The organism is Pseudomonas sp. SWRI81 (genome assembly GCF_014268545.1).
Classification (GTDB): domain Bacteria; phylum Pseudomonadota; class Gammaproteobacteria; order Pseudomonadales; family Pseudomonadaceae; genus Aquipseudomonas; species Aquipseudomonas hamedanensis.
The window spans coordinates 57,672-114,100 of record NZ_JABWQS010000014.1 but is presented as its reverse complement, the minus strand read 5'-3'; the positions used below and the strand labels follow the sequence as shown (position 1 = coordinate 114,100).

Here is a 56,429-nt window from a genome sequence, read left to right as displayed (position 1 = left end):
TCCTCGACGAACCGACTTCGGTGCTGACGCCGCAAGAGGCCGACGACTTGTTCATCACCCTGCGCCGCCTCGCCGCTGAGGGTTGCAGCATTCTGTTTATCAGCCACAAGCTCGGTGAGGTGCGTGCCTTGTGCCACAGCGCCACGGTGCTGCGTGGCGGTCGGGTTGCCGGGCATTGCGTACCTGCCGAGTGTTCGGATCAGCAACTGGCGCAACTGATGGTCGGCGCAGCGGCGACGTTGATTGGCGAGTATCCGAAGGTCAGCGGTGGCGCGGCTTTTTTGCAGGTGCAGGGTTTGAGCTGGCACAACCCGGATCCGTTCGGCTGTTCGCTGTCAGGCGTCGACCTGCAAGTGTGCAGCGGCGAAATCGTCGGCATCGCCGGGGTCGCCGGCAATGGCCAGGATGAGCTGCTCGCCCTGCTCAGCGGCGAACAGACATTACCTCGGGCAGAAGCCGCGACCATTCGCTTCGCTGAGCGCAACGTCGCGGATTTGCGTGCGGATGCGCGGCGTGGACTGGGCCTGGCGTTCGTGCCTGCTGAACGCCTCGGCCACGGCGCAGTGCCGGATTTGAGTCTGGCCGATAACGCCCTGCTCAGTGCTTTCCAGCAAGGGCTGGTCAGCAACGGCTTGATCCAACGCGGCAAAGTCGAAGCCCTTGCCCAACAGATCATCCAGCGTTTCGGCGTGAAAACTCCTGACACGCAAACCGCCGCGCGCAGCCTGTCCGGCGGCAATCTGCAGAAATTCATTCTGGGCCGGGAAATCCTGCAACAACCGAAACTGCTGGTCGCCGCGCACCCGACCTGGGGCGTCGACGTCGGTGCCGCGGCGACCATCCACCGCGCATTGATCGCCCTGCGCGATGCCGGCGCGGCGATTCTGGTGATTTCCGAAGACCTCGACGAGCTGTTCCAGATCAGCGACCGCCTCGGCGCCCTGTGTGGCGGACGACTGTCGGCGCTACGCGACACCCGCGATACGCAACTGAGCGACGTCGGCGCGTGGATGGCCGGCCAGTTCGATCACTCACCTTGCGCCGCCCTGGTTTAACGGAGTTTCAACCATGCTGCTTTCTCTCGAACCCCGTGGTCAGCAATCGCGCCTGATGCTGTGGTGCTCGCCGTTATTGGCGGCGGTGCTGACCCTCGGCTGTGGCTCGCTGCTGTTCATCGCACTCGGCCACGATCCGCTGCAAACCTTGCACACGCTGCTAATTGCGCCGGTCAGCGATCTGTACGGTGTCGGCGAACTGCTGGTCAAAGCGCTGCCGATTGTGCTTTGTGCACTTGGGCTGGCCGTGGCTTATCAGGCGCGAGTATGGAACATCGGCGCCGAAGGTCAGTTGCTGCTCGGTGCACTGGCCGGCAGTGCTCTGGCGGTGAACATTATCGAGATGCACAGCCGCTGGGCGCTGGTGCTGATTCTGCTGACCGGCACGCTGGCGGGCGCTGCATGGGCCGGCCTGACGGCATGGCTGCGTACACGCTTCAACGCCAACGAAATCCTCACCAGCATCATGCTCAATTACATCGCCCTGAACCTGCTGCTGTTTTGCGTACATGGTCCGCTGAAAGACCCTGCCGGATTCAATTTCCCCGAATCGGCGATGTTCGGCGACGCCAGTCGCTTACCGTTGCTGCTGGAGGATGGCCGCGCGCACGCCGGGGCGTATTTCGCCCTGCTCGCTCTGGTCGCGGTGTGGGTGTTGTTGCAAAAAAGCTTTGTCGGATTCCAGATCAAGGTACTCGGCCTGGACAAGCGCGCAGCAGGCTTTGTCGGCTTTCGCGAAAAGCGTCTGGTCTGGCTGGTGCTGTTGATCAGTGGTGGCTTGGCCGGGCTGGCCGGCGTTTGCGAAGTGACCGGGCCGATTGGCCAACTGGTGCCGCAGGTCTCACCGGGTTATGGCTACGCGGCGATCACCGTGGCGTTTCTCGGTCGGCTCAATCCGATCGGCATTCTGTTTGCCAGCCTGTTGATGGCACTGCTCTACATCGGCGGCGAGAGCGCGCAGATGGCGCTCAATCTGCCGCAGGCGATCACCCAGTTGTTTCAGGGAATGATGCTGTTTTTCCTGCTTGCCTGTGACGTGCTGATTCTCTATCGGCCACGCCTGAAACTGCGCTGGACCCGGCGCGCCTCGACCCCTGCCGTAACCGCCGGAGCGCTGTGATGGATATCGATCTGTTGAGTAATATTTTCTATGCCATGGTCCGCTGCGGCACGCCGCTGCTCCTGGTGGCGCTGGGTGAACTGATCTGCGAGAAGAGCGGCGTACTCAACCTCGGCCAGGAAGGCATGATGCTGTTCGGCGCCGTGATCGGGTTTATCGTCGCCCTCAACAGCGGCAACCTGTGGCTGGGTGTTCTGCTGGCGATGCTCGCCGGGATGCTGCTGTCGTCGCTGTTTGCCTTGGTCGCGCTGGTATTCAATGCCAATCAGGTGGCGACCGGGCTGGCCCTGACGATTTTCGGTGTCGGGCTTTCGACGTTTGTCGGCGCGGCCTGGGTCGGTAAACCGCTGGCTGGATTCGAGCCGCTGGCCATTCCGTTGTTGAGTGAAATTCCGCTGATCGGAAGAATGCTGTTTGCCCAGGATCTGCTGGTGTACCTGTCGTTCGCGCTGTTTGCGCTGGTGGCGTGGGTGATCATGAAAAGTCGCGTGGGCCTGATCATTCAGGCGGTCGGCGAAAATCCGGATGCAGCCAGCGCCATGGGCTTGCCGGTGCTGACCGTGCGCACGTTGGCGGTCTTGTTCGGCGGTGCGATGGCCGGGTTGGCCGGGGCCTATCTGTCGCTGGCCTATACGCCTATGTGGGCCGAAAACATGACTGCCGGGCGTGGCTGGATCGCCTTGGCGCTGGTGGTATTTGCCAGTTGGCGCGTGTGGCGGTTGTTGCTGGGGGCGTATCTGTTCGGCCTCGCCAGCATCCTGCACCTGGTGGCGCAGGGGTTGGGGCTGGCGATTCCTTCGAGTCTGCTGGCGATGTTGCCGTATGTCGCGACGATTGTGGTGTTGGTGTTGTTGTCCCGCGATGCCGTGCGCACACGGCTGTATGCGCCGGTTTCGTTGGGGCAACCTTGGCAGTCAGGACATTAGGCAGATACAAACCTGTGGCGAGGGAGCTTGCTCCCGCTGGGGCGCGAAGCGGCCCTCGATATTGATCCTGGAAGACCTTTTACGACTGCTGCGCAGCCGAGCGGGAGCAAGCTCCCTCGCCACAAATGGGCAGTGCCTGAACCACGCCCCACGCCAGTTCGAAGATAAGAAAGACCACAAGGATCGAACTGGCGCCGTGCAGCAAGGCATACCCTTGCCACGCCGCAAACAGAAACCGCCCCACCGCGTCATAGCGTCCATAAAGCGCCTGCGGATCACGAATCCGCAGCACCGCCCAGACACAGACCACTGAGCCCAACAAGTTCGCCATCAGCATGTGCATGGATTGGAACGGCGGCAGTTCGCCAGGGAAATCCAGCGAGCTCAGCAGCCCATGCACAAGCGCGAAGCTCCACGGCGTGACAAACGCTGCCGTGACGATCAGGTCATACCAGGCGCTGCCGCGCACCACGTTGCGATACTGCGTTGCGGTCCACATCATCCTTGCTCCAGAAATTCAGGGAGCAGGCACGTTAAAGCCTGGGGTATGCTCCAGGGTCAATACCCCATTCGAGAAAACAGCATGCGCATCGGTGAATTAGCCCGGGCCAGCGCGGTCAGCCGTGACACCTTGCGCTTTTATGAGCAGCGCGGGCTGATCGCGGCGCAACGCAGCGCTAACGGCTACCGTGACTATCCGCCGGAAATGGTGCAACTGGTGCTCTACATCAAAACCGCGCAGCGGCTGGGCTTTACTCTGGGCGAGATCGGCAACAGCGTCGCCGCCCTGTGGCACGCCCGCGACCCGGAAAACGCCGTGGCGCAATTGCTGCGTGACAAACTGCAATTGGTTGAAACCCGCATGAGCGAACTCGACACGCTGCGCCAGGAGCTGCAACTGCGGCTCGGTCAGGCGTGTCCATTGAACCCTGAACGCTGACTTTCAAGGAAACCCATCATGTCTCAGGCAAAAACCGCATTGATCATCGGCGCCTCCCGGGGCTTGGGCCTCGGTCTGGTGAAAACCTTGCTCGCCGACGGCTGGCAAGTGACCGCAACGGTGCGCAATCCGCAAAAGGCCGAGGCGCTGCAAGCGCTGGGTGACGTGCGCATCGAAAAGCTCGACATGGACGATCAGCAAGCGGTGATCGCCCTGAATCAGAAACTCAAAGGCGAAACCTTCGACCTGCTGTTCGTCAACGCCGGAGTCAAGGGCCCCGACGTGCAGACCCCGGGCGGCGCGACACTGGCCGAGGTCGGCCAATTGTTTTTCACCAACGCCGTGGCGCCGATCAATCTGGCCCAGCGTTTTGTCGGGCAGATCCGCGACGGCAGCGGTGTGCTGGCGTTCATGAGTTCGGTGCTCGGCAGCGTAACCATGCCGGACGCGCCAGAACTGGCGCTGTACAAGGCGAGCAAGGCGGCCCTCAATTCGATGACCAACAGCTTTGTCACGCAACTGGGCGAGCAGAAACTGACCGTGCTGTCGCTGCATCCGGGCTGGGTGAAGACGGACATGGGCGGCGATGGCGCCGATATCGATGTCGAGACCAGTACGCGCGGGCTGATCGATCAGGTGAATGCGTTCAGCGGCAAGGGCGGGCATCACTTCGTCAATTACAAGGGTGAAACGATTCCCTGGTAAGCATGCAAATCCCTGTGTAGGAGTGAGCCTGCTCGCGATAGCGGTGTGTCAGGTTAGACATATTTATCTGACACACCGCTATCGTCGGAACGCCGCCCGGAGCAGGCTCACTCCTACAGGGGGATCTTGGTGAATGGTCGGGTGGGGCTTGCCCGCCTTGGCGATTTGTCTGACACTGCGCGCCTCGTCCTTTGCGGCGACCCTGGATCAGCAGACAGGGCAACACTGAGCTGGCAACCCTGAACCCAACTTTCAGAGGAGCCGGCCACAATGCCTGCGACCCGTACCTGGTTAAAAAATCCCCTCGCCATTTTCACGGCCAACGCGCTCGATGCCCGTGGCGGTCTGGTGCTGCAAGACGGTGTGATCGTCGAAGTGCTCGCGGCGGGTCAGCAGCCGTCGGCGCCGTGCCATGAAGTGTTCGATGCCCGCGAGCATGTAATCCTGCCGGGCCTGATCAACACCCACCATCATTTCTATCAGACCCTGACCCGCGCCTGGGCGCCGGTGGTCAATCAGCCGCTGTTTCCGTGGCTGAAAACCCTCTACCCGGTATGGGCCCGGCTGACCCCGGAAAAACTCGCGCTCGCGACCAAAGTGGCGTTGGCCGAGCTGCTGCTCTCGGGCTGCACCACCGCCGCAGATCATCACTACTTGTTCCCGGACGGTCTGGAGAACGCCATCGACGTGCAAGTCGAAACGGTGCGCGAACTGGGCATGCGCGCCATGCTCACCCGCGGTTCGATGAGCCTCGGCGAGAAGGACGGCGGCCTGCCTCCACAGCAGACCGTGCAGGAAGGTCAGGTGATTCTCGACGACAGCCAGCGCCTGATTCACGAATACCACGAGCGTGGCGACGGCGCGCAGGTTCAGATCGCCCTGGCGCCCTGCTCGCCGTTTTCGGTCACGCCCGAAATCATGTCGGCCAGCGCCGAACTGGCGAACAAACTTGATGTGCGCCTGCACACCCACCTCGCTGAAACCCTCGATGAAGAAGAATTCTGCCTGCAACGCTTCGGCCTGCGCACCGTCGATTATCTAGACAGTGTCGGCTGGCTCGGCCCGCGCACCTGGCTGGCCCACGGCATCCATTTCAACCCCGATGAAATCGCCCGCCTCGGCCAGGCCGGCACCGGTATCTGCCACTGCCCGAGTTCGAACATGCGCCTGGCTTCCGGGATCTGCCCGAGCATCGAGCTGACCGACGCCGGCGCGCTGTTCGGTCTCGGTGTTGACGGTTCGGCGTCCAACGATGCCTCGAACATGATCCTTGAAGCGCGTCAGGCGCTGTACATCCAGCGCCTGCGCTACGGCGCCGAAAAGATCACCCCGGAACGCGTGCTGGGTTGGGCGACCCAAGGTTCGGCGAGCCTGCTGGGCCGTACCGACATCGGCGAAATCGCTGTGGGCAAACAGGCGGATCTGGCCTTGTTCAAGCTCGATGAACTGCGTTTCTCCGGCAGCCATGACCCGATCTCGGCACTGCTGCTGTGTGGGGCTGACCGCGCGGACCGGGTGATGATTGGTGGCAAGTGGCGCGTGGTCGATGGGCAGGTTGAGGGGCTGGATCTCAAAGGCCTGATCGCCGATCACAGCCAGGCGGCGCGGCAACTGATCGCCGGCACCTGAGTGAACACAGATTAAAACTGTGGGAGCGGGCTTGCTCGCGAAGGCGTCGTATCAGTCACTATTGAGCCGCCTGAAACACCGCATTCGCGAGCAAGCCCGCTCCCACAGGTTTTTTAGTTTCCCTAAAGACCCAGCAGGGACAGCATGATGAACGTCGCAAACAGCACAAAGTGCGTCATGCCCTCAATGGCATTGGTTTCGCCGTCATTCAGGTTGATCGCACTGACAATCAGGGTGATGAAGATCATCACTGTCTGCACCGGCGTCATCGCCATCTGAAACGGCTGGCCGGTGTACAACGCCATCGCTTCCATCACCGGCACGGTAAGGATCACCGTCGACAGTGACGCGCCCATTGCGATGTTCACCACCGATTGCATGCGGTTCGCCAGCGCCGCGCGCAACGCGGTCAGAATTTCCGGCGCCGCCGAAATCGCCGCCACCAGAATCGCCGTGATTACCGGCGGTGCGCCCGTGCCTTCCAGGCCCAAATCGAGGGTTTTGGACATGACCTCGGCGAGTGCGCCGATCACCACCACGCCGAACACCAGAATGCCGATCGACAGCGCCAGACTGACCGGTTTCGGTTCTTGCTCGATCGGCTCTTTCTTGCGCCGTTTGTCCGGATAGCTATAGCTGAAAAAATAACTGTGCGGGCCGACCTGCATGCGCAGAAACAGCGCATACAACACCACCATCGCGCCGATGGTGAACGCCGAATACAACTTCCAGTTGGCCTCGGGAATAAACTCCGGGACCACCATCGACACGCCCATGGCCGTGAGGATCATCACGCTGTAGCTGCGCGCCGAATCGTCGTTGTAGGACTGCTCGCCGTGCTTGATGCCGCCCATCAGCGCGGCGAGGCCGAGGATGCCGTTGATATCGAGCATGACCGCCGAATAAATCGTGTCGCGCACCAGGGTGGCCGAGGCCTCGTTGCTCATCATGATCGCCAGAATCACGACTTCCACCAACACCGCCGCAAGGGTGAGGATCATTGTGCCGTAGGGATCGCCGACCTTTTCCGCGAGCAATTCGGCGTGATGGGCGACGCGCATCGAGGCGGCGACGATGAAGGCGATCAGTATCAGGCCGCCGAGCAGCGCGACGATCTGGCCGCTGTGCAACAGCCAGTGTTCCAGTGGATAAGCGATGCACGCGGCAATGACTGCCAGCAGCAGAAAGCTTTCTTGCTTGAGGATTGAGAGCATGGCGGGCCTTTTGCCGAAAAGAGCTGATGAAGCTACTGACTGTCGGGCGGCGCTAAATGTTTCGTTACACCTTAGCGCACCAAGCGATGGCGGTGCTTGAGCAGGTGCACCTTTATTGGCCTTGATGGCCCTATCGCGAGCAGGCTCACTCCTACAAGGGAACGCATTTCAAATGTAGGAGTGAGCCTGCTCGCGATAGCCATCACACGGTTCCGGAAAGTTTGTTGTCCTGTTGGTCAGCAATTTGCATTGACCCTCAGCACACACAACAAAATGGAGCTGCCATTCATGCAAACACGTCCGCTGCACAAACTGCTGTGCGCCGCCATCGGTCTGGGGATCAGCCTGAGCGCCAGCGCTGCCGATCCGCTGAAGGTCGGTTTCGTTTACATCGGTCCGATCGGCGACCACGGCTGGACGTATCAGCATGAACAGGGGCGCAAGGCGCTGGCGGATAAGTTCGGCGCGCAGATCACCACCAATTACGTGGAAAACGTCGCCGAAGGCGCCGACGCCGAGCGGGTCATTCGCAACATGGCCAAGGACAAGTACGACCTGATCTTCACCACCTCTTTCGGTTATATGAACCCGACGCTGAAAGTCGCCAAGCAGTTTCCCAAGGTGACGTTCGAACACGCCACTGGCTACAAGCAGGACAAGAACCTCGGCACCTACCTGGCGCGTACTTACGAGGGGCGCTACGTCGGCGGTTTCCTCGCGGCCAAGATGACCAAAACCAAGAAGATCGGCTATGTCGCCTCGTTCCCGATTCCCGAGGTGATTCGCGACATCAACGCCATTCAACTGGCCTTGAACAAGTACAACCCCGGCACCGAAATCAAAGTGGTGTGGGTCAACTCCTGGTTCGATCCGGGCAAGGAAGCCGATGCCGCCAACGCCCTGATCGATCAGGGCGTCGACGTGGTGTTCCAGCACACCGACAGCCCGGCGCCGATCCAGGCCGCTGAACGACGTGGCGTATACGCGGTGGGTTACGCCTCGGACATGGCGCATTTCGGGCCGAAAGCGGTGCTGACTTCCATCGTCAACGACTGGGCGCCGCACTACATTCAGGCGACGCAAAGCGTCATCGATCACACGTGGAAACCCCAGGATTACTGGGGCGGCCTGAAGGAAGGCACGGTGCAACTGCCGATCAGCGACCTGGTCCCGGCACCGGTGAAAGCCGAGGCCGAGCAGATCATCGCTGACATCAAGAGCGGTGCATTGCAGCCGTTCACCGGGCCGATCAAGGATCAGAGCGGTGCGGAAAAAATCCCGGCGGGGGTGAGCGCGACGAATGCAGAACTGGCGTCGATGAATTACTACGTCGAGGGTATGAAGGCAGAGATGCCGAAGTAATCCCCAAATCAGACATCGTCCCTGTGGGAGCGGGCTTGCTCGCGAATGCGGTGTGTCAGGCAATACATTTAGCGACTGACACGACGCCTTCGCGAGCAAGCCCGCTCCCACATTTGAGACTTCACAGTATCCAAGGATTGTGCATGAACAGTCTTCCCATCATCGACATCAGCCCGCTCTACACCACTGACGAAAGCGCCTGGCCCGCCGTGGCCGAGCAGATCGACCAAGCCTGTCGCGAGTGGGGCTTTTTCTATATCAAGGGCCATCCGATTTCTGCGCAGCGCATCGATGCCCTGCTCGATCACGCCCAGCGCTTTTTCGCCCGGCCCGCGGCAGAAAAACTCAAGATCGACATCACCCAGACCCGTCACCATCGCGGCTATGGCGCGATTGCCACCGAGCAACTGGACCCGGACAAACCCAGCGACCTGAAAGAAACCTTCGACATGGGCCTGCACCTGCCGGCCGATCATCCCGAAGTGCTGGCGCAAAAGCCGTTGCGCGGGCCAAACCGCCATCCGGCGCAACCCGGCTGGGAAGCCCTGATGGAGGCGCATTACTGCGACATGCAGGCGCTCGCGCAAACCCTGCTGCGGGCGATGACGATTGCGCTGGGGATCGAGCGCGACTTCTTCGACACGCGCTTCGTCGAGCCGGTCAGTGTGCTGCGCATGATCCATTACCCGCCGCGTCATACCGCCAGCTCCACCGAGCAGCAAGGCGCCGGCGCGCACACTGATTACGGTTGCATTACCCTGCTCTACCAGGACAGTGCGGGCGGTCTGCAAGTTAAGAACGTTCAGGATGAATGGATCGACGCGCCGCCGATTGACGGCACTTTCGTGGTCAATCTCGGTGACATGATGGCGCGCTGGAGCAATGACCGTTATCGCTCGACACCGCACCGGGTGATCAGCCCGCTCGGGGTTGATCGTTATTCAATGCCGTTCTTCGCCGAGCCGCACCCGGACACGCGCATCGAGTGCCTGCCCGGGTGCCAGGACGCCGCGCATCCGGCGAAATATCCGACCACCACGTGCGCAGAGTTCCTGCTGTCGCGCTTCGCCGATACCTACGCCTATCGCCGCGAGCAGGAAGCCGTGTGATGGATCGCCTGGTCAGGTTTTGCCGATTATTTCGCCGCGCCTCTGTAGAATGCCGGCATTGCACCTGATGAGAAAAGACTATGTACGACTGGCTCAACGCCCTGCCCAAGGCTGAACTGCACCTGCATCTGGAAGGCTCGCTGGAGCCTGAATTGCTGTTCGCCCTCGCCGAACGCAACAAGATCGCCCTGCCGTGGAGCGACGTCGAAACCCTGCGCAAGGCTTATGCGTTCAACAACCTGCAAGAATTCCTCGACCTGTATTACCAGGGCGCGGACGTGCTGCGCACCTCGCAGGATTTCTACGACCTGACCTGGGCCTACCTGCTGCGCTGCAAGGCACAGAACGTGATTCACACCGAGCCGTTCTTTGATCCGCAAACTCACACCGACCGGGGCATCCCGTTTGAAGTGGTGCTCAATGGCATCGCCGCAGCACTCAAGGACGGCGAGACGCAACTGGGCATCAGCAGCGGTTTGATCCTTAGCTTCCTGCGTCATCTGAGCGAAGAAGAAGCCGAGAAAACCCTCGATCAGGCGCTGCCGTTCCGTGACGCGTTTGTCGCGGTCGGTCTCGACAGTTCGGAGATGGGCCATCCACCGAGCAAGTTCCAGCGCGTCTTCGATCGCGCCCGCAACGAGGGCTTCCTCACCGTGGCTCACGCCGGTGAAGAAGGCCCGCCGGAGTACATCTGGGAAGCCATCGACCTGCTGAAAATCCAGCGCATCGACCATGGCGTGCGCGCGATCGAAGACGAGCGGCTGATGCAGCGGATCATCGACGAGCAGATTCCGCTGACGGTGTGCCCGCTGTCGAACACCAAGCTTTGCGTGTTCGATCACATGTCGCAGCACAACATTCTCGACATGCTCGAGCGCGGCGTGAAGGTCACGGTGAATTCCGACGACCCGGCGTATTTCGGCGGTTACGTGACCGAAAACTTCCATGCGCTGCATGAACACCTGGGCATGACGCAGGACCAGGCCAAGCGTCTGGCGCAGAACAGCCTGGATGCTCGGTTGGTAAAACCTTAAACAACATCGCAGCACCAATGTAGGAGTGAGCCTGCTCGCGATAGCGGTGTGTCAGTTGAAGAACTCATATCTGGCACACTGCTATCGCGAGCAGGCTCACTCCTACAATTTGACTGTGTTCAGCCAGTGACTTCGGTTTCAGTCAGCTCTTCCAGGGTTTTCCCCCGAGTCTCCATCCCGAACAGCCACACCACCCCCGCGGCAACCGCAAAGCACGCCGCGCCCAGCGCAAATACCCCGCCCTGCCCGGTTATCGGGAACACCAGTCCAGTCACTAACGGCCCAAGCAGCGAGCCGACACGCCCGATCGCCGAGGCAAAGCCCGAGCCGGTCGCCCGTGCTGACGTCGGGTACAACTCCGGCGTATAGGTGTAGAGCACCGCCCACATGCCGAACAGAAAGAATTGCATCAGCAATCCGGTGCCGATCAGCAGCGCAACGTTGCCACCGAATACCGCGCTCTGACCGTAAAGAAACGCCATCACCCCGCCGCCAAGCAACGTGACGATGCACACCGGTTTGCGCCCCCAGCGCTCGACCAGCCACGCCGCCATCAAGAACCCGGGAATCCCGCCGAGGGAAATCAGCACGGTGTAATACACCGATTGAGTCACGGCGAAACCCGATTGCTGCAGCAGCGCACTGAGCCATGAGGTCAATCCGTAGAAACCGAGCAGGGCAAAAAACCACAGGCTCCAGATCATCGTCGTGCGCTGGCGGTACTGTGGCGACCAGATCTGCTGAAGCGCCGAAAAGAAATTGCCCGGTGGCGTCACGGTGCGTGGCAGCCGCACCGGTTCAGGCAGCGTCGCACCGCCCAATGATGCACGGACGCGTTGCTCAATGCCGTTGAGTACCTGGTCCGCGTCCGTCTCGCGCCCGGCCTGTTCCAGCCAGCGCGGTGACTCCGGGATGAAAAAGCGGATCACCAGCACAAACACCGCCGGCACTGCCAGGACCAGGAAGATGTCGCGCCAGCCAATCAGCGGCAGCAAAAAATACGAAAGTACCCCTGCGGCGACAAAACCGAGCGGCCAGAAACCATCCATCAGCGCGATGTAGCGCCCACGCCGCTGGGCCGGGATCAGTTCCGACAGCATCGACTGGGCAATCGGAAATTCCATGCCCATGCCGATCCCCAGCAGAATGCGGAATAGCGTCAGGGTCTCGACCGTTTGCGCGGTCGAACACAGGTAACTGGCCACGCCCCACAACACGATGCTCCACTGGAACACCGGCTTGCGGCCGAAACGGTCGGCCAGCATGCCCGACAACGAGGCGCCCAGCACCATGCCGAAAAAGCTCGAACTGGCGAGCAACCCGGCCTCGGCGCTGCTCAGTCCGAATTCGGCTTTGATGGAACCGAGCAGGAACGTCATCATCGCCAGGTCCATGGAGTCGAAGAAAAACGCCAGGGCAATGATGATGAAAATGATTCGGTGATAACCGCTCAGTGGCAAGCGTTCCAGTCTTTCTGCTGCGCTGAAGCGTTGAGTGTCCATGCGGTGTCCCCCTCCGGAAAAATCCCCGGAACGAGTGTGCGCGATGGTGATTCAGAGGCCGTACTGAATGCGACCTGCCCGCAGCCGTGGACGACGCCGTCCCCGGCCTGACCAGCGCCAACGCTCTATAACGCCACTTCCAGCTCGGTTTCCCGGGCAAAACGATGGATTTCCCGTTGCCCGGCGGCGGTCAGTTGCAGGGCGCGGGAATCGTTGGGCAAGGTCAGCCAGCCGGACTGCATGAACAATTGCAACAACGCCGCGCCGAGTGAACCGCCCATGTGCGGACGGCGCTCGCTCCAGTCCGGGCACGCGCACGCGACCTGCACATTGCGATGGGCCAGGGCCTGGATGAATACGCCGCGTTTGGCCAACTGGGTCGAACCCTTGTGCGTCACGACCACCCGCTGTTCGAGCTGCTCGATCCAGCCGGCATCGAGCAGGCGTTGATACAGATCGGCCGCCAGTGTGCCGCCCAGATGATCGTCGCAGAAACGCGCGCGCAACAGCGAAGACGGCGCCGCTTGGGGCTTGACCATCGCAGCGGTGCGTTTCAGCGCCGCCGGTATCGCGCGCGGGGCGCTGGCGATGGTGGCGCTGGCCAGTGCCTCGATTGCCGCGCCGACCTCCGGTGCCGCCAGGCGAAAGAAGCGTTTTCGACCGCGTATTTCGACTTTCAACAGACCGCCAGCGGACAGCCGCCCCAAGTGCGCACTGGCTGATGACGGCGAGAGCCCTGCCAGCAGCGCCAGCTCTTCGGTTTGCCGGGCCGAACCATCCATCAACGCCCACATCATTGCGCTGCGCTTGGGGTCGGCCAGCAACGTGGCGATCTGGCTGATGCAAGGTGCATGTTCCATGTGTTCACTCCCTGTTGAATCGTATCGTCTACCGCTCGAAGACATCTTGGCCGGTAATCAGTCAGCGGCCAAGACGCGGAAATCGCCATGGGCCGTGGCAAGGCAGGCCGCTGACGCAACCTGCTCCGGCACAGAACCCGCAGCAGGTGCGCAACCGTCACTTGAGTCCTGGCGATGCAGTGCGAGGGCATCCGGGACGGGGTGTCGGTGCTGGTATGAGGCGGGCGCTAGTATAAGCGGGTTAGGCGCCGAGTCCTGCGCCGGGGCCTGCGCACTTGGTGATTGTTCCTGACAGAAATTTCTCTATTTACCTGCGACTAATGATCAAGTTTAAGAAAAGCGGGAAATTGACTACTCAGTTCAGCGCATCGGCTGGCGAGCATCTCGCGCAAAAGGTTCACCGGCTTACTCAACTGTGCGCGATGTGCGCACAGCAGATTCAGCGGTGCGCGCTCACACAGCAGCTCCGGCATCAGTACTTTGAGGCGCCCGGCCAGCACATCGGTGCCCACGTCGAGCCAGGATTTATAGGCGATCCCGGCCCCGGCCAGCGCCCACAACCGCACGACGTCGGCGTCATCGCTGAAGCGGTCGCCACTGACGGTCAGACTGACTTCGCGTTTGCCATCATGGAAACTCCAGTGGTCATGAACGCGGCTGCCGAGCATGTACAGCAGGCAGTTGTGCTGGGCCAGTTGCTCGAGCTGGCGGGGTTCGCCATGCCGCGCCAGATACGCCGGCGAAGCACACAGCACCCGGCGGTTGTGCGCGGCGATGGGCAAGGCCACCAGCGTGGAGTCTTCCGGCTCGCCATAGCGCAAGGCGATGTCCACCGGCTGGCGAAACAGGTCGGCGATACGGTCGCCCAGCAACAGGCGCACCGTCAGTTTCGGATGCTCGCGCTGAAATTCATCGAGCCAGGGCAACAGCAGGTTGCGCCCGAAATCCGAGGGCGCCGACAATTGCAGAACCCCGCTGACCTGATCCTGCCCGCTGGCCAGCCAGCGCCGGCCCTCATCGAGATTGCCCAACGCCGCCCGCGCGTATTCGAGAAAGCCCTCGCCCTCGGCCGTCAGGCGCAGGCTGCGGGTCGAACGCGCGAGCAACCGCGCGCCGAGCTGCTGTTCGATGCGTTTCAACGCTGCGCTGGCCACGGCGGCGGACATGTCCATCACCCGCGCCGCCGCCGACAGGCTACCGAGATCCGCCGCCCGGACAAACAACTGCAAATCATCGAAACGCAGCATCCTCAGCCTCGATTATCAAAAAAATATTGAAAGAGACTGCTCTTTTAGCCGGTTTTATCCCGCAGAGAAATAGCCAATGATGGCCTCATCGAATTCCACCGCTGTCCTGGTCAAGTGCCACGGCGCGATTGTCTGATTTGTTCTATTACCTGTACGGAGCCACCCATGAAAGCCATCGCCTATTACGCCTCGCTGCCCATCAGCGACACCAACGCCCTGCAAGACATCGAACTGCCAGAACCGGTCGCCGGCCCGCGCGACCTGCTGGTGGAAGTCAAAGCCATCTCGGTCAATCCGGTCGATACCAAAGTGCGGCAGAACGTGGCCCCGGAAAACGGCGCGGCGAAGGTGCTGGGCTGGGACGTTGCCGGTGTGGTCAAGGCCGTGGGCAGCGATGTCACCCTGTTCAAGGCCGGCGACAAGGTGTTCTATGCCGGTTCGATTGCCCGGGCCGGTGGCAACAGCGAATTGCACGTTGTCGATGAACGCATCGTCGGCCATATGCCCAAGTCCCTCGGTTTTGCCGACGCCGCCGCCCTGCCACTGACCGCCATCACCGCGTGGGAGCTGCTCTTTGAGCGTCTGCAAATTCGTGAGGGCAATAACAATGAAAACCAGCGCCTGCTGATTATCGGCGCAGCGGGCGGGGTGGGCTCGATTCTTACCCAATTGGCCAAGCAGTTGACGGGGCTGAACGTGATCGGCACGGCCTCCCGCGAGCAGACTCGTGACTGGGTCAGCAAACTGGGCGCCGACCTGGTCATCGATCACAGCCAGCCGCTGAGCGAAGAACTGAAACGCGCCGGCATCGACAGCGTGACCCACGTCGCCAGCCTGACCCAGACCGATCAGCATCTGCCGCAACTGGTCGAAGCCCTTGCGCCGCAAGGCAAACTGGCGCTGATCGACGATCCGAAGTCGTTCGACATCAGCCTGCTCAAGCGCAAGAGCCTGTCGCTGCACTGGGAGTTCATGTACACCCGCTCGCTGTTCGAAACGCCGGACATGATCGAACAGCACAAGCTGCTCAACCGCGTCGCCGAGCTGATCGATGCCGGCACCTTGAAGACCACCGTCGGCGAGCACTTCGGCACGATCAATGCAGCCAACCTGCGTCGCGCCCACGAACTGCTGGAAAGCGGCAAGGCCAAGGGGAAAATTGTTTTAGAAGGTTTCTGAAAACACAAAACCTCGCAGTCGCTGCTCTGCCAGAGCGGCTGCGAGGTTTTTTGCCGTCAGTCAGTTGCCTGACCCTTGTCACAATTGCGCGCGTATTGGGGTCTACAATCGAAGCCTCTGCGATACATCTTTTACGCAAGGGAGGTCAGCAATGAAGATCCTGATAAAAGAAGTGGCAAAGTCTCAATGGCAGGTTCGCCTGGACCAGCACGTCGTGACCTTTCGCAGTGAAGCCGAGGCTTTGGCCTTCACTCGCACCCTCGAAGCGCGACTCTGCGCGCCCCATCGAATCCCCGAACACAGCCAGCAGCGCGCTGCTGGCTGAAGTGTTCAAACCTGGGCCTGTGCCAGTGCCCGGGCATTTTGCAGACGTCGAGTGAGCAGCGCGACGCTCACTACCAGCAAACCGCACAGGCTGATGACCATGGCCATCGGCACCGCGCTGCCGTCGTGCAACACCCCCACCAATGCTGCTGCACCGGCGGCGATGCTGAATTGCAGGCAACCGAGCATCGCCGACGCGCTGCCGGCGCGCGCGCCCTGGCCGTTCATCGCGCACGCCGAGGCGTTGGGGATGATGCAGCCGAGGCTGGCAATGCAGATGAACAACGGAATCAGCAACGGCCACAAGGCGTCAGGATGCATCGCGCTTACCGCCAGCAACGTCAGCCCCGCAAGGAAATACACCCACACTGCACGCACCAGCAAAAACGCCGGGCCACGTTTGGCCAGCAGGCGTGCGTTGACCTGCGCGACCAAGATGAAACCTGCTGCGTTGGTGCCGAACAGCCAGCCGAAATGCTCGGCCGGAACGCCGTACAGCTTGATGAAGACAAACGGTGAACCGGCGATGTAGGCAAACATCCCGGCGATGGCGATGCCGCCGGTCAGCGCGTGGCCCAGATAAACCGAATCCTTGACCAGTCGCGTGTACTGACGAAGCGCACCGGACAAGGGCTGGCGCGGCATGTGCGCCGGCATGCTTTCCGGCAGACCGAGCGCTACCGCCAGCCCCGCCAGGGCACTGAACCCGGTCAAGACCAGGAAGATCGACTGCCACCCCGTGGTGTTGACCAACAGGCCGCCAAGCATCGGCGCCAGAATCGGTGCCAGGCCCATCACCAGCATCAGCTGCGAAAAGACCTTGGCCGAGCCCACCGCATCGCACTTGTCACTGACCACGGCCCGGGAGATCACCATACCTGCGCAGCCGCCCAGTGCCTGGACGAAGCGCGCGCCGATCAGCCATTCGAGATTGGGCGCGTAGGCGCAGGCCAGCGACGCCAGGGTGAACAGGCCGACGCCGCTGAGCAGCGGAATGCGCCGACCGAACCGGTCTGCGATCGGACCGTAGGCCAGTTGACCCAGCGACAGGCCAAGGAAATACGCCGCCAGCGTCAGCTGAACATGCTGTTCATCGGTGCCGAACGCCAGCGCCATGGCCGGAAACGCGGGTAAGTAGAAGTCGATCGCCAAGGGACCGAAGGCGCTCAAGGCGCCGAGTATCAGAATCGTACGGAAGTTCATCAGGCATCCAGATGGGCAAGTCGCAGCCCGACAGTCTAGCTGCGCCCGGACGCCTTGAACATTCCGATAGCTCGCTAACGATCAAAAAGCACAGCTTACCTGTGGCAAGGGAGCTTGCTCCCTCACCACAGGGTTTGATCGATATCAGGCGAGTTTGACCTCATACCCTTCTTCGCGAATCGCTTCGATGACCTGATCGGCACTGAGCGCACTTTCGACACCGACCTCTTTTGCTGACAGATCGACGCGCACACTGGCCGCCGGATCGATGGCCTGCACGGCATGGGTAATGGCTTTGACGCAGTGACCGCAGGACATGCCTTGAACGTTGAACACTTGCATGGAAAGACTCCTTTGAGTGAGGTTGCCGGCAGTGTCGAGCTTGCCACGATGGCAAGGTCAAGTTCTGCGCAAAACTGCCGGGCTGGCAATCGGCGCCGCGCTCGGCCAAGCTGCGTACATCAATGACTCGAATTCAGGAGATTCAGCCATGCGCTGGTCAGCTTTGAGCCTGTTTGGCTTGCTCAGCCTTTTCGCCGCCGTCCCCCAGGTGCAAGCCGCCGGTGAGGATTACGCGGTGCTGATCATTTCCCGCGAGCGCCTGGAAGTGGCGACGTCGTGCGAGATCGGCGTGTACATTCAGGACCAGCTCTCGGCACGCCTGTTTCAGGAGCAGAGCACCTCGTTCAATTTGCCGCCGGGCAAGGTTTCGCTGCGCTTGAAACTGTTGCCGGGCCAGGCACCGGGGTGCAATCCCGGAATGCTGGCGCCGGGCTCGCAGGAAGTCGTACTGCATGCCGGTGATGTGCTGAAGTACCGGTTGGCGATGAATGCTGAAGGTGTTTACCTGAAACGAGCCGATCTCGGTTATTGAGCACACCCAGGACCTGTGGGAGCGGGCTTGCTCGCGAATGCGGTGGTTCATTCAGCAATGATGTTGCTGATACACCGCTTTCGCGAGCAGGCTCGCTCCCACAGTGGGTTTTGCGGCGTGTTGAATAATGGCGCTTGACCTTGCCCGCGTGGCAAGGTTGATCCTGTAGGCAACTTCTACAGGGAGCGTGACCGATGTCCGAATCCATCACTTTCGATCTGCCGATTGCCGGCATGACCTGCGCCAGTTGTGCCGGGCGCGTCGAGCGGGCCTTGAGCAAAGTCAACGGCGCCAGCGCCGTCAGCGTCAACCTCGCCACCGAACAGGCGCGGGTACAGGCGCCCGGCGACAGCCTGCCGGCGCTGATGCAAGCGGTGGAGCGCGCCGGTTACAGCGTGCCTCGGCAAACCCTTGAACTGAGTATCGACGGCATGACCTGCGCATCCTGCGTCGGTCGCGTCGAACGCGCCCTGAAAAAAGTCCCCGGTGTGAACAGCGTCAGCGTCAATCTGGCCAATGAACGCGCCCATCTCCAATTGCTCGGTCAGGTCGATGCGCAAACCCTGCTCGATGCGGTGAGCAAGGCCGGTTATTCCGCCAGCGTCTGGCAAGCCGAACGCTCGCAGTCGGATGATCAACAAAAACGCTTGCACCGCGAACGCTGGGCGCTGATCTGCGCGATCGCCCTCGCCCTGCCGCTGGTGGCCCCGATGCTGCTGCAACCGTTCGGCATCCATTGGATGCTCCCGGCCTGGGCGCAATTTGCCCTTGCCACGCCCGTGCAGTTTATCTTCGGCGCGCGCTTTTACGTGGCGGCCTGGAAAGCCGTGCGCGCCGGCGCCGGCAACATGGACTTGCTCGTCGCCCTTGGCACCAGCGCCGGTTACGGCTTGAGCCTGTATGAATGGGCCACCGCGGGCGAGCGCATGCCGCATCTGTATTTCGAAGCCTCGGCGGTGGTCATCGCCCTGGTGTTGCTCGGCAAATACCTTGAGAGCCGCGCCAAGCGCCAGACCGCCAGCGCCATCCGCGCGCTGGAAGCATTGCGCCCGGAGCGGGCGATTCAGGTGATCGACGGCCGCGAGCAGGATGTCGCTATCAGTGCCCTGCGCCTCAATGATCTGGTGCTGGTCAAACCCGGTGAGCGCTTCCCGGTCGACGGCGAAGTCATCGACGGCCAGAGCCACGCCGACGAAGCGCTGATCAGCGGCGAGAGCCTGCCAGTGCCGAAACAACCGGGCGACAAGGTCACCGGCGGCGCCATCAATGGCGAAGGCCGCTTGCTCGTGCGCACTCAGGCGCTGGGCGCAGAAACCGTGCTGGCGCGCATCATTCGTCTGGTGGAAGACGCCCAGGCAGCGAAAGCCCCCATCCAGAAGCTGGTGGATAAAGTCAGCCAGATCTTCGTACCGACGGTCTTGCTGCTGGCCCTCGCCACGCTGTTCGGCTGGTGGCTGTATGGCGCGCCGCTGGAAACGGCGCTGATCAACGCCGTTGCCGTTTTGGTCATTGCTTGCCCCTGCGCCCTCGGCCTCGCCACCCCGACGGCGATCATGGCCGGCACGGGCGTTGCCGCACGCCACGGCATTCTGATCAAGGACGCCGAAGCGCTGGAGCGCGCCCATGAAGTCAGCAGTGTGGTGTTCGACAAGACCGGCACGCTGACCTCCGGCACGCCGCGTATCGCCCACCTCACGGCGGTCGATGGTGACGAAGACAATTTGCTGATTCTCGCCGGCGCCCTGCAACGTGGCAGCGAGCACCCGCTGGCCAAAGCGGTGCTGGACGCCGCAGCCGAACGCGGCTTGAAGGTGCCGGATGTCAGCGACAGCCAGTCGCTGACCGGTCGCGGTATCGCCGGCGATCTTGCTGGCCGGCGTCTGGCGCTGGGCAATCGCCGAATGCTCGACGAAAGCGGTTTGAGTGCGGGTCGCTTGAGCGAATCAGCCGAGACCTGGGAGCGCGAAGGCCGCACGCTGTCCTGGCTGATCGAACAACGTCCGGACCCGAAAGTGCTGGGCCTGTTTGCCTTCGGTGACACGCTCAAACCCGGCGCACTGCAAGCGGTGCTACAACTCGCCGCGCGGAATATCCACAGCCACCTGCTGACCGGCGACAACCGCGGCAGCGCACGTGTGGTGGCCGAAGCCTTGGGCATCAGCAATGTCCACGCCGAAGTGCTGCCGGCCGATAAAGCCGCAACCGTCGCCGAGCTGAAGAAAACCGGCGTGGTTGCCATGGTCGGCGACGGCATCAACGACGCGCCGGCACTCGCAGCGGCCGATATCGGTATTGCCATGGGCGGCGGCACCGATGTCGCCATGCACGCGGCCGGCATCACCCTGATGCGCGGCGATCCACGTCTGGTGCCGGCGGCGCTGGAGATCAGCCGCAAGACCTATGCGAAGATCCGCCAGAACCTGTTCTGGGCCTTCGTCTACAACCTGATCGGCATTCCGCTGGCGGCGTTTGGTTTGCTCAACCCGGTGCTGGCCGGTGCGGCCATGGCGCTGTCGAGCGTCAGTGTGGTGAGCAACGCGCTACTGTTGAAGACCTGGAAACCCAAAGACCTGGAGGAGCACCGATGAACATCGGCCAAGCAGCCAAGCACAGTGGCCTGAGCGCAAAAATGATCCGTTACTACGAGTCGATCGGGTTGCTCAAGGCAGCGAGTCGCACTGACAGCGGTTACCGCGTCTACGGCGCCGATGACCTGCACACGCTGGCGTTCATCAAGCGCTCGCGGGACTTGGGCTTTTCCCTTGAGGAGGTCGGCAAGCTGCTGACCCTGTGGCAGGATCGCCAACGTGCCAGCGCCGATGTGAAAGCGCTGGCGCGGCAACACATTGACGAGCTGAACCAGAAGATCCGCGAACTCGGCGAGCTGCGCGATACCTTGCAGGATCTGGTCGAGCATTGCAGCGGCGACCACCGCCCGGACTGCCCGATCCTCAAGGAGCTGGCGTCGGGCTGCTGCGCGCAACCCGCTCGCGCCTGAGCGCCAGCGCCTTCAGCGCACAGAGGGTGCCGAGGGGAATGCCGTGGAACAGCATGACTACGGCACCCGGTGTCCACCATGCATAGAACGGCGCGGCGATCAGCATGCCGATGCCGAAACCGGTCATTTGCAGTAGGGTCAGAACGCTGAAGATCGGCAGGCGCAGGGCCGCCGGTTCGCGTTGCAGACGAGACAGTAGGCTCACTTCGGAAATGCCGTCGCCCAGCCCCGCCGGCAAGGCAAACAGCAACAGACCGTAGAGGCTGTGCTGCTGGAACATCAGAATGAAACCGCACGACATCAGCGCCACGCCGCAGAAAAACCGTCGTTCGAGATGGCGGTTGTCCGAGCCTTTCAGGCGACTGGCGATGCGCGCGCCGAGCAGTTTGCCGCTGGCCCACACGGCGAGCGCCAGGCCCAGTGTGGTACTCGCCGCGTCCGGAGTAAGCAGCTTCGAAATGATCGGAAAACCAACGTTGTGCGCGGCGCTGCCCAAAGTGTCGGCCATCGTCACCGCGAGCATGGCGGCGACTACCGGGGCACTGCGCAGCCCCTGTTTGAGGGCCGTCCATTCACCGCGTTCGGCGACGTCGCTGCCCATCGGCTTTTCAAAGCGCAGCGGCACGATCAGCAACGCTGCCAGCAAATAGGTCAGGGCATTGAGGGCGAACACCGTCGCGAACCCAAACCCCGCCACCAGCAACCCCGACACCAGACTGCCGCCGACCATCGCTGCGGATGAGGCCGAAGTGATCCAGGCGTTGGCCTTGAGCAACTGCTGCGCGGGGATCAAACGTGGTAGCTGACTGTTCAGGCCGATGGCGAACATCGAATTGCCCAGGCCGAGGCCAAAGGCAATGAACGGCAACAGCCATGCCTGCTGATTCGCCGGTGTGATCAAAAGCAGCCCCAACAGCACGGCGCGCAACAGATCGAAAGCAATCAGCGGCGCGCGGCCCTGCCAGCGTCGGTAAAACCACGTGCTGATCAGGCTGGCGAAGATCCCGCCACCGACACGACTGGCGAGGAAGATGCCGACGCTCATGGCGCTGTTACTCAGCAGGTAGACATAGGTGGCGAGCGCGACCATGTTGAGGAACGCGCCAAAATCGGAGATCAGCCGGGCACTGACGATCAAGTGGGTGTTGCGCGAGGTGGTCACATTCAGTCCTTGAGTGTGCGAAGGTCGGTCAGAGTCCCATACAACTATCAGCAACACCACAAACCCCTGTAGGAGTGAGCCTGCTCGCGATAGCGGTGTATCAATCAACACTGTATTAGCTGATACACCGCTATCGCGAGCAGGCTCACTCCTACAGGGATCGGTGGTGTTTACCAATGGCGCAGGTACAAAAAACCCGGCCGAAGCCGGGTTTCCCGTCAAGCGATCACTGCATCCACGGTGGTGGAGGCGGTTCGTCGGACTTGCCTTTCGGCGCATCGTCCGCCGCGCGAATGGCCTGCTTGCGTTCCTCGTCGAGACGCGCCGCTTCGATTTCGCGCAGCACACCGCCGACATCGGCCAGGTCGTCCGGCTCGTCGAACTCACCAGTCAGCACACTGTTCGGGTGCAAGGTGCCGGCTTCGTACAACGCCCACATTTCCTTGGCGTACTTGGTCGCCTTCAACTCCGGCGCGAAACGCCCGAAGTACGCAGCCATGTTGCCGACGTCACGCTCGAGCATGCTGAACGCGTGGTTGTTGCCCGCCGCGTCGACCGCTTGCGGCAGGTCGATGATGACCGGGCCGGTGGGTGTCAGCAGCACGTTGAACTCGGAGAGGTCACCGTGCACCAGACCGGTACACAACATCAGCACGATCTGCGAAATCAGGAAGGCGTGATACTCACGCGCCTGATCCGGTTCCAGCACCACGTCGTTCAGACGCGGGGCGGCGTCGCCGTATTCGTCAGCCACCAGCTCCATCAACAGCACGCCGTCGAGGAAGTCATACGGTTTGGGCACTCGCACACCGGCGCCGGCCAGACGGAACAGCGCCGCCACTTCGGCGTTCTGCCAGGCATCTTCGGTCTCTTTGCGACCGAACTTCGAACCCTTCGCCATGGCCCGGGCCTGACGGCTGTTGCGAACCTTGCGGCCTTCCTGATACTCGGCCGCCTGGCGGAAACTGCGTTTATTCGCCTCCTTGTAGACCTTGGCGCAACGTAACTGATTGCCGCAGCGCACTACATAAACAGCTGCTTCTTTACCACTCATCAGTGGGCGCAGCACTTCGTCGACCAGACCGTCCTCGATCAGGGGTTCAATGCGTTTTGGAGTCTTCATCAGCTTTTATTGTGGGTCCTTTATTACCAAACACGCGAATGTCACTCGTTATACGGCAATCCTCGCCCGACGGGGAGGGGGTGCCGACCTGTGAACCATGAGGATGCACACACTGTGCCGGATCAAACGCGGTCAAGCCGCAGCGACCGATACGAATCATAGCCGAGACCGTGACATTGATTGGTATCGGCCGGCAAGGGCATTTGCGACAGAATCTGACATTGCCGATGCACCGAACACTCTGTGGGAGCGAGCCTGCTCGCGAAAGCGGTGTGTCAGAAGGAGTGATGGCGACTGACACGGCCTCTTCGCGAGCAGGCTCGCTCCCACATTGAAACCGTGCTTAACGTTCTATGATGGCGGTGACGCCCTGCCCGCCCGCCGCACAGATCGAGATCAACCCCCGCCCCTGGCCAGCCGCATCCAGCAGTTTCGCCAGATTAGCGACAATCCGCCCGCCCGTTGCGGCAAAGGGATGCCCCGCCGCCAGCGAACTGCCCTTCACGTTAAGCCGGCTTCGGTCAATCGAACCCAGCGGCGCGTCGAGGCCGAGACGGGTTTTGCAGTAGTCCGCATCCTCCCAGGCTTTCAGCGTGCACAACACCTGCGCAGCGAACGCTTCGTGAATCTCGTAGTAATCGAAGTCCTGCAGGGTCAGGCCATTGCGCGCCAACAAGCGTGGCACGGCGTAAACCGGCGCCATCAGCAGCCCTTCAGCGCCGTTGACGAAGTCCACCGCTGCCGCCTCGCCGTCACGCAGATAAGCCAGGATCGGCAGGCCACGCTCTTTGGCCCACTCTTCACTGCCCAGTAACACCACGGAAGCACCATCGGTGAGCGGCGTGGAGTTGCCCGCCGTCAGCGTGCCCCTGGCGCTTTTCTCGAACGCAGGTTTCAGCGTGGCGAGCTTTTCCAGAGTCAGGTCCGGGCGCAGATTGTTGTCGCGGGTCAGGCCCAGAAACGGTGTCATCAGATCGTTGTGCCAGCCCTCGCTGTAGGACGCGGCGAGTTTGTGGTGGCTTTCGAAAGCCAGCTGATCCTGTTCTTCCCTGGGGATACTCCAGGTCTGCGCCATCAATTCACAGTGCTGCCCCATCGACAGGCCCGTGCGCGGTTCGCCGATGCGCGGAAAATCGGGGATCAGGTGCCGGGGCCGCAATTGCAAAAATGTTCTCAGCTTGGCGCCGGTGCTTTTGGCGTTGTTGGCTTGCAGAAGAATCTTACGCAAGCCTTCGCTGACGCTGATCGGCGCATCCGAGGTGGTGTCGACGCCGCCGGCAATGCCGCAGTCGATCTGGCCGAGGGCAATCTTGTTGGCCACCAGCAACGCCGCTTCCAGGCCAGTGCCGCAGGCTTGCTGGATGTCGTAGGCCGGCGTGGCCGGAGACAGGCGCGAGCCGAGTACGCATTCGCGCGTCAGGTTCATATCCCGTGACAATTTGAGCACCGCCCCCGTCACCACTTCACCGATGCGCTGGCCATGCAGGTTGTAGCGTTCGATCAGCCCTTCGAGCGCGGCGGTGAGCATCGCCTGATTGCTCGCCTTGGCGTAAGGTCCGTTGGAACGGGCGAAAGGGATGCGGTTACCGCCGATGATCGCGACGCGGCGCAGCTGGGTCATGGATAACTCCTGTGAGATTTGCGGGTTCACAAACAACCCCTGTAGGAGTGAGCCTGCTCGCGATAGCGGTTTATCAGGCAACTACCATGTATCTGACCTACCGCTATCGCGAGCAGGCGAAGGCCTACAGGGGGACCGGCGTTGTTTCTGAATTTGTGTCTGGCAACAAAACTGCCGCAGCCAAACTACTCTGCTAATCCAGCGTAGGCCTTATTGCACCGATCGAACGATTGATTGCCGCGGGCAGTCCACACTTTGAACCCCAACCTCTGGAGCGCGTTCCATGTCTGACCGCTATATCGACTTCGCCAACTCATCCTTCGGCCATCGTCTGGTCGGGGCCCTGGGCCTGCCGTCGCCGGTGCGGCTGGAACGCTGGCAGGCCGGACGCCTGCGGCCGATTGAAGGCGCCCTGCTGATCGGTGGCGGGCCGTTGGCCGAGCGGGTCAGCGCGCTGGCCAGCCGGCTGACCGATGCGATCTACAGCTACGGCACCGAACCGTCGATGGCGACAGCGTGGATTCCCGGCCACGGCCCGAAGCTGAAGGCGGTGGTGTTCGATGCCAGCGACTTGCAGCACACCGATCAGCTCAAGCAATTGCGCGAATTCTTCCAGCCGCTGATGAAGAACCTGGAGCACAGCGCGCATCTGCTGATTCTCGGCCGCGCGCCGGAAACGCTGCGCGATCCGTTCGCCGCCAGTGCGCAACGGGCGCTCGAAGGCTTCTCGCGTTCACTGGCCAAGGAACTGCGCAGCGGCGCCACATTGCAGTTGATCTATGTCGGCGACGGGGCCGAGGATCAACTGGAAGGCCCGCTGCGGTTTTTCCTCTCGCCGAAAAGCGCATTCGTCTCAGGGCAGGTGATTCGCCTGAGCGCCTGCGCCACCCAAGTGAGCGACTGGACCCGACCGCTGGCCGGGCGCAAGGCGCTAGTCACAGGCGCTGCGCGCGGGATCGGCGCATCGATTGCCGAAACCCTGGCGCGCGATGGTGCCGAGGTCATTCTGCTCGACGTGCCGCCCGCCAAGTCTGACCTCGAAGCCCTGGCTGCGCGCCTCGGTGGCCGCGCGATCACCCTAGACATTTGCGCCGATGACGCCGCTACGCAGTTGATCGATCAACTGCCCGACGGGCTGGACATTCTGGTGCACAACGCCGGCATCACCCGTGACAAAACCCTGGCCAACATGACCCCGGAATTCTGGGACGCGGTGCTGGCCGTCAATCTCAACGCCCCGCAAGTGCTGACCAAGGCCCTGCTCGACAGCGGCACCTTGCGCGACAACGCGCGGGTCATCCTGCTGGCCTCGATCAGTGGCATCGCCGGCAACCGCGGGCAGACCAACTACGCCGCAAGCAAGGCCGGTTTGATCGGCCTGGCCCAGGCGTGGGCGCCGGCCTTGCTGGACCGCGGCATCAGCATCAACGCCGTGGCCCCGGGCTTCATCGAAACGCAAATGACCGCGCACATTCCGTTCGGCCTGCGCGAGGCCGGGCGGCGCATGAGTTCGCTGGGCCAGGGCGGCTTGCCGCAAGACGTCGCCGAAGCGGTGGCCTGGCTGGCTCAACCGGGCAGCGGCGCATTCACCGGGCAAGCGCTGCGGGTGTGTGGACAAAGCGTCCTGGGGGCTTAGGCATGAGTATTCAATGGCACACGCTGGACCGCGAACCGAGTCTGCCGGGGTTGTACACACGGGCCGCGACACGCCGCAAGATCACCGGCACGCAGCTGCCCGACAGCGGCTTGCGTTGCTGGGTCGATATCGACGCTAAACGACTGGCGGCGTATCGCAAGGTCTGCGGCTTCGCCGATGACGGCCTGCTGCCGCCGACCTACCCGCATGTCCTCGCCTTCGCCTTGCAGATGCAATTGCTCACGGCCAACGACTTTCCGTTTCCGCTGCTTGGGCTGATTCACCTGAGCAACCGCATCCGCGTGTTGCGGCCAATGGGCGGCATCAGTCGCGCGCAAGTCAGCGTGCATGTGCACAACCTGCAGCCACATCCCAAAGGGGCGACGTTCGATCTGCTCACTACGCTGGACGATCAGCTCGGGCCGTTATGGGAAGCAGACAGCCGGATGCTCTGTCGCGGTGTGAAACTTGAGGCCGAGGCGCCTGCCCAGGACTGGGAGCCGTCGCAGGATCTGTTGGACGTGGCGCACTGGGCCGCGCCGACAGACATCGGTCGTCAATATGCGAAAGTCTCCGGTGACTACAACCCGATCCACCTGAGTGCCGCGAGCGCAAAGCTGTTCGGCTTTCCCACCGCGATCGCCCATGGCTTGTGGAACAAAGCGCGTACCGTCGCGGCACTCGCCGATCATCTGCCCAAAGCCAATCTGGAGATCGCTGTGCACTTTCGCAAACCGGTGCGACTGCCCAGCGAAGTGACATTGCTGGCCAGCGCGGCGGGGTCCAGCGGTGAGTTGCGTTTGATCGGCGTCGGCGACCTGGAGCATATGGTCGGTCAGTGGCAACCGATCGCCTGAACTTTCGAGGCCAGAGAAACCCGTTAATTGTGTATATATCACTTAAGTTTTTCCTCGACCTGCCCGCGTTTTTGCAAAATCCCGAGCCTTGAATTTCAAGGCTTTTTTTTGCCCGTCTATCACCTGCGTATTAGTCCTTCGGCATTGCGCCAGGCCCTCTATATAAACGGGTTAATACCAACTTGAGAATGGTGCGAAACCTGCCATCGCCTGAGATTACAGCCACGGACGAGGCATCGCCGACGACAGATCGGCGGGCCATCGAAGGCAACGTAACGTTGTGACAGGTGCAGGAATCTCAATCATGAAAACTCAAGTGATGTGGTCCAAATCAGCAATCGCTCTGGCCTTGATCCTTTCTGTCGGCCTCGCCGGCTGCAGCAGCGGCGGTGGCGGCCATCGCAGCACCCCGAGCAGCTCGACCGCCGACGGCACGGCGGGCACCGGAGGTACTGGCGGTACCGATGGTTCCGGTGGAACAACGGGTGGTGATACCGCAGGCACTGGCGGAACCGGGGGCACTGGCGGAACTGGCGGTGGCACCGGGGGGACTGGCGGCGGCACCGATCCGACCAATCCAACCAACCCGACAGACCCGACCGATCCAACCAACCCGACCAATCCGACCGCCCCTTCGCTGGTGACCACCACGCTGGTGCAGGGCGTTGGCAAAACCGTCAGCGGTGTCGGTGATGGCGTCGGCCAGATCGGTGATTCCCTGAGCACCGTCCCGGTGGTGGGCGGCGTCGTACAAAGCGCGGCCAACACAGCCGGTAACGTCGTCAGCACACTCGGCGATGGCGTCACCAACGGCATCGGCAAACTGGCCACAGACCCTAAAGGTCTGACCACTACCGTGGCTTCGGTCGGCGGCGTGGTTTCGGATGTCGGCGACGGCGTGTCCGACCTCAGCGGCAAGCTGGCGACGGCTACCGGCAGAATTCCGGTGGTCGGTGGCGTCGTCACCAGGGTCGCGCCGGTACTCGATGGTGTCGGCGTCAAAGTCACCATGCTTGGCGATACCCTCAACACCACCCTCAGCAACGGCCCGACCAGCCAGTTGACCAACAAGGTCGGCAGCGGGCTGGTGCCGGTGATTGCCATGGTCGAAAGCACCACCGACAAACTCGGCGATGCCACAGGCCTGGGTGATCCGCTCAAAGGGGTGATTTCGAAAGTCGGCGGCACCGTGAACGGCCTCGGCGGCAAGGTCACCGTGGCCGGCAACGGCAATGCCCTGACCAACACCCTCGGTGGCGCGCTGGCCAATACCGGCACCGCGGTCGGCAAAGCGGGCGGCCTGGTATCCAACGGCACTGGCTCCGGCACTGGCGGAATTGGCGGCGGTCTCGGTGGCACCGGCCTGCTGCAAACCGTCGGCGGCGCGGTGGTCAACGTCGGCAGCGGCCTGAATGCCGGCAGCACCAGCGGCGTGGTCAGTGCCGGCGGCGTCACCGCTGGCGGCCTGGGCAACACCATTGCCTCCCTCAACACCGTACTCGGCGGCTCGGGTACGCCGATCACTGCAACCACTTCGCCATTGGCAACCGTGGGCGCCGCTCTCGGTGCCGGCCTGAATCCGGTGACCAGCGCAGTGACAACCGTGACGCAACAAGTCGGCGCCGCGACCGGTCTCGGCACGCCCGTCGCAGGCCTCACCGGTCAAGTGGGCGGTGCGGTCAGCAGCCTCGGCGGCGCCATTGCCGCCACGAACAACCCGGTCACCACTGCGGTGGGCGGTCTGGTCACCAACGTCGGCGGCACCGTGGCGGCGGTCGGTGGCCTGGTCAACAGCGGCACTGCCACTGGCGGTACAACCGGCGGTCTGGGCGGTGTGCTCGGCGGCCTGACCGGCGCGCTGGGTGGAACTCAACGCTAAATTGCACCTGGCCGATTCGACGGCCTTACCTACAGCGCCTACGCTTGGTTGAGGGCGGAAGATTCCCACGAGTCTTCCGCCTTTTTTCTTAGGAAAAGTCAGCCCAATGCTGTGCCCTGACCATGGAGTGTCCTATGCGCGTACTGGCATCCCTGCTGTGCCTGAGCCTCAGTTCCGCTGCCCTCGCCGACACCTTGCCCAGCTTCCTCAACAGCAACGAAACCACCCGCAACCTGCCCGTACCCAACCTGCCCGCCGACGCCTATCGCCCGAGTGCGGCGCCGCTACAAGTGCCGGATCCCGGCGCGACCTCCGCGCAGCCATTGTTGCTGGAGACCAAGGTCAATCTCAAGACCGTGCAGATCGAAGGCGGCACGCTCTATCCGCTCAATGAACTGGCCGAAGTCTACAAACCCCTGATCGGCCGCCAGGCCAGCCTCGCCGACCTGATCGAAGCCACGCGCAACATCACCCGCCGCTATCAGCAGGACGGCTACCTGTTGTCCTACGCGTTTTTGCCACAACAGAACTTCGACGACGGCGTGGCCCGCGTGGTGCTGGTGGAAGGCTACGTGCGCGATATCCAGATGCAGGGCGATGTCGGCCGGGTCAAAGGCCTGCTCGATAAACTCGCGGCGAAAATCCAGGCCGAACGCCCACTGACCCGCAAGACGTTCGAGCGCTACACCACGCTGATGAGCCGCATCCCCGGCGTGACGCTGCAAGCGCAAGTGCCGCCACCGGGCACCACCGACGGCGCCACCACTCTGGTCGCCCAGGCCAGCCGCAAACCGTTCACCAGCACCCTGAGCACCACCGAAGACAACCGCAACGGCCCGCAGGCATTGCTCGGGATCAGCAGCAATTCGCAGACTTCAATGGGCGAGCAACTGACCCTCAGTGGCCTGTTCCCACCGGGGGACGACAAAGAGCATTACTACCGTCTCGACTACAGCCAGTTCCTCGACGCCGAGGGCACGCAACTCAACGTCTCGGCCTCACGTTACCGCGCCGATCCCGACACCGAAGTGCTGGTGGGCGGTGGCGGACGCCTGAGTACCCACCGCGAAAACGATCGCTACTCGATCGGCTTCAGCATGCCTCTGATCGCCTCCGCCAACGAACTGCTGACCGCCGGCTCACGCCTGTATGCGGTTGATGACAAGACACGCTACGACGGCATCAACTTTCCCTTCAGCACCGAGTTGCGCACCGACGTCCGCGCCCTGGCCTTCGAAGGCGACTGGCGCAAGGCTGACGCCCGGCAGTTGCGCATCCTCAGCGCTGGCGTGTACCAGGGCTTCGACAGCCTCGGCGCGCACACCAACTACGACGACATCGACCTCGACTTCTTCCGCGTGCGCCTGTCCGGCGTGCAGAGCGACAAGTTCCTCGACAACTGGCAAGGCGTGCTGTCAGCAGCGTTGTACTGGAGCGATGACACCTTGCCAGACAGCGAACGAGCGGTGTTCGGCGGGCAAAACTTCGGCCGCGGCTACCCGGACGACCAGGCTTCGGGCGACAAGGGTTGGGGCGTGGCCTACGAGGTCAACTACAGTTTCAACCGCGACGGCAATTGGCTGCGCATCCTGCAACCCTACGTGGTGCTCGACCGCTCGCGCAGCTGGTTCAACCAACTGCCGGTGCAGGCCAACAACCTGTCCTCAACCGCCGTCGGGCTGAGGTTTGGCGATGCCAAGTACTACAACGTCGCGCTGGAAGTGGCGAAGGCCATGTCGGATGAAGCCTTGGACGCATTCAATCGCAAGCCGCGGTACAGCATCAGTTTCAGTTATCAGTTGTAGGTACTGTCGGGGGGACTGAGGAAGCGGTGTACTCCTGAAACACCGCAAAACCCTGTGGGAGCTGGCTTGCCAGCGAAAGCGTCCATTCACTGACAGGCCGCCATCGCGAGCAGGCTCACTCCTACAGTTTTGATCGTGTGCATCCAGCAAGAAACAGGTCGGCTGTCAGACCGTATTCGCGAGCAGGCTCGCTCCCACAGAAAAGCAACGCAGCGCAGCTGCCCGCGGCGAAGCCGCCCCACTCAACAATGAGCGTTAGCTCGAGTAACGCTCTTGATCTTGATGCACAGCGCCCGTCGGAAGGCTGAGTGGAGGGATTGATCCGGGCGTGGGAGCGCAGCGACCGTACGACGCAGTCGTACACAGCGAGAGGAGGTGCAGCGAAGCAAACCGGAGACGCTGCGCCCGGATCGATCCCGCAGCGAAGGCACCCCGAGCCCAGGCGAGGGGCCGCACGTCAGGGCAAAAGGCCTTTGGTTACTTTGGGCCCCCAAAGTGACCCGCCGTCAGGGCGGAACCGCCAGCCGCAGCACCGAAAAAAACGGATATTCACCCAAACCCCCAACAACACGGCCGGCCCAAAGGCCGCCGAGTTCACCCGGCCTGAACCCGAGGCTTGGGAAACAAATTATCCAGAGTCTCCAACAACCGCACGTGATAAATCGGCTTGCGAAACAGATCCAGCACCTGCAACCGCAACATGTCGCTGACATCCTCCATATCCGCATGCCCCGACATCACAATAACCGGCAAATGCTCGCGCGACGTGTGCTCGCGCAAGCGCCTGATCAACGACATGCCCGACTCCTCCGGCATGCGCAAATCAGTAATCACCAACGCAATATCCGGATGCCGGGTCAGCAGATGCAACGCCAGCTTCACCGACGTCGCGGTATGACACACAAACCCCTCACCCTCCAGCAACTCAGCCAACTCCAGCAACGCGTCCTCTTCATCGTCAACCAGAAGCAACTGTTGGCGCGGCAGCGAGCGAGAATTCATGGGCAACCCCTGAACACTGAAAGTAACCCCAAGTGTAGCGCGCCATCGACCAGGCGCGAGCGCCAGCCGCGTCAGGGTGTCTGCACCGGCGCCGTCTGCGCGGTGCCGCCGAGAGACACCAGCACGCTGTTGAAGATATCGAAAACCTTGGTACCCAGCGGCGTAATGAACAGCACGACCATCACCGCCACCATGGCGACGACAATTGCATATTCAATGGCCGAAGCCGCTTCGGTACTCGCCAGAAACATGCGCCAGCGCGCAAGCAGATTTGCAACGATCATGGACATGCTCCTTCGTGTCGGCAGTTGTCCGGGCACGGGAAAGCCAATGGCCTCGAGGTAATGCCTGGGCGCGCATTTGAGCACGGCATGCACAGGCATCGAAAAATGGCGAATGATCGCTTGATCAGATCGGAGTCTTGACCTGAGCGGTTCCGCCCAGCTTGGTCAGTACGACGTTGAAAATCGCCAGGACCTTGTCGCCGATAGGGGTTACAAACACCACGACCACCACGGCCACCATCGCCGCAACGATCGCATACTCGATAGCCGACGCTGCCTCTTCGCTGTTGCAGAAAGTCCGGGCCCGGGCCCGCAGATAATCGAAAGTCATGCGAAACATACGTCCACTCCTTCGCGCCTCTGGCGCCGACAACACTACCGCGGCAAGGTTCCACCGTGCTGCTTGAGCATTGTCAACAAACCCCGTCCCAACAACTGTAAGAACCGATTAATCATAAAGCATTAATCCCACCCTTTCAGCGACGTTTCCTGCTGTTAATTGGCCAGACCCCATACTTTGGTGGGTTATTTGCCTGTCATTAATGGCGCTTTTGCTTGGATCAGCTAGCTTGGAAATAGCGAAATAGTTGCATGTTCATAGCTGCCGAATCAGTACTCCTCTCGCGAACAAAAATGCAGTTGGGTTGTGCAGCAGGAAAGGGAGAGCCGTCATGAACAGTCGCATCACCATGGGCCTTGCCGCGCTGCTGCTGCTCGGCGCTGTTTTCGTCGGTTACTGGGGGCTGGTCCTCAGCCGCCAACCGGCCCCTGTCGCCGAGGTGCCCGCAGCGCCAGCCGTCGCCCTTGAAAAAACTGTCGCGATTGCCGAAGACCAGACCCGCCAAGCCGTGGTGGTGCTGCTGCACGATGTGCCGCCCTTCACCCCGCTGACCGCCGCCGATGTGGCCGTGGAAAAACTGCGCAGCGCACCGGCCGGCAGCCTCGCCAGCGTCGAGCAGGCCATCGGGCGTACACCCTGGCGCCACCTGCGCGCCGGCACCTGGCTCAACGAGGAAAGTTTTCAGGCCGGCGGCGCCTTGGCGCGGATGATTCACAGCGACGAGCGCGCATTGACCGTGGCGGTCGACGAAGTGATCGGCGCCGCCGGGCAACTGCTGCCGGGCGACTACGTGGATGTGCTGCTCTACCTGCGTGAGGATGCGAGCAACCTGCAGCAGTCGGCACAGATTGTCGTTCCGGCCCTGCGCGTGCTCGGCGTCGGTGATCAGTACGGCTTGACCAACGACGGCCAGCCGGCCTCCCCGGCCTTGAATGCCGAGGAAAAAATCAAACAGGATCAACGCCGGGTTGCCGCGCGCACCGTGGTGCTGGCGGTGCCGGAAAAACTCCTCAGCCGCCTGATGCTGGCGACCCAGGTCGGCACGTTACGCCTGGCCGTGCGCAGCAGCGAAGAGCAGCGCCTGGCCAAATACTGGGCCGGCGAAAGCCAGTCTCCCGGGCAGCTCGACAAAGCCAACAGCCAACTCTTCCAGTTCACCCAACTGGCCTTGGCCGGCGCGCAGAAAACACCGTCCAGCGCTGCTTCCGGCGCTGCACCCAGGCCTGCGGTGGAGATCATTCGCGGCAACCAGCTCAGCCAACAAACCCCATGACTGCGCAAGGATCCAAGTGCATGCAGAGTCGACTCAGACCGACCGTGAAACCTGTGCTTCGGGCCTTGTTGCTGCTGGGACTGTCGATGGACGTTGCGCTCGCGGCGGTCGGCAATTGCGCGGCGCTCAGACAACTGCCTTCCGTCATCGAGATCGGCGAGGGCTTTCAGCAGGATATGCAGTCGCCGGTGGCGATCACTCGTCTGGCGATCGGTGATCCGAAAATTGCCGACGTGCACGCCAACGGCAGCGCGTCCTTTCTGCTCACCGGCGTCGGTCCGGGTGCAACCAGCCTGATGGTCTGGACGGCGTGCTCGGCGCAGCCACAACAGGCCATGGTATTTGTCCAGGGCGCCGCCACCAGCGCCCTGACCAGCCGCGTACCGTCGGACGATCCGAGCCTGCCGTCCCAAGTGCAGACCGACATTCGCTTCGTCGAAGTCAGCCGCACCAAACTCAAGGAAGCCACCGCGTCGCTGATCGGCACCCGCGGCAATTTCCTCTTCGGCTCGCCCGGCACGCTGCCGCCTATCGACGGCGTGCCGCAGCCGCGCCTGCCGGTGGACAACTCGTTGTTCAACTTCTCGTGGATCGGCGGCAAGACCATGGCGATCATCAATGCCCTGGAAACCAGCGGCTTCGCCTACACCTTGGCGCGGCCCAGTCTGGTAGCGCTGAACGGGCAGAGCGCAAGTTTTCTCGCGGGAGGTGAAATTCCGATTCCGGTGCCCAGTTCAGGCAGCGACAGTGTGTCGATCGAGTACAAGGAATTCGGCATCCGCCTGACCCTGACGCCAACCATCATCGGCCGTGACCGCATCTCCCTGAAGGTCGCCCCGGAAGTCAGCGAACTGGATTTTGCCAATGCGGTGAACATTGCCGGCACCACGGTGCCGGCGCTGACCATCCGCCGCACCGACACCAGCGTGTCGCTGGGCGATGGCGAAAGCTTCGTCATCAGCGGCTTGATCAGCACCACCAACAGCTCGCAGGTGAACAAGTTTCCCGGCCTGGGCGACATTCCGGTGCTGGGTGCGTTTTTCAAGGGGTCGCAAATCAAGCGCGAAGAACGTGAACTGTTGATGATCGTCACTCCGCATCTGGTGCACCCGCTGGCCGCCGATGCGCAACTGCCGTCGTTACCGGGGGAAAAACTGCGTAACTACGACCCCAACTTCTACCGCATGTTTTTCCTCGAAAACGGTAATTTCGACAAGCGCAGCGGGTTGTCCCAATGAACCAGAACCTGAGCCAGACCTTCCTCGCCATCACCCGCAACCGCACCGATCTGGAGTGGCTGCAAAGCGCCCTCGCGCCGCTGGGCCAAGTGGTCAGCGCTGGTGCCGGCAGCCTTGACGAATTGCTGGCACTGGTCGATGTGACGTTCGCCCATTTGGTCTTCGTCGGTCTCGACCGCGAGCATATCGTGGCCCAGAGCGCGCTGATCGAAGGTGCGCTGGAAGCCAAGCCGATGCTGGCGATCGTCGCCCTGGGCGACGGCATGGACAATCAGCTTGTGCTGAACGCGATGCGCGCCGGCGCGCGGGACTTTGTCGCCTATGGCTCACGTTCCAGTGAGGTCGCCGGGCTGGTGCGGCGTCTGAGCAAAAGGTTGCCGGCGGTCGCGCCGAACACGCAATTGGGTGGCCTCACCGTCCTGTACGGAGTGCAGAGCAGCTCGGACGGCGCCTTGCTCGCCAATCACATGGCGATGGTGGTGCAGCAAAGCGGCCAGCAAACGCTGCTGCTCGATCTCGGCCTGCCCCGCGGCGACAGTCTCGCGCTGCTGGGCCTGGAAAGTTCGTTTCACTTCGGCGATGCCTTGCGCCACTTGCGCCGCCTCGACGCTACGCTGATCGACAGCGCTTTTACCAGTGCCGACAACGGCCTGCGCATCCTCGCCTACGCCAGCACCGACGAGCCGCTGGAGACCACCAGTGCCGCCGAGCTGTACATGCTGCTCAGCGCCCTGCGCCAGCACTTTCAGCACATCGTGGTGAACCTCACCGGGCAAGCGGACAGCGAAGCGTTGCGCACCTTCGTCAGCCACTGCGACAAGCTGCTGTGGTACACCGATCAGAACGTACTCAACTGCCGGCGCAACCTCGCGGTGCTCAACCTGTGGCGCGAAAAAGGCATGAAGCTTGAGCACGGGCGACTGCTGATCGACCGCTATCTGAGCCACGTTGCCCCCGATTCGGAAACCCTCGGCAAGACCTTTAATCTGGAAGTATTTGCGGTGCTGGCCTTCAATCCGGAAGTGCGTCTGAATGCAAAAAACCAGGGCGTGAGCCTGTTCGAACTGGCCCCACGGGAAAAACTCACCCAGAGCCTGCGCACCCTCGGCGAACGCCTGGCCAAACGCTCGGAAGGCCTGAGCAAACCGAAGGTGACCTGGTTCGATCGTCTGCGAGGCAACTCATGAGCGCAGAAAAACTATTTGGCTCGACGCCGCGCGGTGCGATCGGCAACACCGATCACGAGGGCCTGAAGCTGGTTCTGCATCGCTACATCATCGACGCCATCGAAGAGTCGGGAAAAAACCTGCTGGAAGGCGCGCGCCCGCAACTGGCGCACTTCGTCACCGACAAGGTCGCCGAATACATCGCCCGCCTCCACTTGGCGATCTCCCGCTACGAAATGGAGCGACTGGGCGAGGAAATCGTCGACGAACTCACCGGTTTCGGCCCGCTGGAAGTGTTGCTGCGCGACCCGTCGGTGACGGAAATTCTGGTCAACGGTCCGCACCGGGTCTTCATCGAGCGCGACGGCGTGCTGCACCAGAGCGACCTGCGCTTTATCGATGCGCACCACATCGAGCGGGTCATGCAGCGCATCCTCGCGCCGCTGGGACGGCGCCTCGATGAATCTTCGCCGATGGTCGACGCACGCCTGCCCGACGGTAGCCGGGTCAACGCGATCATCCCGCCGATTGCCCTGGACGGTCCGTGCCTGTCGATTCGCAAGTTTCGCAAGGACATGCTCAAAAGCACCGACCTGATGGCCATGCAGACCATCGATCTGGCGATCTTCGAGTTTCTGCAGGACGCCGTTGGCAAGCGCTGCAACATTCTAATCAGCGGTGGCACCGGCACCGGCAAGACCACGCTGCTGAATATTCTCAGCCAGTTGATCAATCCTCACGAGCGTCTGGTCACCATCGAAGACGTCGCCGAACTGCAACTGGGCCACCCTCACGTCGTGCGCCTGGAAACCCGTCCGCCGAACGCCGAAGGCCACGGCGAAGTGAAGGCCAGCGACCTGATCCGCAACGCCCTGCGCATGCGTCCGGACCGGATCATCCTCGGCGAAATCCGCGGCGTCGAAGTGGTCGATGTGCTCACCGCGATGAACACCGGCCATGACGGCTCGATGAGCACCGTGCACGCCAACAATGCCCAGGATGCCTTGCTGCGCCTGGAGACGCTGGTGGGCCTGACCGGACGTTCCATCGCCGAACGCACCCTGCGCCAGATGATCTGCGCCGCACTCGATGTGATCATCCAATTGACGCGCATGCCCGACGGCCGCCGCTGCGTCAGCGAAGTGGTGGAAGTGGTCGGCCTCCGCGAAGACGTCTACGTCACCAACACCCTGTTCCGCCTCGACCGCCGTACGGGTTTCGGCTTCCTGCGCGAAGCGGTCAATCCGGCCGGCGACAAGTTGCGCCACGACACCCACCTGGGCTGACGGCAAGGAGCTCGCAGATGCTGGGACCGCTCGTACTGATCGCCCTTTGCCTGGTCTTGCTCGGGCTGTCGATCCATCTCTTTGTGCAGGGTCTGCGCAAGACCGCGACGGAAAAAGTCCTCAGCCGACTGGCCGCCGGTCAGCCGCAACTGACCGCCGAACAGCCGAAGCGGGTCGGCCTTGAACGGATGTTTTTGCGCGCCGGCCTTGGGCGCCCGAGCGAGCGTTTGGGTGTGTGGCTGAGCCTGTGGGCCTTGGCGATGGGCATGGGTTTTTTAAGCGCCAGTTGGGCCGGGCTGCTGATTATGCTGATCGCCCCGCCAGTGGCCTTGCGGGTGTACATCGCCATCCGCTATCAGCGCCGGATCAAACGCATGATCGAGCAACTGCCGCAATTGCTCGACCACACCGTGCGCAGTCTCAAGTCCGGGCGCACCCTCAGTGACGCGGTGCTGGGCGCCATCGAAGCCAGCGAGGACCCGCTGAAAACCGCCATGGGCCGAGTGCAGCGCAACGTGCAACTGGGCGTCAACCTGCCGGATGCGATCAGTGACTTTGCCGAACTCTACGAGCAGGACGAACTGCGCATGTTCGCCCTGGGCCTGAAGGTCAACCACCGCTACGGCGGCAACGCCAGCGAGCTGTTGGAGAACCTGATCAAACTGATCCGCGAACGCGACCAGGGCGCACGCCAACTGCGCGCCCTGACCGGCGAAACACGCATGACCGCCTGGGTGCTGGGTTCGCTGCCGTTGATCCTGGTCAGCTATTTCATGCTGACCAACCCCGGCTACATGCTGGGCATGTGGAACGACTCCGGCGGCCAGACCATGCTGCTCACTGCCGCGAGCTTGCAGGTGTTCGGCAGTCTGGCGCTGTGGCGCATGTTGCGGAGCGTCTGAGATGGTCTGGCTCGCCGCCCTCCTGCTGCTGCTCGGTGCCCTGCTGCTGGCGGGCAATCACTGGCTGACCGAACGCCGCCGCGCCCGTCAGATCAGCCTGCGCCTGCAAGGGCAATTGGTGCGCGAAAACCGCTTCGGCCACTGGCTGCGGGCACTGGGCAACAGCCGCTTCGGCCAGCGTTCGGTGAGCATCGACAGCGAAACCCAGGCCCTGCTCAGCCGCCTCGGCTGGCGGCGCGCCAACGAACGCGCACTGTTCGCCGCCTGCCAGATCGGCACGCCATTGCTGGCCCTGGGACTGGCGGTCTTTCTGCAAGAAGTGTTTTTCCCCCAGGTAAACCATCGTTGGCTGGCGCCGATGTTCGCCGCCGGGGGCGGCTATTTGCTGCCCAAACGCATACTGGCCTATGCCGCCGCACGCCGGCAGAAAACCATCGCGGTGGAGATTTCCACGTTTATTCCGCTGCTGCGCATCCTTTTCGAATCCGGCATGGCCGTCGAACAAGCCCTGCGCGTCCTCAGCACCGAGGGACACAAACTGCTGCCGGAACTGACCCGCGAGCTGCGCCTGCTGCTGACCCGGGTCGACTCGGGCCTGGAACTGGGGCAGGAACTGCACAAGACCGCGGTGATGCTCGCCGTCGACGAATTCACCGACACCTGCGTCATCCTCCACCAGTTGATCCACCAAGGCGGCGGTGCGATGAAATCGTTGCTGGCGCTCAAGCAACTGCTGGACGACCGACGCCTGACTCGCTTGCAGGAATACATCTCGAAAATGTCGGCGAAGATGTCGGTAGTGATGATGCTGTTTCTGTTTCCAGCCCTGCTGATCGTACTGGCCGGCCCGGGCTTCACTGCAATCACCCGGGCGTTTGCAAACTGACGCTGGCTCATGGAGAGCGCTTGATGAAACTACTGATAATCGTCGCAAGCCTGTTGCTGCTCGGCGGCTGCGCGACCGACGGCCAGGCACCGTGGACCTCGCTGCTGTCGCCGGCCAGTTGCAGCAAACTGACCTCGGAGCAAGAACTGGCCCTGAACCTGGCGGACGATCTGGCCAACGACGGCAAACTCCACGCCAGCCTCGCCAACCTGCAAAGCCTGCCAGACAACCTCAGTGAAGTACGCCTGCGCAAAGCCAAGGTCTATCGCCTGCTCGGCCGCAACGAAGCCGAGCCGCTCTACCGCAGCCTGCTCGGCGGCTGCCTGACCGCTCAGGCCGAACACGGCCTGGGCCAACTCTATGCGGCCCGCGGCGACAACGGCCAAGCCCAGGCCCACCTGCAACGCGCCGTACGCCTGGCCCCGACCGACGAAAAAATCCGCAACGACCTGGGCGTGGTCTACCTCAACCAACTGCGCCTGAACGAAGCCCGATTCGAATTCCTCACCGCCATTGAACTCACTCAGGACAACCAGTTGGCGACACTGAACATGGTTACTTTGCTGCTATACCAGAACAACTGGCAGCAAGCTGCCGAAATCGTCAGCCGCTCGAAACTGACCCCCGAACAATTCACCGAAGCCCGGCAACGCGCAGAAAAACTGAAAACCCCAATCAACGCCAAAGCAGCGCCCGGCGATCAAGTCGCAGCCGTCATCGACCCGCTGCCGCCGTCGGTCAAATAAGGAGCCCGCCATGAACGCCCTCAAAGGCCTGTGCTACCTCACCCTGCTCACCTTGCCCCTGAACGCCCACGCCATCGACGCCGGCCCGGCCTCGGCGCAGCAACAGGAAACCGAAGGCTGGCTCCTCCTGCAAAGCCGCAACAAAGCCGCCTCTGCCAAACCCCAAAGCGCCACCGCCACCGAACGTGAACTGGCGATGCAGCGCTGGCTGAAGAAATACCAATACGAAATTCCGGATTTTTATGATCCGGATGCGGGAGGGAAGATCGAGAGCAAGAATTAGGCTTTCGGCAGCCTTCGCGAGCAGGCTCGCTCCTACAGTTGGGGTTGTGGTGGGTCAGGAGGAAATGGGGCGGCTGGCAGGACGCCTTCGCTGGCAAGCCAGCTCCCACAGTTGGGATTGGGTGAATCTGATGGCAATCAGGTGGCTGGTCGGACGTCTTCGTGAGCAGGCTCGCTCCCACAGTGGGATTGTGGTGGGTCAGGAGGATATGGGGCGGTTGGTCGGACGTCTTCGCTGGCAAGCCAGCTCCCACAGTTGGGATTGGGTGAATCTGATGGAGATGAGGCGGCTGGTTGGCCGTCATCGCGAGCAGGCTCGCTCCTACAGTGGGGTTGTGGTGGGTCAGGAGGAAATGGGGCGGCTGGCAGGACGCCTTCGCTGGCAAGCCAGCTCCCACAGAAAAGCAAAGCAAACCGCGTTGGCTTCTAACCACTCAGCACAATGAGCGTTAGCTCGAGTATCGCTTTTGCTTCTCACCACTCAACACAATGAGCGTTAGCTCGAGTAAGGCTCTTGATCTTGATGCACGGCGCCCGTCGGAAGGCTGAGCGCAGGGATTGATCCGGGCGTGGGAGCGCAGCGACCGTACGACGAAGTCGTACACAGCGAGAGGAGGTGCAGCGAAGCAAACCGGAGACGCTGCGCCCGGATCGATCCCGCAGCGAAGGCACCCCGAGCCACAGCGAGGGGCCGCACGTCAGGGCAAAAGGCCTTTGGTTACTTTGGGCCCCCAAAGTCACCCGCCGTCAGGGCGGAACCCTAAGCAGCCGTTACCGCAGCAACGGATATGCCCCCCAAAACCCAAACAACATGGTCGGCCCAAAGGCCGCCAAGTCAATGCGCCGTCACCCGAACCTGACGCACAGAAGCAGCACCGGGCGACAGGGCCAGCGCCAACTGCGTCCGATTATGCATATGCGTCAACCGCAACACCTGCGACACATACAACTTCACCGTATTCTCGGTAATCCCCAACTCACAGGCAATCTGATAATTGGTCTGCCCCTTGCCCACCAGCCGCGCAACATCAAGCTGACGCGGCGACAACTGATCGAAGATCGCCGGCATCTGCGCCGCGTCCCCGCCGAGCATGTCACTGACCACCGCCGCCGGCTGACGACGCACCTTGTCCAAATCCTGATAAAGGTCATCAATCGACTCGGACAAGAACTGCAACTTCTGATTCAAATGCCCCAGGTGCAGATTTTTTTGTCGCTCCTGCAGAGCCAGCTCCTGGCGCTTGACCCCTTCAAGCAGCTCATCCAGATCCACCGGCTTCTGATAGTAATCGGCAATCCCGGCCCGCAACGCCTTGATCACATCCTGCTTGTCGGCTCGCCCGGTGAGCATGATCGCCTCGAACACCCGATGCTGACCGGCCAGCTTTTGCAGCGCCTGGATCAACTGAATGCCGTCCATGTCCGGCATATGCAGATCGCTGAGCACCAGCCCGATCTCCGTATCCCCGCTGAAACGCTCGATCGCCTGCTGACTGGAATGACACGGCACGCAACGGTAGCCACTGCTTTCAAGAAATTCACAGAGTTCTTCAACGATCAGCGATTGATCATCGACAACCAGAATTTTTACTGCAGAGATTAGCTTGTTCACGAACCACTCCCTTGCTCGGGCCAAAGCTGACGGTTTCTGCACTTTGGCGGTGTAATCACCTCGTCTGAAGTTAGACGCACTTTCCGACTATGTACATAGGACTAGTGGCAACTGGCGATTAATGGATCCAGGGAAGTGAAAGCAGCACACCGACCAGCACAAAGGGTGCAAATGGCAGCTTTTCTGACGTATGCGGGGCCAGATGATGAAAACGTTGCCTAAGCCCTTGAGACATATGAAGCCAGACTCTTGGCGCTAGCAGCAGCCAGAGCAGACTCGCGACGCCAGCGCCGATAAACGCGCCGAGAATGAACAGACCGTTCGTCGCAAGACCCAAGGCTGTCATTAATTTCACATCGCCGGCGCCCATGCGCCCCATGACGTAACCGGGCAGTGTCAGCGCCAGCGCAATCAGACAAGCCCAGCCGCCCTGCCCCGCGTCAGCGCCAAGCCAGGTGCCGCCGGTCGACAGTAGCCAGACCAGCGCGAAGGCACCTGCGCCGAACGTCCAGGCATTGGAAATTTGCCGTTGCCGGGCGTCTTGCACAGCGCAAAGTGTCAGCCAAATCAGGAGGAAGAAAATCTGCATCCGCTAAAAACCGTCCGTGTTGGCTGAATGATTCTATGCTCAGACTACGCAGTGACTGTCAGGGTAGACGCACGGATGAGAACCGGCTTTCGGAAGTCGCAAAAAGGTGCGGTGGCGATTGAATTCGCTTTGGTGTTCATCATTTTTTTCGCCGTGTTTTACGGTCTGGTCAGCTACAGCCTGCCTTTTGTAATGATGCAATCGTTCAACGAGGCCACCGCTGAAGCGGTGCGCCGCAGCGTCGCGGTCGATCCGACGACACCCAACTACTCGACAGTCGTAGTCAATACCGCCAATGCCGCCCTGACCCAGCGATTGCAATGGCTGCCAACCGCGCTGAATCTGGTGATCGGGGTCGACACCAGCGCGGTCTATGACGCCGCCACCGGCACCTTGACGGTCACGGTGAATTACCCGGTCAGCAAACTCAATCAGGTCATGCCCTTTCTGGTGCTGCCGGGGATCGGCACCGTGCCCAACCTGCCCAGTCACCTGACTGCCGCATCGAGCCTGCAATTTTGACCTCCGGAGACAATCTTTTCGGGCGCCTGCTCAAGCGCGCACCGACCGCCGCCCACGAGTTGCCTGATCCGCTCGGCGCGCCGAGCACCGGTTTGCACCTGTATCTGGACGGCGCGGGTGGCGTCCTGCAAATGGCCGGACCGCTGCGCCATTTGCTGGCGCAGCACCCACCCCACGGCCAGCCGCTACCGTTGAGTGCGTATCTGCTGCCGCACAGCACGCTGGCCGTTGAGGGACAGCCCCGGGACTGGCAAAGCCAAGTGCTCGACCTCGATTTTTCCAGCCACGGCGAGCAGCCCCTGCACCTGCGCGGCTGGGTACAGCCACTGGGCGAAGGCTGGCTTTTGCAACTGATCGATATCGCCGACCTGCTGCGCGAACGCCAACAGTCGCGCCATCGCGAGTCCTGCCAGACCCTCGCCGCACAGGTCAGCGAGCGCCTGCGCACGTGCAGCCTGACACGCTTGCCGGCGGTGCTTGGCGAACAACTGCAAGCCATCGCGCAACACTGGCACATCCCCTGCCTGGCCGTGGCCTTGCTCGATGAGCAGGGCCAGGGCTGGCAGATACACCAAGAGTTTCACTGCCACGATGCTCCGCAACTGTGGCAGGACGGTCAACGCCTGGGCACGGCGCTGGACAGTCTGAACGGCACCGCGCCGCAGCGTTTCGGCGCTCATCATGGTTTGCAGGAGCACACTCGGGTGCAGGCGATCTTCGCCAGCGCCAACGGTTTTGCCGTGCCATACAGCAATGACCAAGGGGTGGTGGCGTGGCTGCTCTGCGGTGTTTACGCCGTCGATCAAGCCGCCCCCTTGCTGACGGACCGGGACTGGCTGTCGTTGGCCGGTGCACTGGCCGGCCCGCTGCTCAGCCGCTTGCGCGAGCAACGGCATCAGCAGTCGATGGAGCGTCTCGAATCCCTGCAAACCCTGCTCGGTACCGGCTGGTGGGAAATCAGCGACGCCGGCGGGATTGCTTTGGCGCCATCGCTGGCCGCCACGCTGCACCTCGACGACGCCAGATTGCCCGTCGAAGACTGGCTCAAGCAGATCCATCCCGCCGATCGCGATGAGTTGCGCAGCCGCTTGCACGCCCTGCAACGGCAAGGAGAAGCGCTGACCTTGTGCGTCCGCCTGCACCACACCGACGCAGGACAACCACCTGCCTGGTACCGCATTCAGGGCCAAGTCAGCGGTACCGGCGAGCATCGGCGTCTGGTGGGCTTCATGCTCGACATCAGCGACATCCAGAACCAGCAACAACTGGCCGCTGCCGCCCACGCTCGGCTGGACAACCTGATCGCCAGTTCGCCGGCGGTGATTTATGTCCAGCGCTATGAGGAAGGCGCCCTGCACCCGGCGTTTTTCAGCGCCAGCCTGCAACCCCTGCTCGGCTGGACGCTGGAAGAGTGCAGCGCGGCCGGCCTGATCGAGCGCGTGCACCCCGAAGACCGCGAGGTGTACTTCGAGCGCAGCCGCCAGTTGCTGCGCGAAGGCTCGGTGCGCACGCGTTATCGGCTGCGTGACCGCCGGGGCGATTTTCACTGGTTGCTCGATGAGGCCAGGCTGTTGCGCAACGATCTCGGCCTGCCGGTCGAAGCGGTCGGTCTGTGGCTCGACGTTACCGACGCCACCCTGGCCGCCGAGCAGGTTCGGCTGAGCGAAGAACGCTACCGGATTCTCGTCGAAGACTCGCCCGCGATGATCTGCCGCTACCGCCCGGACCTGACGCTGACCTTTGCCAACCGGCCGCTGGCGACCTATCTGGAATGCACGCCGGAACAGGTGCCGGGCATCGACCTGGGCGGCTGGATGTCCGACGAACAACGCAGCGCATTTGTTCAGCGCCTGGCCCTGCTGACCCCGCAACAGCCGGTGAGCACCGCCGAAATCAGCCTGCAATTGCCTGGCCGTGAACACGCCTGGTGGGTCTGGTCGGATCGCGGTGTGTTCGATGAAAGCGGGCAGTTGCTTGAAATCCAGGCCGTGGGGCGCGACAACACCGAGGTACGCCGCTCGCAGCAGCAACTCACGCAAAGCGCGAAGATGGCCACGCTCGGCGAAATGGCCACCGGCCTTGCCCATGAAATCAATCAGCCGTTGAACGTGATGCGCATGGCCATCGTCAACGTGCTCAAGCGCCTGAACAACGGCGAGGTGCAACTCGATTACCTGATCGACAAACTCAACCGCATCGACTCCCAGGTGCAGCGCGCCGCGAAGGTGGTGGATCACATGCGGGTGTTCGGCCGACGTTCGGAAATCGAGCAACAGCTGTTCAACCCCGCTTCGGCCATCGAGGGCACGCTGTCGCTGCTGGCCGAAGGCATGCGCGGCAAAGGCGTGGACCTGCGCATCAGCGCGACCGGCTTCGAGGCTCGGGTGTGCGGTTATGTCGATCAGCTTGAGCAAGTGTTGATCAACCTGATGGTCAACGCTCGCGACGCGCTGCTGGCCAAGCGCGTGAACGATTCCGCGTTCAAGCCGTGGATTTCAATCTATGCCGAGCGCGACGAGGAGAACGTGCGGCTGTGGGTCGAGGACAATGGCGGCGGCATCGATCCGCGATTGCTCGAACGGATTTTCGAGCCGTTTTTCACCACCAAACCGATCGGTGTCGGCACGGGCCTGGGGCTGTCGGTGAGTTACGGCATCATCGCCAATATGGGCGGACACCTGAGCGTGTGTAACTCGGTGGAGGGCGCACGGTTTTGCATAGAATTGCCTTTGGCAACAGACGCTCAAATCACCAGATAAGCCTTGCCGGTCTGGCCGCAAGTCATGTTGGCGCCGACGTCGACGTCCATCAGGTTGATGCCCAGACCGCTGAGCAGGTTGTTCAACAACGGGTCGAGCAAGGGGCTGATCAGCCCGGTGACGACAGGTAACAAGCGGGTGCTGACATCGCCGATCAACGAGGCCACACCCGTGATGACGGCGCCCAGCGGGTTGCTGCCTACCGGTTTGTAGACGATCAGATTGATCCCCGCCAGGGTGTTCGACAGGCTGCCGACGATATTGCTGGTCGGCGCCGCGGACTGGATGCTCGGTGGCAATTTGAGGTTGGCGGGCGTGGCGAACGGTGTGTTGCTGGAAAAAATCAGATTCTGGGTATTTTCCGCCACGCTGGTGTCGAGTTTGAGGGCGATGCCACCCGCGCCGAATTGAACATGCGTGGCGGGATTGCAAGTGCCGATGCCGAGAATTTTGTGGCAGGTCACGATACCCAGATCAACCAGCGGCAACGGTGCAACCGTAGGCTTGGCTGCCGAAGAAAACGCAAGGGTCGGGTCGATCTTGCCAAGCATGAGGTCAGCAACCGAGGTAACGGTGTGCGCGGTCAGGCTTTTGCTGCCGGTGTTGCCCGTCGGGCAGCGGAAGTCGGTGACATAACTTTCAGCGCCGCCGGCATCCAGTGCGATGTCGATTTGCGGTGACGGCAGCAGCTTCGGGTCGAGCTGTTCGCAACCGGCGCCCAGCAGGCAACCGAGCGAGTTGAGCGTATCCACCAGATTCAGGCTGAGCAAAGCATTAAGCGTCGGCGTCAATGTGCCAACCAGTCCCAGCACTGCATTCTCCAATCCCGTAACCCCGGTCAACACCGGCAAATTCACCGACAGCATCGTACGAACCTGCGCCGTGCGCACATAAATCCGGTCTGGCCCCAGCGGGTCGGCCTTGGCCCGGGCCGGGTCGCCGATGGCGGAAAACTGCGGCGGCTCGATGACCTTCACCCGTACCGTGACACCCGCCAGACCGAGCACATTGACCGGCAAGGTCGCCGCCACCGCACTTTTGCTGTTGGCCAGTTGCACCACGCCTTGCACCAGTTGCAACAACTGCAGATTCGCATCCAGGCCTGCCGCCGTGGTGCCGGTCTGCAGTTGCAAAATTTCACCCAGCCTGACCGGCGCGGCGTTGGCCGCCGCCACCTGTAACTGACCCAACGCAGTGATCACCTGGGCCGTCGCGCCATCGAGTTGCACCACCGTCGCGGCGGCCTGAAGTAATTGGGTCACGGTGGCCTGGGTATTGAGCAACTGTGTGTAATTCCCGGCGGCGACGTTAAGGTTGATCGCCAGTCGATCAAGGTATTTGAGCAGGTTGATGTCGGTGTTGAGCAGGCCCTCCCAGCCCAGCGCCGTCAGGTTGACGTTGCCGCCAAGCAGCCCGGAAAACAGCGGGTTGAGAATGTTCGAGCGGGCGGTATCGACGCTCGCCAGGGTGCTGCGAATATTCAACTGGGCGATGGTCGGCTGGGGTTTGGCGGCAACTGCCGAGGCATTGAGGGTGGTGTTGAGGCTGACCGGCGCGGCACTGAACAGCGCCTGCACACCACCGGCGAAACTGCTGATCAGCGTGCGGCTGGCGGCAACTCTGACCGCGCCCGACTGAGTGGCGTCCAGAGTAAAGGTGCGTAAACCGCTGGCGGCGGTCACCAGCATGCCGCAGGTGGTGGCGAGGGTGTTGCCGGCATTGACGATGTAGCCGTTACGCAGCGCGCTTTGCCCGGCGTAAGTGGCCGCTGTCAGCCCCGGCAGACAATTGCCGCCGCGACTGACGGCTTCGAGCGCAGCGTTGTCCACCACGCGCTGCAATTTGCGCTGCTCCATGTACAGGCGGCCTGTGTCGACCACGAGCAGCATCAACACCAGCGCCAGACTGAGCGTGGCGGCCGCCATCAAGCCGATCGCGCCGCGTTGCCGGGTCGGGCCGTTGAGTTGCGAACCAGGCAACATGGCGCACTCCTTTGCCGGCGCGATGCCGAGCGCTGCCTCCATTGGTGAGCTTGAGTGTAGACGCGGTGGGGCGAGCGTGCTGGCGTCGCGCAATGCCAGTCACATACCCCTGTAGGAGTGAGCCTGCTCGCGATAGCGGTGTGTCAGGCACATATTACCTGGCTGATACACCGTTATCGCGAGCAGGCTCACTCCTACAAGGGATTTGTGTCTGGCTAGAGAAGGGGGCTCAGCGCGGTGGATAGTTCGCCAGAATCCGCGCCACCGTTTCGCGGATGGCGCTGCTGCGGTCTTCCGGGTTCGGCCGGCTGGCGAGCATCTGCTCATCGCTGCCGCGCCAGACCAGCTTGCCGTCCTTGCCGTCCAGCAGGTCGATCTGCACGGTCGCGACCTTGTAAGTGATGTTGCGCGTCTCGTTGTACATCGGCGCGCCCCAGTAACCGTTCCACGGGCCGCCCCAACCGCCGCCGTAATTGGTCGTCACTTGCTGCTGGCGATCCTCGACGATCAGATAAGCCTGCACATTCAAGTCAGCCCTGGCGCCGGCAGTGGCCGGGCGCAAACCGCGCTGATCGAGTTGGTCGGCCACTGCCTGGCGGATGCGTTGCTCGGTCAGGTCGCTCTTGATGCGCGGGTCATCGGGGCGATATTGCAGGGCAGGTTCTTTCCAGCTCCAGTTGCGATACGCAGCAAAGTCGCGGCTGGCGTCGAAATCATGATTAACCTGATTGGACGCGCACGCAGTGAGCAGCGCGACCATGACCAATAAAGCGAGACGACGGAACATGGGCTTTTCTCCGGTTGAAGACATGAACCCGCGAGAGCTTTCAAGCAGCCACTAAGCGGGAGGATACGCCGACAGGGCCTTTTCCACAGCGTCGCGGATCGAGTCGCTGCGCTCGATCTGATTGCCTTGAGCGCCGGTTTCGGCGCTGGCACTCCAGACCGGTTGACCGGTGCCCGCGTCAAACAGCTCAACCCGCACCACGACGACTTGCTCCTGGTAGGTGCGCACGACTGGCACAGTGTTGTACATGCCATAACCGCGTCCATATCGATCATAGCCGCCGTAGCCACCGTAGGAGCCATAATCGTCGCGCACCTGGCGTAAACGGGTTTCCAGATGCAGGTTTGCGCTGACCCAAAGATCGGCCGGGCGCTGGTCGTGCAGCGGACGCAAGCCGCGCTGGTCGAGGGCATTGCTCACGGCTTCGGCCACCTGCGCCGAATCGGCCCATGCGCTGCCCGGCGGCAGTTGCCCGTTGAGCCACGTCCAACTGCGATAGCGTGCGTAATCGCGAGGTGGCGCCGGGTAAGCGCTACGGTCAAACGTGTTGGCCGCTTGCGCGGGCGCGGGCGGCAGGGGCCGCGACTGCGCCACGTAGGGGTTGCTGCCCTGGCAGGCGGCCAACCCCAGACACATCAGCAATAACCCGGATCGAGCGTTCATGTGAGGCTCCCGTCAGATCGGCCGGCAGATCCAGTGCAAGTAGCGCCCAAGCCCGGCAAAGCTTGGGTGACGGCGGTGTGCGAGTTCCATTTCGAGCAAATCCGCCAATGGCGCGCGGCCCTGGAATTCCACCGGCATGTAATCGTGAAAAACCCGCACCCCGCTCTGGCTTTCGACCTGCCACAAACCGTCGAGTTGCGTTGCCAGCTCCCGCGGGTCGAGTGGCTGCTGCGGGGTCAGGCTCTGTTTTTCACCGGCCATGACGTTGCTGCGCATTTTCTTGAAATGGCCCTTGAGCAGATTGCGGTAAATCAGCGCGTCGCGGTTGTAGAACGCCAGCGACAACCAGCCGTCGGGCCGGGTCAGTTGATGCAACACCGGCAGGATCGCATGGGGTTCGGCCAGCCACTCGAGCACGGCGTGACAGATCACCAGATCGTAACGTTCAGTGAGTTGCCCTGGCAGCTCCTGCCATGGCGCCTGAATGAATGTCGCGCTGTGCCCGGCCTCGGCGAACCGCTGGCGCGCGCCTTCGAGCATTGGCGCGGCCGGCTCGGTGAAGGTGATGTCGTGACCGCGTTCCGCCAGCCACAGCGACATGTGGCCCAGGCCACCGCCGATGTCGAGCACACGCAACGGGCGATCCGGCAGCGCTTCGGCGAGGTCGGCCTGCAACACCGCGAGGCGGATCGCGCCTTTGGCACCGCCGTAGATTTTTTCGGCGAACCGCGTCGCCAACTGATCGAAATGCCGGTCGCCCATCAGCTGAACCTCCGTTCGCTGTCGGCGAGCTTGGCGCGCACCACCTCGTTCATGTCCAGGCCCAACTCGCTGCACAGCAGCAACAGATACAGGACGATATCGCCGACTTCCTGCCCGGCGTGAGCCAGTTTGTCAGCGGGCAACTGGCGCGACTGGTCTTCGCTCAGCCACTGGAAAATTTCCACCAGCTCGGACATTTCGACGCTGGCGGCCATGGCGAGGTTTTTCGGGCTGTGAAATTGCCGCCAGTCATTGCGGTCGCGAATGGCGTGCAGGCGTTCGGTCAGTTCAACAAGGTTCATCGGGCTCTCCTGAAGGCGTATAGCTTCGGGGGGATACCCACCGAAGGCAAGAGTTGCCGGTGAACTAGTGTGGGAGCGAGCCTGCTCGCGAAGGCGGCTCATCCAGACTTGATTGGACTGATACGGCGCTTTCGCGAGCAGGCTCGCTCCCACACACCCCGTGCAAACCTTCTATCATGCAGGGAACTCGGCCACCCTCGGTGTGGCCCAAGGCTCAGCTCTTTCATCAGGATGCACACATGCGTGTAGAAAGCTTTTTCGAATGGCTCGGCCAGGCGCTCGGCTCGGTGATCCGGTTTATCGTCGACGGTCTCAGCGGCTTGTTCAATATGCTCAGCAATGCCGGCAGCAACTTTGTCGATGGCCTGGCGCAAACACTGGGGATGGACACGTCGATCATCAGCATTCTTGCGCTGATCGTCGGGCTGATGCTGTTGTGGTCGGCGATTCGCGCGTTCATGAATGCGTCGATCATTGCCGGGATCATCTGGCTGCTGCTGGGGTTGTGGTTGTTGAGCTGGATCATCCATTAACCCCACCGCCCCTTGTGGGAGCGAGCCTGCTCGTGAAGGCGATGGATCATCCAGAGCTGATTTGACTGACACAGCGCTTTCGCGAGCAGGCTCGCTCCCACATTGAATGGCATGAATCGTTACAATCGCCGCTCCTCCAAGGAGCCTGCATGTCCACTCTGATTGCCGACTGGCGCGACCGCCCGACTCACCGCAAGGTCTGGGCGCTGGCCGCGCCGATGATTCTTTCCAATATTTCCGTGCCACTGGTGGCGCTGGTCGACAGCACCGTCATCGGTCACTTGCCCCACGCCCATCAATTGGGTGCGGTGGCGGTCGGCGCCAGCCTGTACACCTTGCTGGCCTGGGCCATGGGGTTTTTGCGCATGGGCACCACCGGGTTTGCCGCACAAGCCGCCGGACGCAGCGATGGCGCGGCGTTGCGGCAGATTCTGTTGCAGGGCCTGTTGCTGGCGGTGGGACTTGCCATCGTGCTGGGCAGTCTGGGCGTGCCGCTTAGCGGCGTCGCGCTGCATTTCATGCAACCGTCGGCGGCGCTGGATCAGCTCACTCGGGAATTTTTTCATACTCGTCTGTTCGGCCTGCCGGCGGCGCTGGCGACTTATGCGCTGGTCGGCTGGTTTCTCGGCACGCAGAATGCGCGGGCGCCGCTGGCGATTTTGCTGACCACCAACCTGATCAACATTGCCCTCAATCTGTGGTTTGTCATCGGCCTGGACTGGGGCGTCGTCGGCTCCGCTCGCGCCTCGGTGATCGCCGAGTGGAGCGGTGCCCTGCTCGGCCTGCTGCTGACCCGCACAGCCTTGCGCGCCTATCCGGGACAAATCGTCTGGGCAGCGCTGAAGCGTTGGCAGAGCTGGCGGCCGCTGTTGGCGGTGAACCGGGACATTTTCATCCGCAGCCTCGCCCTGCAATCGGTGTTCTTTCTGATCACCGTACAAGGCGCACGGCTGGGGGACGCAACGGTGGCCGCCAACGCGTTGCTGCTTAATGGTTTGCTGCTCACGGCCCACGCCCTCGACGGCCTGGCCCACGCCGTTGAAGCGCTGTGCGGGCATGCTATCGGTGCCCGCAATCGCCTCGCCCTGCGCCGTTCGCTGGTGGTCGCGGGCGGCTGGTCGCTGATTGCCAGCCTCGGTTTCGCCCTGCTGTTTCTCTGCACAGGTCACCTGTTCATCGAAATGCAGACCGACATCCAGAGCGTGCGTGACACCGCCTTCATCTACTTGCCCTACCTGGCCGTGCTGCCATTGATTGCGGTCTGGAGCTACCTGCTTGACGGCCTGTTCATCGGCGCCACGCGCGCCCGGGAAATGCGCAACGGCATGGTGCTGACGGTGATCCTGCTTGTGCCCTTCGCCTGGGCGCTACAGGGTCTGGGCAATCACGGTCTGTGGATCTCGTTTCTGCTGTTCATGGTCCTGCGCAGCCTGACCCTCGGCGCACAAGCCTGGTGGCTCAAGCGCAGCGACGGCTGGTTCAGCGCCAAGGCTCACTGACGCACGGGCGAACCCGCGCCGGACTCAGCCCATCGCCCCCCACTGGCGCCGCACATGGTCCAGCCGCTCCTGCTGAGTCAACCCTGGTGGCGGTGGCACCAGCACGGCACGCGGATGGAGCAGGCGCAGCCATAGCCAGCCGTCGAGTATGGCGCGATCGCTGAAGCCCAGCGCCAGGCCTTGCTGCGCATGGGCGCGGATCGCCGCGTAATCGGTCTCCAGCGCCTGGCACCAGCGCCAGATGTGCTGTTCCAGCAAGCAGGTTTGCAGACGCTCACGCTGACGGCGGGTAAGGCTTTGCTCGATCCCCAGCGGCTCGACGGCCAAACGCGGATTGCACAGCTGTTGCCAGCCCTGACTGCCGATGGCACGGTCGGCCCAGGTGCCGCCGAACCAGCGTAACTGGCGGATCGGCCCGAGCCAGCGGCTCAGCTCCACGGCATCGCAGGCGTCGAAAAAATAGCTCGCGGTCTGGCGATTGTAATAGCTGAGCAAGGCCCTATGATTCAGGCCGAACGAGACCGTGAGCATGCGCTGCAGATGCTGCAGCAATGGCTGAGCGGCCACCTCACTGATCAGCAACAGGCCCCGCCAGGTGTTCGGGTCGCGCAGACACAACGCCGTCAGTGCCGGGCTTTCACGCAGGTCGACCAATACCGGGCCATGCTCGCTGAGCGGTTGAAATTCGGTGCCGTCGAACAGCCGCCAGTGCGGTACAGCGGTAAACCCGGCGCGCAATGTGCGCAAGGCCTGAGGGGCGTCCGGGCCATCGAGCAGCAGCCATTGCGCCAGCGGTTGCAGCGTCGCGCCGCTCATCTTGCGCCGCTCTGGTCAAGCGCGGTGAGCAGCCGACAACTGCACACCGACTCGGCGCAATGGCGAAAACTGCCACCCCCGGGGATCAGACACAGCAGCAACAGTGGCTCGCCAGACGCCAGCAGTGGATGCAGGCCATCCACCACCAGACGCTCCGGCAGCGGCAACGGCGGATCGTCGGTAATCCCCGGACTGCCGAGCGCCGGCTGAAGGATGCCACTGATCATCGGCTGATCGGGATCGCCCTCAAGAAAGCTGACCACCACTTCAACACCGTCGGCCAGCGCCAGCGACGGCCCTTCCTCCAGGGCCGGGGCCAGCGGCAGCCAGCAATGACTCGGCGCCGCACCCTCGCCCTGATACAGCCAGTCGAACTGCACCGCCACTGGCCGGCAACGATCGGGCTGAGGCTCGTCGACTGACACCACCCAGGCCCGTTGCAGGCTGTGCATGCGCAGCGTCGACGGTGCGGTGGCCATGGCGCACGTCGGCACCTGCAACGCCCCGAACAGGCGGTTGCTGTAAGGCGACGCGAGGGATTGCTCGCCACGGTGTTCGATTCGGGTCATCAACCATTGGCGATTGCATGCCGCAAACGGATGCCCGCTCAGACTCAGCCAGTGGCCGCTGCGCAACTGCGCAAGATCACTGCAACCCTCGACCCGCACACCGTGCAGTCCGGCTTGGGAATCCTCGCTCAACTGCCATTGGCTGATGCCGGCAGAATCACTCGGGCGCTCATGCTCGTCCTGATACTGCGCGGCACCGGCCAGCGGCAACCGCGCGGGGTCGTCGCCGAACACCAGGCAATGCCTGTTGTTCTGATGCTCGAAGTAATAGTGAATCCGCGCCTGCGCACACAAGCGCTGGAGCAGTTGCAGATCCGATTCACGGTACTGGGTGCAGAATGTCCGGGGCGGGTAATCGCCGTGCAATTCGAAGCGCCGCTGGGCGCCGACGATGCCGTGTTCCCTGAGTACCTGCTCAATGATCTGCGGCACCGAGCGGCCACTGAAGATTCGTTGACTGATACGCAGGCCGAGGCAATCGAGTTTCGGTCCGAGACGAATGCGGCTCAAGCGCAGGCCCTGGCCGTGTTCATGCTGGACGAGGCTTTGCAATTGACCGTGCACACCTTCGCCAGGCGCGCCGAAACACAGGAACGCCGAACGGTGAAGCAGACCGGCGAGATCCAGTTGCGGGTCGTCGATCAAGACATCGACCTCGAACGCAAAGGGTTCGTTGAGGGCTTCGCTACCGGTAAAGGCCAGGACTTCGAAAGGGTCGGACAGGCCCGCTACATCGAGACGAAACGACTCGTTGAGTGGATCGAACATGGGCGGATCTCTACAGGAGGGGCGGCCGGGGATTCTCGCCGAGAGGCATGGCCGAGTAGAGTGCCCAAGTACAACTTAGGAAATGACCTACGCGAAAAGCAGACCAGATGACTTTGCTGGCTGTGGTAGCCAAGCAATTCGCTTGAAAACGGGGAAATGTCCCACCGGATCATCTGAATTTTCCACAGCATCGGGAAAAATCTCAGACAACCCGGTGGAGACGCTACCTGGCCTCAGGAAGACAGGTAGGAAGAACGGGTCAGGCCCAGACGCAAGGCATCGAGGAATTGCGTGCGCTCGCTGGCACTGATGCGGGCACTGGCGCACTTGTCGCGGTAGTGAGTCATCAGTTCTTCCGGCGACAAATGCACGTAACGCAGCATGTCTTCGATGGTGTCGTGGGTCTCGATGCCGGCGTGGTACACGCTGCCATCGGCGTTCTGGTAGATGTTCACCGAGTCGGTGTCACCGAACAGGTTGTGCATGTCGCCGAGGATTTCCTGATAGGCGCCGACCAGAAACACGCCCAGCAGGTAATCTTCGCCTTCGTTCAACGCGTGCACCGGCAGGCTGGTTTCGATGCTCTGCTCATCGACGTACTGGTTGATCTTGCCGTCGGAGTCGCAGGTCAGGTCTTGCAGCACCGCGCGGCGCAGCGGCTCTTCGTCGAGACGGTGCAGCGGAATGATCGGCAGCACCTGATCGATCGCCCAGGTGTCCGGCAGGCTCTGGAATACCGAGAAGTTGCAGATGTACTTGTCGGCCAGCTTGTCGTTGAGTTCGTCGAGCACTTGGCGGTGCGAACGCTGACGCGCTTTCAGCGAGTTGTGCAAGCGGCGGCACACGGCGAAGTAGCATTGTTCGGCCAGGGCTTTTTCCGCCAGCGTCAGCTTGCCATCGGCGTACTGCGCAGCCACGTCGCTCATGTAGTGAGTGGCGCGCCAATAGGTTTCGGTGACCATTTCAATGTCGGTCGGGCCAAGCAGGTCGACCAGCCACTGCACGGTTTCCGGCAGGCTTTCCTTGTTTTCGATCAGCGGGATTTCGTCGTTATGCTTCTCGACGTCGGTCACCTGCACCACCAGCATGGCGTGGTGCGCGGTCAGCGAGCGGCCGCTTTCGGAAAAGATGTGCGGATGCGGCAGGCTCTGCGCGTCGCAGAATTCCTTGAGCATGCCGACCACGACGCCGGCGTAATCGTCCATGTCGTAGTTGATCGAACTGGCGTTGCGCGAGTGCGTGCCGTCGTAGTCCACGCCCAGACCGCCGCCGACGTCGATGTGATCGACCGGCAAGCCCAGATTGCGCAGTTCGCCGTAGTAACGAATCGCTTCCTTGAAACCGTGCTGGTAGTCAGCGAGGTTGGCGATCTGCGACCCCATGTGGAAGTGCAGCAGGCGAATGCCCTGATCGAGACCGGCGCCACGGAAGCGCTCGACCACCGACAGCAGCTGTGCCGCCGACAGACCGAATTTGGATTTCTCGCCACCGGTGTCT

General features: G+C 62.2%; 53 protein-coding genes (2 of these 53 cut by a window edge). 30 read left to right on the top strand and 23 right to left on the bottom strand.

Annotation, left to right across the window (positions count from 1 at the left end; genetic code table 11):
* The 3 genes in view from HU765_RS11845 to HU765_RS11835 are tightly spaced (at most 13 nt apart) and all read left to right on the top strand, a layout consistent with a single transcriptional unit that may run on beyond the window.
* On the top strand, window positions 1-1,055 hold the 3' portion of the coding sequence (locus HU765_RS11845) for an ABC transporter ATP-binding protein (protein WP_186620608.1). 493 nt of this gene lie to the left of the window's left edge; only the last 1,055 of its 1,548 coding nucleotides appear in the window; the start codon falls outside the window, past its left edge; it ends in the stop codon at window positions 1,053-1,055.
* Window positions 1,056-1,068: 13 nt separating this feature from the next.
* Complete coding sequence (locus tag HU765_RS11840; protein ID WP_186620606.1) at window positions 1,069-2,175, top strand: ABC transporter permease; 1,107 nt, start codon at window positions 1,069-1,071, stop codon at window positions 2,173-2,175.
* A complete protein-coding gene (locus tag HU765_RS11835) occupies window positions 2,175-3,101 on the top strand; it encodes an ABC transporter permease (RefSeq protein WP_186620604.1) in 927 nt (308 codons plus the stop codon). The genes HU765_RS11840 and HU765_RS11835 overlap by 1 nt, the downstream gene beginning before the upstream one ends.
* A gap of 79 nt (window positions 3,102-3,180) precedes the next feature.
* On the opposite strand, the gene HU765_RS11830 is transcribed toward HU765_RS11835, so the two are convergent.
* Entirely contained in the window at window positions 3,181-3,600 is a 420-nt protein-coding gene (locus HU765_RS11830; protein WP_186620602.1) for a hypothetical protein, read from the bottom strand.
* 84 nt (window positions 3,601-3,684) lie between these two features.
* Between HU765_RS11830 and HU765_RS11825 the strand changes: the two genes are divergently transcribed.
* The 3 genes from HU765_RS11825 to HU765_RS11815 all read left to right on the top strand — a co-directional run bounded on the left by HU765_RS11825 (window position 3,685) and on the right by HU765_RS11815 (window position 6,375).
* Window positions 3,685-4,041 (top strand): MerR family transcriptional regulator, encoded by a 357-nt coding sequence (locus tag HU765_RS11825; protein WP_186620600.1) that lies wholly within the window; start codon window positions 3,685-3,687, stop codon window positions 4,039-4,041.
* Window positions 4,042-4,059: 18 nt separating this feature from the next.
* Window positions 4,060-4,746, top strand: coding sequence for an SDR family oxidoreductase (locus HU765_RS11820; protein ID WP_186620598.1), 687 nt, complete (start codon window positions 4,060-4,062; stop codon window positions 4,744-4,746).
* Window positions 4,747-5,016: 270 nt separating this feature from the next.
* Entirely contained in the window at window positions 5,017-6,375 is a 1,359-nt protein-coding gene (locus HU765_RS11815; RefSeq protein ID WP_186620596.1) for an 8-oxoguanine deaminase, read from the top strand.
* 122 nt (window positions 6,376-6,497) lie between these two features.
* Here the strand turns inward: HU765_RS11815 and HU765_RS11810 are convergent, their stop codons facing one another.
* The gene (locus HU765_RS11810) at window positions 6,498-7,589 is read right to left on the bottom strand and encodes a calcium:proton antiporter (protein ID WP_186620594.1); all 1,092 of its coding nucleotides are present in this window, start codon (window positions 7,587-7,589) and stop codon (window positions 6,498-6,500) included.
* A 288-nt stretch (window positions 7,590-7,877) separates the two neighbouring features.
* On the opposite strand from HU765_RS11810, the gene HU765_RS11805 reads away from it, so the two are divergent.
* The 3 genes from HU765_RS11805 (at window position 7,878) to HU765_RS11795 (ending at window position 11,094) form a co-directional block, all read left to right on the top strand.
* Window positions 7,878-8,951 (top strand): BMP family ABC transporter substrate-binding protein, encoded by a 1,074-nt coding sequence (locus HU765_RS11805; RefSeq protein ID WP_186620592.1) that lies wholly within the window; start codon window positions 7,878-7,880, stop codon window positions 8,949-8,951.
* Between the two features lie 143 nt (window positions 8,952-9,094).
* Window positions 9,095-10,060 (top strand): 2-oxoglutarate and iron-dependent oxygenase domain-containing protein, encoded by a 966-nt coding sequence (locus HU765_RS11800; protein ID WP_186620590.1) that lies wholly within the window; start codon window positions 9,095-9,097, stop codon window positions 10,058-10,060.
* A gap of 80 nt (window positions 10,061-10,140) precedes the next feature.
* Complete coding sequence (locus HU765_RS11795; RefSeq protein ID WP_186547394.1) at window positions 10,141-11,094, top strand: adenosine deaminase; 954 nt, start codon at window positions 10,141-10,143, stop codon at window positions 11,092-11,094.
* Window positions 11,095-11,213: 119 nt separating this feature from the next.
* Here the strand turns inward: HU765_RS11795 and HU765_RS11790 are convergent, their stop codons facing one another.
* From HU765_RS11790 to HU765_RS11780, 3 genes are all read right to left on the bottom strand, one after another.
* Window positions 11,214-12,596 (bottom strand): MFS transporter, encoded by a 1,383-nt coding sequence (locus HU765_RS11790; RefSeq protein WP_186547396.1) that lies wholly within the window; start codon window positions 12,594-12,596, stop codon window positions 11,214-11,216.
* A gap of 125 nt (window positions 12,597-12,721) precedes the next feature.
* A complete protein-coding gene (locus HU765_RS11785) occupies window positions 12,722-13,456 on the bottom strand; it encodes a helix-turn-helix transcriptional regulator (RefSeq protein ID WP_186620588.1) in 735 nt (244 codons plus the stop codon).
* 317 nt (window positions 13,457-13,773) lie between these two features.
* Window positions 13,774-14,703 (bottom strand): LysR family transcriptional regulator, encoded by a 930-nt coding sequence (locus tag HU765_RS11780; RefSeq protein ID WP_186620586.1) that lies wholly within the window; start codon window positions 14,701-14,703, stop codon window positions 13,774-13,776.
* Between the two features lie 165 nt (window positions 14,704-14,868).
* Here HU765_RS11780 and HU765_RS11775 point away from each other — a divergent pair, with 165 nt between their 5' ends.
* On the top strand, window positions 14,869-15,882 hold the full coding sequence (locus HU765_RS11775; protein WP_186620582.1) for a zinc-binding alcohol dehydrogenase family protein: 1,014 nt from the start codon (window positions 14,869-14,871) through the stop codon (window positions 15,880-15,882).
* A 151-nt stretch (window positions 15,883-16,033) separates the two neighbouring features.
* On the top strand, window positions 16,034-16,207 hold the full coding sequence (locus HU765_RS11770) for a hypothetical protein (RefSeq protein ID WP_186547404.1): 174 nt from the start codon (window positions 16,034-16,036) through the stop codon (window positions 16,205-16,207).
* 5 nt (window positions 16,208-16,212) lie between these two features.
* Here HU765_RS11770 and HU765_RS11765 read toward each other — a convergent pair whose 3' ends face one another.
* Complete coding sequence (locus HU765_RS11765) at window positions 16,213-17,409, bottom strand: multidrug effflux MFS transporter (RefSeq protein ID WP_186620580.1); 1,197 nt, start codon at window positions 17,407-17,409, stop codon at window positions 16,213-16,215.
* A 144-nt stretch (window positions 17,410-17,553) separates the two neighbouring features.
* The gene (locus tag HU765_RS11760) at window positions 17,554-17,751 is read right to left on the bottom strand and encodes a cation transporter (RefSeq protein ID WP_186620578.1); all 198 of its coding nucleotides are present in this window, start codon (window positions 17,749-17,751) and stop codon (window positions 17,554-17,556) included.
* Between the two features lie 148 nt (window positions 17,752-17,899).
* Between HU765_RS11760 and HU765_RS11755 the strand changes: the two genes are divergently transcribed.
* The 3 genes from HU765_RS11755 (at window position 17,900) to cueR (ending at window position 21,281) form a co-directional block, all read left to right on the top strand.
* On the top strand, window positions 17,900-18,283 hold the full coding sequence (locus HU765_RS11755) for a hypothetical protein (protein ID WP_186547410.1): 384 nt from the start codon (window positions 17,900-17,902) through the stop codon (window positions 18,281-18,283).
* Window positions 18,284-18,477: 194 nt separating this feature from the next.
* Window positions 18,478-20,871, top strand: coding sequence for a copper resistance metal-translocating P1-type ATPase CueA (gene cueA / locus HU765_RS11750; RefSeq protein ID WP_186620576.1), 2,394 nt, complete (start codon window positions 18,478-18,480; stop codon window positions 20,869-20,871).
* Window positions 20,868-21,281: a Cu(I)-responsive transcriptional regulator gene (gene cueR / locus HU765_RS11745; RefSeq protein ID WP_186547414.1), complete on the top strand. Its 414-nt coding sequence runs from the start codon at window positions 20,868-20,870 to the stop codon at window positions 21,279-21,281. Before cueA ends, cueR begins: the two co-directional genes overlap by 4 nt.
* Here cueR and HU765_RS11740 read toward each other — a convergent pair.
* The 3 genes from HU765_RS11740 to HU765_RS11730 all read right to left on the bottom strand — a co-directional run bounded on the left by HU765_RS11740 (window position 21,235) and on the right by HU765_RS11730 (window position 25,187).
* A complete protein-coding gene (locus HU765_RS11740) occupies window positions 21,235-22,443 on the bottom strand; it encodes an MFS transporter (RefSeq protein WP_186620574.1) in 1,209 nt (402 codons plus the stop codon). The genes cueR and HU765_RS11740 overlap by 47 nt on opposite strands.
* Window positions 22,444-22,669: 226 nt before the next feature.
* Window positions 22,670-23,566 carry a PA4780 family RIO1-like protein kinase gene (locus HU765_RS11735; RefSeq protein WP_186620572.1) on the bottom strand — a complete coding sequence of 299 codons (897 nt, stop codon included), beginning with the start codon at window positions 23,564-23,566 and terminating at the stop codon, window positions 22,670-22,672.
* 343 nt (window positions 23,567-23,909) lie between these two features.
* Window positions 23,910-25,187: an acetyl-CoA C-acetyltransferase gene (locus HU765_RS11730; protein ID WP_186620570.1), complete on the bottom strand. Its 1,278-nt coding sequence runs from the start codon at window positions 25,185-25,187 to the stop codon at window positions 23,910-23,912.
* 283 nt (window positions 25,188-25,470) lie between these two features.
* Here HU765_RS11730 and HU765_RS11725 point away from each other — a divergent pair, with 283 nt between their 5' ends.
* The 4 genes from HU765_RS11725 to HU765_RS11710 all read left to right on the top strand — a co-directional run bounded on the left by HU765_RS11725 (window position 25,471) and on the right by HU765_RS11710 (window position 31,364).
* Entirely contained in the window at window positions 25,471-26,823 is a 1,353-nt protein-coding gene (locus HU765_RS11725) for a 3-oxoacyl-ACP reductase (RefSeq protein WP_186620568.1), read from the top strand.
* Window positions 26,824-26,825: 2 nt separating this feature from the next.
* Window positions 26,826-27,680, top strand: coding sequence for a MaoC/PaaZ C-terminal domain-containing protein (locus HU765_RS11720; RefSeq protein ID WP_186620566.1), 855 nt, complete (start codon window positions 26,826-26,828; stop codon window positions 27,678-27,680).
* 304 nt (window positions 27,681-27,984) lie between these two features.
* Window positions 27,985-29,559 carry a collagen-like triple helix repeat-containing protein gene (locus tag HU765_RS11715; RefSeq protein ID WP_186620564.1) on the top strand — a complete coding sequence of 525 codons (1,575 nt, stop codon included), beginning with the start codon at window positions 27,985-27,987 and terminating at the stop codon, window positions 29,557-29,559.
* 134 nt (window positions 29,560-29,693) lie between these two features.
* Complete coding sequence (locus HU765_RS11710; protein WP_186620562.1) at window positions 29,694-31,364, top strand: ShlB/FhaC/HecB family hemolysin secretion/activation protein; 1,671 nt, start codon at window positions 29,694-29,696, stop codon at window positions 31,362-31,364.
* A 594-nt stretch (window positions 31,365-31,958) separates the two neighbouring features.
* Here HU765_RS11710 and HU765_RS11705 read toward each other — a convergent pair.
* The 3 genes from HU765_RS11705 to HU765_RS11695 all read right to left on the bottom strand — a co-directional run bounded on the left by HU765_RS11705 (window position 31,959) and on the right by HU765_RS11695 (window position 32,981).
* The gene (locus tag HU765_RS11705) at window positions 31,959-32,366 is read right to left on the bottom strand and encodes a response regulator (protein WP_186620560.1); all 408 of its coding nucleotides are present in this window, start codon (window positions 32,364-32,366) and stop codon (window positions 31,959-31,961) included.
* A gap of 71 nt (window positions 32,367-32,437) precedes the next feature.
* Window positions 32,438-32,650: a Flp family type IVb pilin gene (locus HU765_RS11700; protein WP_186620558.1), complete on the bottom strand. Its 213-nt coding sequence runs from the start codon at window positions 32,648-32,650 to the stop codon at window positions 32,438-32,440.
* A gap of 124 nt (window positions 32,651-32,774) precedes the next feature.
* Window positions 32,775-32,981 carry a Flp family type IVb pilin gene (locus HU765_RS11695; protein ID WP_186620628.1) on the bottom strand — a complete coding sequence of 69 codons (207 nt, stop codon included), beginning with the start codon at window positions 32,979-32,981 and terminating at the stop codon, window positions 32,775-32,777.
* A gap of 340 nt (window positions 32,982-33,321) precedes the next feature.
* Here HU765_RS11695 and cpaB point away from each other — a divergent pair, with 340 nt between their 5' ends.
* From cpaB to HU765_RS11655, 8 genes are read left to right on the top strand one after another with little or no spacing between them, the layout of a single operon-like run.
* The gene (cpaB, locus tag HU765_RS11690) at window positions 33,322-34,263 is read left to right on the top strand and encodes a Flp pilus assembly protein CpaB (RefSeq protein ID WP_186620557.1); all 942 of its coding nucleotides are present in this window, start codon (window positions 33,322-33,324) and stop codon (window positions 34,261-34,263) included.
* Window positions 34,264-34,283: 20 nt separating this feature from the next.
* Window positions 34,284-35,501, top strand: a complete 1,218-nt coding sequence (locus tag HU765_RS11685) for a type II and III secretion system protein family protein (protein ID WP_186547437.1) — start codon at window positions 34,284-34,286, stop codon at window positions 35,499-35,501.
* Complete coding sequence (locus HU765_RS11680) at window positions 35,498-36,688, top strand: pilus assembly protein (protein ID WP_186620556.1); 1,191 nt, start codon at window positions 35,498-35,500, stop codon at window positions 36,686-36,688. The genes HU765_RS11685 and HU765_RS11680 overlap by 4 nt, the downstream gene beginning before the upstream one ends.
* A complete protein-coding gene (locus tag HU765_RS11675) occupies window positions 36,685-37,953 on the top strand; it encodes a CpaF family protein (RefSeq protein ID WP_186620555.1) in 1,269 nt (422 codons plus the stop codon). The genes HU765_RS11680 and HU765_RS11675 overlap by 4 nt, the downstream gene beginning before the upstream one ends.
* Window positions 37,954-37,970: 17 nt before the next feature.
* Window positions 37,971-38,855: a type II secretion system F family protein gene (locus HU765_RS11670; protein ID WP_186620554.1), complete on the top strand. Its 885-nt coding sequence runs from the start codon at window positions 37,971-37,973 to the stop codon at window positions 38,853-38,855.
* Between the two features lies 1 nt (window position 38,856).
* Window positions 38,857-39,741: a type II secretion system F family protein gene (locus HU765_RS11665; protein ID WP_186620553.1), complete on the top strand. Its 885-nt coding sequence runs from the start codon at window positions 38,857-38,859 to the stop codon at window positions 39,739-39,741.
* 23 nt (window positions 39,742-39,764) lie between these two features.
* Entirely contained in the window at window positions 39,765-40,487 is a 723-nt protein-coding gene (locus HU765_RS11660) for a tetratricopeptide repeat protein (protein ID WP_186620552.1), read from the top strand.
* 10 nt (window positions 40,488-40,497) lie between these two features.
* Window positions 40,498-40,770 (top strand): DUF3613 domain-containing protein, encoded by a 273-nt coding sequence (locus HU765_RS11655; protein ID WP_186620551.1) that lies wholly within the window; start codon window positions 40,498-40,500, stop codon window positions 40,768-40,770.
* 834 nt (window positions 40,771-41,604) lie between these two features.
* Here HU765_RS11655 and HU765_RS11650 read toward each other — a convergent pair.
* Together HU765_RS11650 and HU765_RS11645 are read right to left on the bottom strand one after the other, a co-directional pair.
* Window positions 41,605-42,381, bottom strand: coding sequence for a response regulator (locus HU765_RS11650; protein WP_186620550.1), 777 nt, complete (start codon window positions 42,379-42,381; stop codon window positions 41,605-41,607).
* A 118-nt stretch (window positions 42,382-42,499) separates the two neighbouring features.
* Window positions 42,500-42,970, bottom strand: a complete 471-nt coding sequence (locus HU765_RS11645; protein ID WP_186620548.1) for a prepilin peptidase — start codon at window positions 42,968-42,970, stop codon at window positions 42,500-42,502.
* 75 nt (window positions 42,971-43,045) lie between these two features.
* Here HU765_RS11645 and HU765_RS11640 point away from each other — a divergent pair, with 75 nt between their 5' ends.
* Window positions 43,046-43,492 carry a TadE/TadG family type IV pilus assembly protein gene (locus tag HU765_RS11640; RefSeq protein WP_186547455.1) on the top strand — a complete coding sequence of 149 codons (447 nt, stop codon included), beginning with the start codon at window positions 43,046-43,048 and terminating at the stop codon, window positions 43,490-43,492.
* Window positions 43,489-46,251, top strand: a complete 2,763-nt coding sequence (locus HU765_RS11635; protein ID WP_186620546.1) for an ATP-binding protein — start codon at window positions 43,489-43,491, stop codon at window positions 46,249-46,251. The genes HU765_RS11640 and HU765_RS11635 overlap by 4 nt, the downstream gene beginning before the upstream one ends.
* Here the strand turns inward: HU765_RS11635 and HU765_RS11630 are convergent.
* The 5 genes from HU765_RS11630 to HU765_RS11610 form a co-directional block, all read right to left on the bottom strand.
* Window positions 46,236-48,233: a pilus assembly protein TadG-related protein gene (locus tag HU765_RS11630; RefSeq protein WP_186620543.1), complete on the bottom strand. Its 1,998-nt coding sequence runs from the start codon at window positions 48,231-48,233 to the stop codon at window positions 46,236-46,238. The genes HU765_RS11635 and HU765_RS11630 overlap by 16 nt on opposite strands.
* Window positions 48,234-48,462: 229 nt before the next feature.
* Entirely contained in the window at window positions 48,463-49,020 is a 558-nt protein-coding gene (locus HU765_RS11625) for a DUF4136 domain-containing protein (RefSeq protein ID WP_186620542.1), read from the bottom strand.
* 51 nt (window positions 49,021-49,071) lie between these two features.
* Window positions 49,072-49,683, bottom strand: coding sequence for a DUF4136 domain-containing protein (locus tag HU765_RS11620; protein WP_186620540.1), 612 nt, complete (start codon window positions 49,681-49,683; stop codon window positions 49,072-49,074).
* A 12-nt stretch (window positions 49,684-49,695) separates the two neighbouring features.
* Entirely contained in the window at window positions 49,696-50,445 is a 750-nt protein-coding gene (locus HU765_RS11615) for a methyltransferase domain-containing protein (protein WP_186620538.1), read from the bottom strand.
* Window positions 50,445-50,747: a MazG-like family protein gene (locus tag HU765_RS11610; RefSeq protein ID WP_053116915.1), complete on the bottom strand. Its 303-nt coding sequence runs from the start codon at window positions 50,745-50,747 to the stop codon at window positions 50,445-50,447. Before HU765_RS11610 ends, HU765_RS11615 begins: the two co-directional genes overlap by 1 nt.
* Before the next feature lie 239 nt (window positions 50,748-50,986).
* Between HU765_RS11610 and HU765_RS11605 the strand changes: the two genes are divergently transcribed.
* Entirely contained in the window at window positions 50,987-51,280 is a 294-nt protein-coding gene (locus HU765_RS11605; protein ID WP_186620537.1) for a hypothetical protein, read from the top strand.
* Between the two features lie 149 nt (window positions 51,281-51,429).
* On the top strand, window positions 51,430-52,779 hold the full coding sequence (locus HU765_RS11600) for an MATE family efflux transporter (RefSeq protein ID WP_186620535.1): 1,350 nt from the start codon (window positions 51,430-51,432) through the stop codon (window positions 52,777-52,779).
* Window positions 52,780-52,803: 24 nt separating this feature from the next.
* On the opposite strand, the gene HU765_RS11595 is transcribed toward HU765_RS11600, so the two are convergent.
* The 3 genes from HU765_RS11595 to speA form a co-directional block, all read right to left on the bottom strand.
* A complete protein-coding gene (locus HU765_RS11595; protein ID WP_186547470.1) occupies window positions 52,804-53,595 on the bottom strand; it encodes a DUF4123 domain-containing protein in 792 nt (263 codons plus the stop codon).
* Complete coding sequence (locus HU765_RS11590) at window positions 53,592-54,932, bottom strand: contractile injection system protein, VgrG/Pvc8 family (RefSeq protein WP_186620533.1); 1,341 nt, start codon at window positions 54,930-54,932, stop codon at window positions 53,592-53,594. Before HU765_RS11590 ends, HU765_RS11595 begins: the two co-directional genes overlap by 4 nt.
* Before the next feature lie 233 nt (window positions 54,933-55,165).
* Window positions 55,166-56,429 carry the 3' portion of an arginine decarboxylase gene (gene speA / locus HU765_RS11585; RefSeq protein ID WP_186547474.1) on the bottom strand. It continues 650 nt past the right edge of the window, so the window shows 1,264 of its 1,914 coding nt (coding positions 651-1,914); its start codon lies off the right edge, out of view; the stop codon is at window positions 55,166-55,168.

Excerpts from the sequence above, each read along its gene's own strand:
- cueR (WP_186547414.1), top strand. The coding sequence starts at position 20,868 with ATGAACATCGGCCAAGCAGCCAAGCACAGTGGCCTGAGCGCAAAAATG.
- HU765_RS11590 (WP_186620533.1), bottom strand. The coding sequence starts at position 54,932 with ATGTTCGATCCACTCAACGAGTCGTTTCGTCTCGATGTAGCGGGCCTG.
- HU765_RS11615 (WP_186620538.1), bottom strand. The coding sequence starts at position 50,445 with ATGGGCGACCGGCATTTCGATCAGTTGGCGACGCGGTTCGCCGAAAAA.
- cueA (WP_186620576.1), top strand. The coding sequence starts at position 18,478 with ATGTCCGAATCCATCACTTTCGATCTGCCGATTGCCGGCATGACCTGC.
- HU765_RS11760 (WP_186620578.1), bottom strand. The coding sequence starts at position 17,751 with ATGCAAGTGTTCAACGTTCAAGGCATGTCCTGCGGTCACTGCGTCAAA.
- HU765_RS11795 (WP_186547394.1), top strand. The coding sequence starts at position 10,141 with ATGTACGACTGGCTCAACGCCCTGCCCAAGGCTGAACTGCACCTGCAT.
- HU765_RS11785 (WP_186620588.1), bottom strand. The coding sequence starts at position 13,456 with ATGGAACATGCACCTTGCATCAGCCAGATCGCCACGTTGCTGGCCGAC.
- HU765_RS11805 (WP_186620592.1), top strand. The coding sequence starts at position 7,878 with ATGCAAACACGTCCGCTGCACAAACTGCTGTGCGCCGCCATCGGTCTG.
- HU765_RS11720 (WP_186620566.1), top strand. The coding sequence starts at position 26,826 with ATGAGTATTCAATGGCACACGCTGGACCGCGAACCGAGTCTGCCGGGG.
- HU765_RS11695 (WP_186620628.1), bottom strand. The coding sequence starts at position 32,981 with ATGACTTTCGATTATCTGCGGGCCCGGGCCCGGACTTTCTGCAACAGC.
- HU765_RS11815 (WP_186620596.1), top strand. The coding sequence starts at position 5,017 with ATGCCTGCGACCCGTACCTGGTTAAAAAATCCCCTCGCCATTTTCACG.
- HU765_RS11645 (WP_186620548.1), bottom strand. The coding sequence starts at position 42,970 with ATGCAGATTTTCTTCCTCCTGATTTGGCTGACACTTTGCGCTGTGCAA.
- HU765_RS11670 (WP_186620554.1), top strand. The coding sequence starts at position 37,971 with ATGCTGGGACCGCTCGTACTGATCGCCCTTTGCCTGGTCTTGCTCGGG.
- HU765_RS11770 (WP_186547404.1), top strand. The coding sequence starts at position 16,034 with ATGAAGATCCTGATAAAAGAAGTGGCAAAGTCTCAATGGCAGGTTCGC.
- HU765_RS11700 (WP_186620558.1), bottom strand. The coding sequence starts at position 32,650 with ATGATCGTTGCAAATCTGCTTGCGCGCTGGCGCATGTTTCTGGCGAGT.
- HU765_RS11605 (WP_186620537.1), top strand. The coding sequence starts at position 50,987 with ATGCGTGTAGAAAGCTTTTTCGAATGGCTCGGCCAGGCGCTCGGCTCG.
- HU765_RS11755 (WP_186547410.1), top strand. The coding sequence starts at position 17,900 with ATGCGCTGGTCAGCTTTGAGCCTGTTTGGCTTGCTCAGCCTTTTCGCC.
- HU765_RS11820 (WP_186620598.1), top strand. The coding sequence starts at position 4,060 with ATGTCTCAGGCAAAAACCGCATTGATCATCGGCGCCTCCCGGGGCTTG.
- HU765_RS11640 (WP_186547455.1), top strand. The coding sequence starts at position 43,046 with ATGAGAACCGGCTTTCGGAAGTCGCAAAAAGGTGCGGTGGCGATTGAA.
- HU765_RS11725 (WP_186620568.1), top strand. The coding sequence starts at position 25,471 with ATGTCTGACCGCTATATCGACTTCGCCAACTCATCCTTCGGCCATCGT.
- HU765_RS11630 (WP_186620543.1), bottom strand. The coding sequence starts at position 48,233 with ATGTTGCCTGGTTCGCAACTCAACGGCCCGACCCGGCAACGCGGCGCG.
- HU765_RS11705 (WP_186620560.1), bottom strand. The coding sequence starts at position 32,366 with ATGAATTCTCGCTCGCTGCCGCGCCAACAGTTGCTTCTGGTTGACGAT.
- HU765_RS11780 (WP_186620586.1), bottom strand. The coding sequence starts at position 14,703 with ATGCTGCGTTTCGATGATTTGCAGTTGTTTGTCCGGGCGGCGGATCTC.
- HU765_RS11600 (WP_186620535.1), top strand. The coding sequence starts at position 51,430 with ATGTCCACTCTGATTGCCGACTGGCGCGACCGCCCGACTCACCGCAAG.
- HU765_RS11715 (WP_186620564.1), top strand. The coding sequence starts at position 27,985 with ATGAAAACTCAAGTGATGTGGTCCAAATCAGCAATCGCTCTGGCCTTG.
- HU765_RS11730 (WP_186620570.1), bottom strand. The coding sequence starts at position 25,187 with ATGACCCAGCTGCGCCGCGTCGCGATCATCGGCGGTAACCGCATCCCT.
- HU765_RS11655 (WP_186620551.1), top strand. The coding sequence starts at position 40,498 with ATGAACGCCCTCAAAGGCCTGTGCTACCTCACCCTGCTCACCTTGCCC.
- HU765_RS11765 (WP_186620580.1), bottom strand. The coding sequence starts at position 17,409 with ATGAACTTCCGTACGATTCTGATACTCGGCGCCTTGAGCGCCTTCGGT.
- HU765_RS11610 (WP_053116915.1), bottom strand. The coding sequence starts at position 50,747 with ATGAACCTTGTTGAACTGACCGAACGCCTGCACGCCATTCGCGACCGC.
- HU765_RS11790 (WP_186547396.1), bottom strand. The coding sequence starts at position 12,596 with ATGGACACTCAACGCTTCAGCGCAGCAGAAAGACTGGAACGCTTGCCA.
- HU765_RS11710 (WP_186620562.1), top strand. The coding sequence starts at position 29,694 with ATGCGCGTACTGGCATCCCTGCTGTGCCTGAGCCTCAGTTCCGCTGCC.
- HU765_RS11810 (WP_186620594.1), bottom strand. The coding sequence starts at position 7,589 with ATGCTCTCAATCCTCAAGCAAGAAAGCTTTCTGCTGCTGGCAGTCATT.
- HU765_RS11680 (WP_186620556.1), top strand. The coding sequence starts at position 35,498 with ATGAACCAGAACCTGAGCCAGACCTTCCTCGCCATCACCCGCAACCGC.
- HU765_RS11800 (WP_186620590.1), top strand. The coding sequence starts at position 9,095 with ATGAACAGTCTTCCCATCATCGACATCAGCCCGCTCTACACCACTGAC.
- HU765_RS11625 (WP_186620542.1), bottom strand. The coding sequence starts at position 49,020 with ATGTTCCGTCGTCTCGCTTTATTGGTCATGGTCGCGCTGCTCACTGCG.
- cpaB (WP_186620557.1), top strand. The coding sequence starts at position 33,322 with ATGAACAGTCGCATCACCATGGGCCTTGCCGCGCTGCTGCTGCTCGGC.
- HU765_RS11735 (WP_186620572.1), bottom strand. The coding sequence starts at position 23,566 with ATGAAGACTCCAAAACGCATTGAACCCCTGATCGAGGACGGTCTGGTC.
- HU765_RS11660 (WP_186620552.1), top strand. The coding sequence starts at position 39,765 with ATGAAACTACTGATAATCGTCGCAAGCCTGTTGCTGCTCGGCGGCTGC.
- HU765_RS11775 (WP_186620582.1), top strand. The coding sequence starts at position 14,869 with ATGAAAGCCATCGCCTATTACGCCTCGCTGCCCATCAGCGACACCAAC.
- HU765_RS11665 (WP_186620553.1), top strand. The coding sequence starts at position 38,857 with ATGGTCTGGCTCGCCGCCCTCCTGCTGCTGCTCGGTGCCCTGCTGCTG.
- HU765_RS11825 (WP_186620600.1), top strand. The coding sequence starts at position 3,685 with ATGCGCATCGGTGAATTAGCCCGGGCCAGCGCGGTCAGCCGTGACACC.
- HU765_RS11830 (WP_186620602.1), bottom strand. The coding sequence starts at position 3,600 with ATGTGGACCGCAACGCAGTATCGCAACGTGGTGCGCGGCAGCGCCTGG.
- HU765_RS11840 (WP_186620606.1), top strand. The coding sequence starts at position 1,069 with ATGCTGCTTTCTCTCGAACCCCGTGGTCAGCAATCGCGCCTGATGCTG.
- HU765_RS11835 (WP_186620604.1), top strand. The coding sequence starts at position 2,175 with ATGGATATCGATCTGTTGAGTAATATTTTCTATGCCATGGTCCGCTGC.
- HU765_RS11685 (WP_186547437.1), top strand. The coding sequence starts at position 34,284 with ATGCAGAGTCGACTCAGACCGACCGTGAAACCTGTGCTTCGGGCCTTG.
- HU765_RS11675 (WP_186620555.1), top strand. The coding sequence starts at position 36,685 with ATGAGCGCAGAAAAACTATTTGGCTCGACGCCGCGCGGTGCGATCGGC.
- HU765_RS11595 (WP_186547470.1), bottom strand. The coding sequence starts at position 53,595 with ATGAGCGGCGCGACGCTGCAACCGCTGGCGCAATGGCTGCTGCTCGAT.
- HU765_RS11620 (WP_186620540.1), bottom strand. The coding sequence starts at position 49,683 with ATGAACGCTCGATCCGGGTTATTGCTGATGTGTCTGGGGTTGGCCGCC.